The sequence below is a fragment of the Klebsiella sp. GN_Kp190 genome (genome assembly GCF_040061795.1).
Classification (GTDB): domain Bacteria; phylum Pseudomonadota; class Gammaproteobacteria; order Enterobacterales; family Enterobacteriaceae; genus Klebsiella; species Klebsiella michiganensis.
This window is the reverse complement of sequence record NZ_JBEAFN010000076.1, coordinates 1-57,671: the sequence shown is the minus strand read 5'-3', so window position 1 is coordinate 57,671 and position 57,671 is coordinate 1. Positions and strand designations below refer to the sequence as shown.

Genomic DNA, 57,671 nt, shown 5'->3' with positions numbered 1-57,671 from the left:
GTCAGTTTGTTATTGCGCCGCATCAGGTCGCGGAGTTTGTCAAAACGTTGCCGCTATCGAAGATCCCGGGGGTCGGCAAGGTTTCCGCCGCGAAGCTCGAGAGCATGGGGCTGAGGACCTGTGAAGATGTGCAGAACAGCGATCTGGCGATGCTGCTCAAGCGCTTTGGTAAATTTGGGCGGATACTGTGGGAGCGCAGCCAGGGGATTGATGAACGAGAAATCAGCAGCGAGCGCCAGCGCAAATCGGTGGGCGTTGAACGAACCCTGATAGAAGATATCCACGAATGGGCGGAGTGTGAATCGATTATTGAGAACCTCTACCCGGAGCTGGAACGGCGACTGGCGAAGGTTAAACCGGATTTGCTGATTGCCCGTCAGGGGGTCAAGCTGAAGTTTAATGATTTTCAGCTCACCACCCAGGAACATGTCTGGCCCCGGCTGAATAAAGATGATTTGATTTCTACCGCGCATAAAGCCTGGCACGAGCGGCGCGGAGGTCGGGGAGTCAGGCTGGTGGGGCTGCACGTGACGCTGCTTGATCCGCAGCTGGAGCGGCAACTCGTTTTGGGATTGTAACGATGTTAACGATAAGAATGTACGAAGAGCGGGATTTTCCGGCGCTATGCGCACTATTTTTACGCGCCGTTAAAGAGACCGCCAGCGCCGACTATTCCCCCCGGCAAATTGCCGCCTGGGCGCAGGTTGATGAAGCCCGCTGGCGGCAAAAACTCGCGGCGTCACGCGTACTGGTGGCAATAAATGATGCCTCGCCGGTCGGGTTTATTACCGCCGTGGATGACTATATCGATTTACTATTTGTCTCTCCCGACTATAGCCGCCAGGGCGTCGCCAGCGCGCTGCTTAATACGCTATTGAGGCAGCTTCCTGAGCGCGCTTATACGGTAGAGGCCAGTATTACGGCAAAGCCCTTTTTTGCGCGTCACGGCTTCACCGTTATGCAGCCACAGGAAGTGACGGCGCGGGGTGAACAATTTCTTAATTATTTGATGCGGCGGCAAATCGACCCCACATACAGCGCGTGACAGGTATGCCCGGATGCGGTTACCACAATCGGCACGGCGTGCTTTCGCTCGGTCATTTTATAAAGAAAAGGCCCACTCTCTGCGGAGTGGGCCTGTGTTGTCTTACTTCGCCGGAATGGATTTCAGCAGTTCAGTCAACAGCGTCCAGTACTGGCCCACGCTTTCGATATGAACCTGCTCATCCGGGGAGTGAGGACCGGTGATGGTTGGCCCGATAGAAACCATGTCCATATCCGGATACGGTTTTTTGAACAGCCCGCACTCCAGGCCCGCGTGGATAATCTGGATGTTCGGCGTCTTGTTGAACAGACGCTGATAGGTTTCACGCACCAGATGCATCACCGGCGAGTTGGCGTCCGGCTGCCAGCCCGGGTAGGCGCCTTTCGCTTCGGTTTTCGCACCGGCCAGCTTGCCCAGCGAATCCAGCATGCTCACGACATAATCTTTGCCGCTGTCGATCAGCGAGCGAATCAGGCAGTGAATCTGCACGTTGTCGCCGGTCATGGTCACCACGCCGACGTTCAGCGAGGTTTCCACCACGCCTTTTGCCACATCAGAGTTGCGGATGACGCCGTTTGGCGTGGCGTTCAGCAGACGCACAAAGGTATCACGAGATTGGGCCGTCAGCGCAGGCTGCTCGTTAGCAACCGACTCCAGCAGCACAGTCAGGTTTTTCTCTTTGGCCGCCAGCTCGTTTTTCAGGATCGCCTGGTACTCATTAGCCAGCGCTTTCAGCGCGTCCGCTTTATCCGCGGCCACGGCGACTGTCGCGAACGCTTCACGCGGGATCGCGTTGCGCAGGGTGCCGCCGTTGAAATCGACCAGGCGCAGATCCAGCTCTTCAGCATGGCCTGCGAGGAAGCGTGCCAGCAGCTTGTTGGCATTACCTAAACCAACATGGATCTCGCCGCCGGAGTGGCCGCCTTTGAGTCCTTTAAGGGTCAGCTTAAAGCTCTGGAAACCGGCCGGAACGGCTTCGCGGGTCAGCGCCAGGTCAGAGGTGAAGTCGATACCCCCCGCACAGCCCATGTAAATCTCACCTTCTTCTTCGGAGTCGGTGTTGATCAGGATATCCGCCTGCAGCCAGTTGGCCTGCAGGCCAAACGCGCCGTCCATACCGGCTTCTTCCGTCATGGTCAGCAGCACTTCCAGCGGGCCGTGAACCACGTTGTCGTCAGCCAGTACCGCCAGCGCGGAAGCCATGCCGATACCGTTGTCGGCGCCCAGGGTGGTGCCGCGCGCTTTGACCCACTCGCCGTCGATGTACGGCTGAATCGGGTCCTTAGCGAAGTCATGAACGGTATCGTTGTTTTTCTGCGGCACCATATCGAGGTGCGCCTGCAGCACAACCGGTTTGCGGTTTTCCATACCGGCAGTCGCGCCTTTACGAATCAGAATGTTGCCAACCTGGTCGCGTTCCGCGTGTAAGCCTTTTTCTTTTGCCCAGCCCATGATGTGCTCAGCGAGCTGTTCTTCGTGATAGGAGGGGTGAGGAATAGAGCAGATTTTGGCAAAAATATCCCACAGCGGCTGCGGGGATAATTGAGACAGTTCAGACACGATAAGTCTCCTTACAATCACCTGCAAAAGTCGTTTGCAGATCGAGGGGTTAGCAATCAAATACACTACAAGCCCGGGCTTGCGCGATGGGGTTGAGAATACCACTTTCCGTGTACTCTGGTAGTGTAAACCACGTAAAAAGAGTCGTCGTGGCCGCTTAACGCTGGTTTTTAGCGCGTCAGATCTCTATAATCTCGCGCAACCATTTTCCCCCTCGAACATTATTTAAGCCGTATTACACAGGCTGGGACACTTCACATGAGCGAAAAATACGTCGTCACCTGGGACATGTTGCAGATTCACGCCCGCAAGCTGGCCACTCGCCTGCTGCCGGTTGAACAGTGGAAAGGCATTATTGCCGTTAGCCGCGGCGGTCTGGTACCGGGAGCACTACTGGCGCGTGAACTGGGTATTCGTCATGTTGATACCGTTTGCATCTCAAGCTATGACCACGATAATCAGCGTGAACTGACCGTGCTGAAACGTGCTGAAGGCGATGGCGAAGGCTTTATCGTGATCGATGACCTCGTCGACACCGGCGGTACCGCCGTAGCCATCCGCGAAATGTATCCGAAAGCACATTTTGTCACTATCTTCGCAAAACCGGCCGGTCGCCCGCTGGTTGATGATTATGTTGTTGATATTCCCCAGGATACCTGGATTGAACAGCCGTGGGATATGGGCGTGGTGTTCGTACCGCCTATCGCAGGTCGTTAATTTCCAGCATAAATGCTAATTACCACGCCCGGTTTTGCCGGGCGTGGTTTTTTTTACCCTTGCGCAGGTTACAATAGCTTCAGTGGCAACATGATGGAGGCTGCACATGTCCCAGGCTAACCTTAGCGAAACGCTGTTTAAACCCCGATTCAAACATCCGGAAACCTCCACGCTGGTGCGTCGGTTTAATACCGGAGCGCAGCAACCGATCCAGTCTGCGCTCAGCGGTAATCACGTTGATCACTGGTATCGATTGATTAACCGCCTGATGTGGATCTGGCGTGGCGTGACGCCGCAGGAAATCCTCGACGTGCAGGCGCGCATCGTCATGAGCGATGCCGAGCGAACCGACCCGGAGCTTTACGATACGGTCGTTGGCTATCGCGGCGGCAACTGGATCTTTGAATGGGCCAAACAGGCGATGGACTGGCAGCAGAAGGCCGGTCAGGAAGAGAATCTGCTCGTGAGCGGTCGTCACTGGCTCCATGCGGCAAACCTTTACAGCATTGCCGCCTATCCGCACATCAAGGGCGATGAGCTGGCGGAACAGGCGCAGGTGCTGGCATACCGGGCTTATGAAGAAGCCGCTCAGCGCTTGCCCGGCAAGCTGCGAGAGCTGGAGTTCTCTATCCCCGGCGCCGCGCCGATCACCGGTTTCCTGCATATGCCGCCAGGCGATGGGCCGTTCCCGACGGTACTGATGTGCGGCGGGCTTGACGCGCTACAGACCGACTATTACAACCTGTATGAAAACTATTTTGCGCCGTTGGGTATCGCTATGCTGACCGTGGATATGCCTTCCATCGGTTTCTCCTCAAAATGCAAGCTGACCCAGGATACCAGTCTGCTGCACCAGTATGTGCTGCAGCATCTGGCTAATGTGCCCTGGGTCGATCATACCCGCGTGGCCGCCTTTGGTTTCCGTTTCGGCGCGAATATCGCCGTGCGGCTGGGCTATCTTGAGTCCCAGCGCCTGAAGGCGGTGGCCTGCCTGGGGCCGGTGGTACACGGCCTGCTGGTGGACCCGCTGCATCAGGGGCGGGTGCCGGAGATGTATCTTGACGTTCTGGCTTCGCGGCTGGGGATGCATGACGCTTCCGACGACGCGCTGCGCGTTGAGCTTAACCGCTATTCCCTGAAGGTTCAGGGGCTGCTGGGACGCCGCTGCCCCACGCCGATGCTCTCAGGCTTCTGGAAAGACGATCCGTTCAGCCCGGAGGAGGAGTCGCGGCTGATTACTTCATCATCATCCGACGGCAAGCTGTTGGAGATCCCGTTCAATCCGGTCTATCGCAATTTCGATCACGCGCTGCGGCAGATCGCCCGCTGGATTAGCCATAGATTTAGTTAATATATTGCTAAATTCTATCGATTTGGTAACGTCATGGCATCACTAAAGGAGATCGCAATGACGTTACCGAGTGGACACCTGAAGAGTAAGCTGATTAAGAAATTCACGGCGCTTGGCCCTTACATCCGTGAGGAGCAATGTGAAGACAACCGCTTCTTTTTCGATTGCCTGGCTGTTTGCGTCAACGTAAAACCAGCGCCTGAAAAACGCGAGTTCTGGGGATGGTGGATGGAGATGGAAGCGCAGGAATCGCGCTTCACCTATAGCTATCAGTTTGGATTGTTCGACAAAGAGGGCGTCTGGCGTCCGGTCGCGATTGACGATCCTGAAGTCACTGAAAAGCTTGAAAAGACGCTACGTGGTTTTCACGAACGAGCCGAAGCGTTACTGGCGACGTTCAGTCTTAAGCTGGAGCCCGCCGATGATTTTAGCGAACCGGTTAAGCTGAGAGCCTGAGTTCCGGTCAGCGGCTGTCATCCTGCTCGCAATAAAGCCCGCGTTTCGACCAGCGCGGGTTTCCTTCCCAGGCAAACCCGCGCTAAATACCGTTTAATACCCGAAAGGGTTGACCGACGGCAATCATTCCTGCAGCCAGATCTTTGGTCACTACCGTGCCTGCCCCAACCTTGACGTTGTCGCCCAGCGTGACCGCGCCAATCACCACGGCGTGGGCGCCAAATTCGACGTTATCGCCGATGCGCGGGCTATCGCCCTCACGGCCCTGACTATCGGTCACGCTGCCAATCGTGACGCCCTGGCGCAGGGTGCAGTTCTGGCCGATGACCGTTCCCCGATTAATCACGATGCAGTGCGGATGATACAGCTTCAGCCCATAGCCAATGCGCGCTCGCCACGGCAGCTCAATGCAAAATAAACACTCGTTAATCACGATATTGAGAATAACGAAGGGGATCCCGCAGATCTTCCACAGAGGATTACGGCTGCGATAGAGCGTCGCCAGACGATAAAGCAGAACCGCGATTTTCGCTTTTATGCCGCCGCAGGATTTGATTTCCCGGGCGACCAGCCTGATAGCCTCAAACATGGTTATTCCTTAAGGTTAAACGAAGCCAGTGAATACCATCCATCACCGGTTTTACCTTCGTTAGCGAGTTGAATACGCGGCTGGCCCTGATAATTGGTCAGAGCCGCTTCCAGACGATATTGGCCGCCCGGGAGTCCGGCAGGCAGCGGCAGCGTAGCGCTGCTGTGATGTTCGCCGGGCAGCCACTGGCGAACGTCATCCGCCGTTTTGATTTGCGTAACGGTAGTTCCGGCGTCATTGACTATCCGCCATTGCACAAGGTACGGGAGATAGGCTGGCGCGACGCCGTCGTTACGCCAGGTGACGTTTAGCGTAAGCGGCATGCCGCTGCGTACGGGCGTATCCCATTCCAGCTGACCCACCCGGTAGCGGTAGCCGATTCGCAATAACGCGCTATCAACGATATCGCGATACGCTGCCGGCACCGGACGCGATTTCAGATTCAGGGTACTGGCGTGCTGCGCTAATGCCCAGTCGAAGCTTGCCTGGACCTCTTCGCGGGTATAGTGCTGCACGCTTTCCCACTCCGCCATATAACCGCAAATTTCCAGGCTAACGGGGGCGTGCTGCCAGCTATCATTAAATCCGGACCACGCCGTCTGCGCCGCGGCCAGGCGTTGAGGATAGTCATCGCGCATGTGGCTCCACTCTGCGGAAAAGTTATGCCAGTCTCCCCAGCAATCCGCGCGCCACCCCGCGCCTTTTTGGCTGGCCCAGGCCAGCGAATTACCGCCGCTGATTAACATGATTTTGGGCGTTTTCGGGAAACTGCTGAAGTGCATATCAACGTAGCGATTGAGCTGCTCCGGAGCGTACTTTTCCAGCAACGGCGCAACGTCAGGGAAATTGGAGTTGTGCCATTCCCCCCACGAACCCACCATGCCGATATCGACAAACCCGAGGTTCGGATTGCCGTCATAACGCGCGCCGAGGGCGTTAAGCAGCTTTTGCGCATAGGCGATAAAGGTCGGATCGCTGAGGTCCGGTACAAAGGTTTTGCCATTTTCGACCCATTGTCCCTGAATGCCTTTTTTGATAAGCCAGGCGGGGATTTTCGAGCCCGATTGCGGTTCATCGAGCGCCATGAAACGCAATCCGACGTTCATCGCCGGCTGATGCCGGGCGGCGACGCTGAAAGCACGATCGATCGGCGCAAAATCATAGACGCCTTCTTCAGGCTCCAGATCGCTCCAGTAAAAGCGATCGTATTCAAACCCGGTGTCCGGATACTCTTTCAGAGAAGGCTTCTGGCCATAACCATCGTGGAAACTGGCCACGCCGATCCCTGGGTTCGTCAACAGACCGGTAAAGGCCGGCGGGGTGATAACCGTGCGTTCAGCCAGCACTGCCGCTGAGGGTATGACTCCGGCCAGCAGTAGCGCCACAAGCAGCGCGGCGCGGCGCAGCGAAAAAGAGCTCATCGTTAATTCACTTTATCGTGGAGGTTCACAAACCACGTCCAGATACCGACGTGGAAGTTTTTAAACACATCGATACCCAGCGCGGATTTCAGCATATAGAGCGCCAGCAGCACCGCAAGAATGGCGAACAGCACGGCGATGGTAATCGCCAGGGTGGAGAATATACGCCCGAGCAGCGTACTCTCTCGCGGAATTTTGCGCAGATCGCGGCCGCATAAAAAGACCACGAAATAGCGGCGATGCAGAAAAGGAAAACTATGGCGAAAATCAATGCGATGGCGCGAGGCCAGGCTCGATCTCACCAGCGCCTGTTCAATACCGCGCTTTTGTTCCGGCGTGAGTGAGGTTTCTGTTTCCGGGTCAAGCGCGGAATAAAAGCGCTCGACGACCAGGTCGGATGTTGATTTAGTCACGGTTGACTCTTATTCGTTAAACGCTGATAGACCTGAGCGGTTTTTGCCGCAATGTCCGGCCAGCGGTATTTGGGCATCAGTTGGCTGTAATCCGCGGTCTCCTCGCCGCGCCAGGACTGGAGCTTTTGCGCCAGCGCGGCGACATTGCCCGTCGGAAAATAGACCTCGGCAGGCAGGCCAATCTCGAGGTTGGCCGGGATATCGCTGACGATAACCGGCAGTGACCAGGACATGGCTTCCAGCAGGGCAATGGGCAGCCCTTCGTGATAAGACGGTAGAACAAAAAGCCCGGCCTGTGAGAACAAAGTGTGCAGCGGATCGCCGCTAATAAAACCGGTCATGATCGCTCCCGGAGTTTCGGCCGCCTGCTTCTTCAGCCGCTCGCTGTACTCATCGGGATGGTCGGCATCGCCAATCAGCACCAGCGGCAGCGAACAGTTCGAGGCTTTGTAGGCGGCAAGCAGATCGTGCAGCCCTTTTTCTTCCACAAAACGGGCGACGGCGACAACGTATTGCCCGGGTTTGAGGGAGTACTGATTCAACGTGACCCGTCGCGTCTCTTCGGCGGGAAGCTGCGGTTGGCGCACGCCGTTATAGATCACGTTAGCGTTGGTACGGCCGTGTTTGGTCTTAATCAGCGTATTAATCACTTCCGAGATAACAATAACCTCGTTGGCATATTTCACCGCCCATTTCTCACCGAGGCGCAGCATCTCTTTCGCCATTTTGCCCCACTTCTGCCTGTCGTAGTCCGGGCCGTGGTGGGTAAAAACGACGCGCTTGCCGAGCAGGCGCAGCAGCGGGACCACCAGGCCAGGACCGACCGCGTGAACGTGAACCACATTTGAGCCGTCAAACAGGGTGCTGAATGCGGCCAGCGTAGAGTGAATAATGGCTTCGAATTTACGGCTTTTGGGCGCCCACAGGCTTTTCAACCGCACGCCTTTATATTCGCTATGGCGATAGTCCACGTACGGTGAGCGGGCAATGACGCAGATATCGGCGTGATTCTGGTGATAGATTTCCGGATAGAGATTCTGGCAGTGGGTCTCAACGCCGCCCTGGACGTTCGGAATACCGCGGGTGCCAAGCACCGTCACTTTGAGCTTCATTTCGCTTCCCCCACGAGCTGCTGATAGAGTTCCTGCAGAACCTGCATATGCCGGGCGAGATCGTATTTCTCCTCTAAACGCTGGCGTGCGTTGATGCCCATTTCTCGCGCCTGCTGCGGATTGGCGGCCAGGCTATCCATGATGCGCGCCAGCGCGTCGGCATCCCCGGGTTCCACCAGATAGCCATCAATGCCATCGCGAATTTGCTCCGGAATGCCGCCGATATTGCCGCCGACGACGGGGCGACCGAACGCCATGGCCTCCAGCACCGACATCGAGCAGTTTTCATAATATTCGGAAGGGACGATCACCGCCCGCGCGCCGCGAATCAACGCGTTGAGCGCGTCTCCGTGGCGCATATAGCCGAGAAATTCCGGACCGCTAAAGCGGGCGCGCAGGTCGCTGCCGAGAGGGCCATCGCCGACGATTTTCAGCGGCATGGACTGCTGCATTTTTTGCTGCGCCAGCGCCAGGGTGGCCACGCCTTTCTCACGGCTCAAGCGGCCAATATAGAGGAAATAATCCCCCGCCGTATCGCCCGGGATCGTGGTGCTGGCATCAATACCGTTGACGATCGCATCGATCCGCGACCTGGGTAATTTACGCCGCAGCGTCTGACGCATAAATTCGCTGGGAGCGATAATGCAATCGAGCATGGCGTAATTTTGCGCGAACTTTTGCCAGTAGGCCTCAAGCGAGAGCAGCAGGCTTTTAAAGGTATCGCCCTGCTGGCAACGATGGCGAAAGGCATTGCTCACCGAACCGGTAAGACAGTCATCGCAGACGTGGCCATCGCGTAGCATGGTGTACGATGGGCAGACGATTTTATAATCGTGCGCCGTCAGTACGGTTTTGCAGCCAAAGCGCTTAGCGACGCCAATCAATGCGGGCGTCAGCTGGTGGTAGATATTATGAAAGTGCACAATATCCGGGCGCTGCTCCAGCAGCAGGGTGTTGAGTTTATTGCAGGCCTCAGCGTTGTAGATAAAGTCGATGCCCGCTTTGAGCTTACCCGTCAGCCCGTGGCTTTGATGATAATCCACGTTATGTACGAAGAAGCTTTCCCAGGGCGAAGGCTTATTTTCCGCATGCTGCATGCTGAAGTCGACAACCTGATAGCCCGCTTGCAGCATGGCGTCTCGCTCCTGGAAAAAAACGGTTTCCGCTCCGCCCTTAATAAAAAAGAATTTATTAACGAATAATATTTTCATGTTCTGTCTGGATATGTTTTGGGTTGGAGACGGTCACGGCGGGTTGTTTCAGCGGATCGCGAACGGGGTTAATGACGCCTCGCACCATACCTGCGGAAAATAACGATAAGTTGATCACGCTCTGGAGGCCGTCCCGCAGCGACTTATTTTTAATCGCCTTCAGCGCGATAAACGCCAGCAGCGGAAGCAGGGCGATAATAATCACCCCGGGATTGAACGACAGGAGGCAAATAATCAATACCAGGATATACAGCGTGAATATCAGTTCGTTGCGAACAATCTTAAGCGCGGCGGGGAAATGCTTTTTCCCCCAGCAGTTGCGTAATAGCTCACCCGGCGCCCATAAAAAACCGTTCTTCCAGCGATAGGTCAACATTTTAAATGTCGGCATGGTATAGGACGCATGGCTAAAATAGGGCGCGGCGAGGCGGTGGAGTTTATAGCCCGCGGCCTGCAAGCGGATCCCCAATTCGGCTTCTTCATAACCGTGAAGGTTAAGATTGGTCAGATAGCCAATTTTCTCGATTGCCGAACGGCGGTAAAGGCCGCCGCCGCCAAGATGATCGGTATCGCCCTGCGGATAGATAAGATGCAGACGCTGCTTGCGCGATTTAAACTCATAGTTAGCGGCGTCATCCATCTCGACGCTGCCCGCCACGCCCGCATATTCGGGATGCGTTTCAAGAAACGCCACGGCGGTGTCGAGAAAACCCGGCTCCAGCTCCATATCGCCGTCCAGCAGCAGCAGATAGTCCCCTTCGCTGAATAACCAGCCCAGCTGATGGCCCACGCCGCAGCATCGATCTTTCGCGTTATCGAGGCAAACCACCATCGCGTCTTTGGCGACGGCCAGCTCGCGGGTATTGTCGGTGGACAGGCTATCGGCGACGATAATCTGATGCGGGTAAGGCTGCAATTGCTTGCGGACGCTGTCGATCGTTTTTTCAATACCCTGCGCTTCGTTGAGGGTCTTAATGCTGACGGTAATTGATGGCGTTTTATTCATATTGGGTACCGGAGTTCAGACGGACGGAACGATGAATGACAATAAGCGCCCCGAGGGCCAGCCATAATAAAAACTGTAGCATGGGAATGATCATCAGGATCTGGCTGTAGGGAAGGCTGAGCAAACAGCCAATGGCAAAGACGTAAAACGCAGGCGCGGAGCTGAGCAGCTGTAAATCTTCCCGTTTGAGATCGTAGCGGGAAAAGGTCTCTTTGGGCCGCATGCCGATGAGAATAGCGGCAATCATGGCGATAAATAAGATCACGCCGATAATACCGACTTCCCACAGCATCATGCTCAGCGCGGTGGAGTCGAGTATCAGATGATACCAGGCGCCAATATAGCCGGGGGAGACGGTACTGCCGCTGTTGGTGGCGTTCAGACCGTAGCCAAACAGCATCCCGCCGGGGCCAAAAAGCTCGTTATGCTGGAGCCAGAAGAAAATAGTGGTAAACCGGCCGAGCTCGCCGCTTTCCATAATGTAATTGGTATCAAAGATATAGCCGAGGGAATCGATAAATACCGAGAGCGCGCTTTTGGTCGGGTCCCCGCCGAAGGCCGACGAGTAATTGGACGCCAGAATGGTGATAGCGGCAAAAATTAGCACCACCATTCCGGCGGCGATAATCATCAACGAGCGCAGGGTGACTTTGCTGATGCCGCTGACGTAAGCGGGCATGATCCACAGCAGCGCCAGTAAGAAAGGCGACAGCAGAATCACGAATTTTACCTCGCCCACCACGCAGAGGAAAAAGGCCAGCACGATATGCGCCGCCATCGACTTGAACGAGCAGATACCGTGCTTAAATTCGGACACCTTCAGCAGCATAATCAGCAGGCAGAACATCCCCATGGCCGCGGTATTGCCGCCGCCCATCGGGTCGCCGCCAAACGTGCCGACCACCGAATCCCACTTTTCATCCTCGCCGCGCAAAGCCACGCGTTTTGGCACCACCACCAGCACCTGATAGATAGCCAGCGGGAACTGGACGTAGAACAGCCAGTAAAATAGCCGGGTCAGGCGGTGCAGCTGCGACTCGCGAAACATGCCGAGCAGCATGCAAAACATCACCAGCGACAGGGCCAGTTCATTTTTGAAGCCGACGATGGCGGTAACGATGCCGGATTGTAAAACCGTGGCGCAGAGGCTGAGGATGATAAACGTCAGATACAGCGCCAGCACCACCTTCTCGCGCGCGCTAAGCGCCAGCGGCTGCGGCCGGCTTTGCATCATCAGCAGGACCACCATCACCAGCACCATGAAAAAGGGGAGCCACAGCACGGCTGCCACGCCGGTGAAATACTGAATCGTGCCGCAGAAGACGATGGTCGTCAGCGCGAATACCTCCAGATAGCGACCAGTGTTTAGCTGCATATTTTCTGCTCCTGCCGGGAGAGCTGTAGCGCCCGTTTGTTCATTTTCAGCAGGATGAACAGATAGCGAATGCTGGTCAGCACGGAGAACGTCAGGAGGGCTATCTCATAGCGCTGGCCCAATTCAGGCAGCGCGATAAAAGCGACGATAATAATCAGCAGCTGCTCGATCTGAATGCGTAAAAAATAGCGTTTAGAACCAAAGATAAGCTCAATAACGGTCAGCGGACTGACGGCCAGCGCGGCGAACAGATAGGGCAGCATATAGCGTGAGGTCGGAATGGAATTGAGCCACTCCTGACTGAAGCCCAGGCGCATGACCAGCGGATAGAAAATCCAGATCCCAAGGATACAGATCAGCGCCGCGGCCATCAGCATCAGGCGAATCTTTTTGTACTCCGGATAGTTAAAGGTGCCGTTGCGAAAATCCATCGACCATTTTGAAAAGATGGAGTTGCGCACCGCGTTACCGACAATCATCACCGGTGATAAACAGAAGCGGCTCACCACCGAGAAATAGCCGGCGACCAGCGGTGAAAACCAGATATTTATCAACATCGTAGGCAGGTTATTGCTGGCCATCGCCAGCACTTCCGCGCTGCCGACGCGGCTGAGGTGCTGCCAGTGCTGGCGCGCAAAAAGGCCGTTCGCCCGTGGTGAAAAGTGCGCCGGCGTCAGGGTACTGAAGCGAAACAAACGCAGCAGGCAGAGGCCGAGCAGCAGCAAAATGCCCGCCATCCAGGCAATATAGAACAGCGTGGTATTCGGCATCGCCAGCAGAGCTATCGCCACCACCAGCGACACGGCGATACGCTGGAAGGTGAGGAACTGATAGTTACCGCCGCGCAGCGAGAGGTTCTCGGCGATCAAAACCAGCGCATAGCCGAAGGTGAGCAGGTAGAGAAACGCGATATTGAGATGGAATATCAGTCCGGTGATGACCGCCCACGGCAGCGCCAGAAGCAGGCTTTGCAGCAGGCAAAACACCACGTTCTGCCCCAGCTCATGCTCTTCCTGGCGCGGGATCAGCAGCTGCGACGCAAAGGTGCAAACCTGCGCGCCAATCAGCACGTTGCTGTAGATCATCGCATAGTGCCCGACTTCCGCCATGCCATAGCGATGGGAAATCAGCCATACGGAAAAAGCGCCGATCGCCTGCGAGAGGACCGAGGAGCTGGCGATTGAAGAAATACTCTTAATTAAGTTCATAATCGCTACTTCGGTGAAATCAGTTCGCCCATGCCGCGCTCGGGCAGGCGTTTGCCCTCCTGCGTCTCCAGGTTCTCTTCTTGCACCCGGTTAAGCATGGTGGCGACAGGCGCTGGCGCGGCGGTTTGCAGACGATGTTGCGCGTCGCGGATGCGTGACGCCTGCTCGCCTGCGTTGACCACCAGCAGGCTGATATCGACGTGCGGCGCCAGCAGCAGGGCGTCCTGGGCCAGCCCGAGCGATGGCGCATCAATAATCAGATAATCGTAGGTCTGCCGCAGCGTCGTCAGCAGCGCCGGGAGCCGTTCAGAAGTGAGCAGCAGCAGGGCTGAGTCGCTGAGTTCGCCTCGCGGCATAAAATCCAGCGTCTCGGAAAGGGGGGCCACCGCCTGGGACGCGGCGCTGCGGCCATCAAGACGCTCGCTGAACCCTGTTTTATGCTGAGGATAGCGCGCGGAGAGCCCCGCGCTTGCCAGATAATCTACATCGATGAGCAAGGTTTTGCCTGACTTAGCGGCGGACCACGCCAGCATTTCGGCAATCAGGCTGCTGCCGGCATCTGCCTGCGCCGAGGTCACCAGTATCGTCCCGCTATGAGTATTCTGGCCGAGCAGCGCCAGGCGCAGGCTGTGGAGCATATCGGCATACAGCAGGTTCTGGAACGTCAGCTTCGCGCTGTTCGCCTGAGGCAACAGCGGAAACTCACCGCTGGCATCAAGGCCCGTTTTGGCTTTAAGTTCGCTGATGCTGTTCACCGTTTTGTCGAGCGCGGTGCTGACTATCAGGTACATGATGTACAGCGCCAGCGCCATCAGGGTCGCCATCACGATAAGCAGACCGCGCTGTGGTTTAGAGGGAAGATTTGGCGGCACGGCGGCATCGTAGATCACTTCATCGGGAACCGAAAAGCTCTCGGAGAGCTTCTGCTCATTCGCCCGCTGATACAGCGATTTATACAGCTCTTCGGTTTTGTTCAGCGCGGTCATCATGGTGTTGTATTTATCGCGCTTGGCACCCAGCGCCTGGAAGTCGGCTTTCTGGTCGTTGAGCATCTGCTGATAGTGCTGTTCATCGTCCAGCGCGATCTGATACTGCTGGCGTAAGCCGTTAAGCAGTTCCCCCAACACCTGGCCTATCTGCCCGTTGACGACCTGCAGCTGGGCCTGAGCCTGAAGATATTTCGGATGCTTAGGGCCATAGTGTTTTGCCGCTTCCGATAAGTTACGCCGCGTCTGGATCAGCGCGATACGCAGATCCTGAATCTGCGGATGACCGGAAATTTCCGGCAGCGAGATGATGGCTTCCGGCGCTTTTCCCTGCTGACGGCGCACTTTGTCCCACACCGTTTGCGCTTTCAGACGGCGCTGGGTGGCGTCGGCCAGATGGTTAATCACGATCCCCAGGCGCTCGGTCTCGTAGCCATCCATGCTGCGGAAGGTCAGCAGGCCGTTTTGTTTGAGAAAATCATCGATGTCGGCTTTCTGGCGATCGAGCTTATCGCGCAGATCGTCCATCATTTTCTCGTTCCAGCCCTGGGCCTGAAGTAAGATTTTCTGCTTCTGCGCCAGGCTGTAATCGATAAACGCCTGCGCCACGCCGTTGGCGATATCGGCGGCTTTTTGCGGCGATTTCGCCTCCATCGAAACGGATACCAGCTGCGTGGTGCGCACGCCGGAGATGGTCAGGTTTTTTTGCAGGGCGCGCAGCGCATTATTGACCCGCGCGGCCTCATCAAGATTGTCCCCGCCGTTAAATTCCGGGTCCCGATCCAGCTTTAGCGCTTTTACCGCGGCTTCCAGCACGACGCGGGAGCCCATCAGCGCGTATTTGGTTTCATAATAATCGCTGCGGGTGGAATCATAGTTTTCCAGCCGCGGCAGGGGGGTAACATCCTGCGACTGCGCTTTAAACAGCACCGTCGCGGTTGCGGTATAGCTGGATGACATAAAGCGCGTCAGGATCCACGACGCCGCGGCAGCCACCACCACCACTACCAGGCACCAGATCAGCTTGTGCTTAATTTTGTTGAAATAAGGCGTGAAGTCGATAAAGCCTTCTTTCTTCTTTCCATTTTCAACTAATGAAATAGCCATATCAGAAGAAACTCATGCCAATGATGATGGTATCTCCGGCCTGTACGGCGGAGTCGGCGGCGACGTTTTCCAGCAGTTTACCGCTGCGAAACTGACGAATGCGGATGTCATGGCGATCGGCGCGATCGGTAAACCCGCCGGCCAGCGCAATGGCTTTTTCAGCGGTTAAGCCCGGTTCCCAGGCGTAACCGTCCGGTTTTTTGACTTCGCCTAACAGATAAATTTTACGGTATTCGGCAATGCTCACGGTCACCATTGGCGCCTGCAGATAGTTACCGCGCAGCTTATCGGCAATTTCGTTGCCGACCTGTTCAGGCGTTTTCCCTTTCAGCATCAGGGAGCCTATATAAGGATAATCAACGCTGCCGCTATTATCGATTTTTACGCGCATAGTGAGATCCTGCTCGCCGGAAACCGCGATATTGATCTCATCTCCCTGGTCCAGATGATAAACGGCATCCGGCGGCGTTCGGATCGTCTGCGGCGGCGCCGAACAGCCCGCCAGCCATAGCGCCAGAAGAGAAATCACCGCCCGTTTTCCATAGCTAAGGATCATATTTGTACCTGCGTCATAAAAATAATGGCCGAGTCGTGGTAGCCCAGCGTGCGCTCGACCTCATGGTCATAGTCCGGGCCAATATAAAAGGCATCTTTTTCTTTATTAGAATGCATCGTGTTCCATTGCAGCTTCAGCTGAAAATTAACGGATGGACGGTAGTCGTAGTTGAAGGTGAGCGACACGAGGTTTGATCGATCTTTGCGTCCGTTGGTCTGGTGTTTGTAATCCTCTGTAATATAAGAGTAATCAACCAGAGTGGAGAACCTGTCGACCAGCCAGTGGTGCTCATAGCCCAGACCGAAATTTGATACCAGAATATAGCCGCCGGAGTCGGTAGGATCTTTTATTCGTTGTGAACTATGTAAGTTGAGCTTTATCTGTTCAAGCGGTTTCCAGTCGGCGTTAATATCCCAGTTCAGGCCGTTGAACCCCTGCGAGTCGGGATTATGGATAAAATCTTTATACAGCCAGGCGACGTTGCCGTGGATCTCGGTCTTGCCGGAAAGACGATTTTTCATGCCGACCAGCAGATAATATTCATTACTGTCTTTTAACGGGTTGAGCTCATAGCGACGCTGGTTGGTAATAAAACTGTAGCGATAGCGCAGCGTTTTGGCTTTTTGATCAAAAAGCTCGGCGACCAGGCTGTTTTCATGCCACTCCTGATCGTGCATGTAGTAATGAAAGTCGGCGCTGGCGTCCTCAATGCTGTCGAGATTGCGAAAGCGCAGCTGCTTATGCATTAGCGCAACTTCTGCTTTACCGCGCCCTTCCGGCGCCCCGTAGCTATAGCGCAGTTCACTGTTAAAGAAGCGCGTGGCGATGGGCTTATTAATGCCAAACTCTTTAAACTGCTCGGGGAGAAACCCCTCGGTGGTATCGCGGCCGCGCTCTTCATGGCCGAACGTTTCATCGAGATCCAACGACAGCCCGTGCATGCTGCCGAAGCGCCACTTGCCGTTAAACATAAAAAAATGGTTGTCGCGGTTATCTGCGCTATCGCTGGCGTAGCGGCGGTAATCGCCGGAGTACATCAGTAAATAGCGGTCCTCGTAGCGCTCGCCGATGGCTTTGAAAATCGGCTTAACGCCTTGATAAGCGGAGCCGATTTCATTCCCGCCGTAGCGTTGCCAGGTCACGTTGTCATTGTAACCGACGTCATAACCCACCTGGCTCTCGAAATCGATGCCAGCCACACCGGTATGTGGTTTTGCCTGCAGGTCAGCCCATGCGTAAGGCATCGCCAGCAAACCTGCGAGGAAAGTGAGTTCAGAACGCATTCTTCCCCACAAATCCGCGGAAAAACGTTAAAAACACAATTTTAATGTCCAGCAGCAGCGACCACGACTGAATATATTCCAGATCGTACTGAATGCGTTTTTCCATTTTATCAATCGTGTCGGTTTCGCCGCGAAAACCGTGTATTTGCGCCAGGCCGGTAATGCCGGGCTTCACTTTATGGCGGATCATGTAATTTTCCACCAGCACGCGATACTGCTCATTATGCGCGACCGCGTGAGGGCGTGGGCCCACTATCGACATGGTTCCCTGCAGCACGTTAAAAAACTGCGGCAGTTCATCAAGTGAGGTTTTACGTAAAAAGGCGCCGAAGCGGGTAATGCGCGGATCGTTACGCGTTGCCTGGGTCACTACCGCGCTGTTTTCCATCACGCGCATGGTTCTGAACTTCCAGACGGGGATCTGTTTACCGTTCAGGCCGTAACGGTTTTGTTTAAACAGCACCGGGCCCGGCGAAGTCAGCTTAATTCCGATCGCCACCGCCAGCATGACCGGCAGGCTGACCAGGGTAAAAAAAGCGCCAAGCACGATATCTTCGATACGCTTGAGTACCGCGCCTTCGCCTTCAAACGGCGAGGTAAAAATGCTGATCGTCTGAATATTGCCAAACATCCGCAGCTGAGAAATATGTGAGCTGTAGGAAAAGAGGTCCGGTACCAGAAACACATCTACGGTGGTGTCGGAAAATTCATTCAAGAACTGACGAATACGCTGCTGGGCGACCATCGGCAGGGCAATATAGACTTCATCGATTTCTCCGGCTTTCGCCAGCGCCAGCAGGTCTCGTGAATTGCCTTTTTTCTCAATGCTGAGCAGGCGACTGTCGCGCTGCACGGCGCGGTCCTCAAAGAAGGTGATGTCAATCCCGTCGTGGGTATACTCCTTAAACAGCGCCTGCTCGATGGCCAGCCCGGCTGGCGTTATGCCTAAAATAGCCACCTTGAGTCTGGATTTGAAAAAATAGCGGCTGGAGATAACGCGAATCAGAAACATACTAATAAATATGGCAATCGAGCACAGCACAATAATTTCAGCTAATCGCACCGCGTTTGTGCTGGCGTGATTGTTCAGTAATAATTCGGCGCTTACAAACAATAAAAATGATAACAAGCCGCTTATACTGACGCTGAAAAACAATTTAGTTAATTTTTTTAAATACTGGCCTTTAAACTGACCAGAATATAGCTGAAAGTGTTCATTGGCTCTGATAAAAATCAGTGAATATATTATGCCCAGGAACAGAGAGGCCGTTGAGGGTTCGACGAAAAAGTATTTTAAATAAGCGAAAATGAACAAGTTGACGGCAATAAAATCCAGTAGCTTCATCAGCTTACTATAGCGGGCGTTGTAAATTTTAATGGTGCTATCCGTCATCTTTTTGCTCGTTTTATAGTCAATAAAATGATGTCCTGTCCTTCTTTAAAGCTGAATTTATGTCTATGAATCTATTCAAAAATTAAGCTTTAGCTCGGCGTTGATTATTGTAGCCTACGATTAATCTTATGTCGAACCTGCCCCGGACTGAGAGGAGATAACTTTTCCTGACGGGCAATATATTTTTATCATTGCCTGAAGCATAAAAATGGCGGTTACGATTAAATAGGAGCGGAGAGACCCGGGCGGCAAACGAACGGCCGTCGTGACTACATTTCCTGGCCGATCCGCACTTGAGCGTTAAAAAATTCGCGCCAGCGGGGCTGGCGCGTTTATTGGCTAAATCCCAATGCACATGTATTTGATTTCTAAGTAATCCTCTATGCCATACTTCGACCCTTCGCGGCCGAGACCGGAAGATTTCACGCCGCCGAACGGGGCGACCTCGGTGGAGATCAGGCCGGTGTTAATCCCGATAATGCCGTACTCCAGCGCTTCGCCGACGCGAAAGACGCGGCTCAGATCGCGAGCGTAGAAATAGGCCGCCAGGCCGAATTCTGTGTCGTTGGCCTGAGCAATAACATCCGCTTCATCTTTAAAGCGGAATAGCGGGGCGAGGGGGCCAAAGGTCTCTTCTTTCGCCACTTTGGCATCACCGGGGACGTCCACCAGAATCGTTGGCTGAAAGAAGTTTCCGCCGAGCTCATGAACTTTCCCGCCGGTTACTATCCGCGCGCCTTTGCCCAGCGCATCGGCGATATGCTCCTGTACTTTGGCGATCGCTTTCTCGTCAATCAGCGGCCCGATTGTGACGTTCGGCTGCAGGCCATCGCCGATTTGCAGCTTACTCACCGCCTGCTGAAGCTTTTCGGCGAAACGATCGTAGACGCCATCCTGGACGTACAGGCGGTTGGCGCAGACGCAGGTCTGCCCGGCGTTGCGAAACTTGGAGGCCAGCGCGCCTTCGACGGCTTTATCCAGATCGGCGTCATCAAAAACGATAAACGGCGCGTTGCCGCCGAGCTCCAGCGAGACCTTCTTGATATCTTTCGCGCACTGTTCCATCAGCTGGCGGCCAATTTCCGTCGAGCCGGTAAACGAGAGTTTGCGCACCAGCGGGTTACCGGTGAGCTCATTGCCGACTTCGCTGGCCGATCCGGTGACCACGTTAAACACGCCCTCGGGGATCCCGGCGCGGTTGGCGAGCTCCGCCAGCGCCAGCGCGGAGAACGGGGTCTGGCTGGCGGGCTTGAGCACCATCGTGCAGCCTGCGGCCAGCGCCGGACCCGCTTTACGGGTGATCATCGCCGCGGGAAAATTCCACGGGGTGATAGCGGCGGTTACGCCAATCGGTTGTTTAATCACCAGCAGCCGCTTGTCGGCCTGATGGCCGGGAATGGTATCGCCGTAGATGCGCTTCCCCTCTTCGGCAAACCACTCGATAAACGAGGCGGCGTAGCTGATTTCACCTTTTGCTTCTGCCAGCGGTTTACCCTGTTCCAGCGTCATCAGGCGCGCCAAATCGTCCTGATGCTCCATCATCAGCTCAAACCAGCGGCGCAGGATAGCGGAGCGTTCTTTGGCGGTAAGGGCGCGCCATGCGGGCAGCGCGCCGGCGGCGGCATCGATAGCCTCGCGGGTTTCTGCGGCGCCCATTTTGGGCACGCTGCCCAGCTGCTGGCCGTTGGCGGGGTTCGTGACCGCGAGGGTCTCTTTGCTGCTGGCGTCGCGCCAGCGTCCGTTAATCAACGCCTGCTGGCGAAAAAGGGTAGGGTCGTTAAGTTGCATGGTTGCGTCCTGTCTTAATCTGTTTTAAACCGTGGATGCGCCTGAATCAGCTGCGTCAAACACCTGTCCCTGTTTAGTGTAGACGAACGCGTTCAGAGAACCGGGAGCAATGCTGGGTGATACAACAATAACCACAAATAATTTACGGATATTTGAACTGGCAGAACGTTATTGTGCAAACAATGCTGTATTTTTTATGCTCAACCCGCAAGAAAGGAGCGCTCTATGTCACAGCAAGAACGGTTTTGTCAGGCCTGTGGAATGCCAATGTCCGCCGGGGAGGCGAAAAGCGCAAGCGAAGAGTACTGCGCCTGGTGCTGCGATAGCGAGGGGAAGCTTAAATCCTGGGAGGACGCCGTCTCCGGCCTGGCCGAGTTCCTCGATTCCTGGCAGAAGGTCGGCCCCGCGGAAGCGCGCAAGCGGGCGATGCGCTACTTAACGGCCATGCCCGCGTGGGCCCATAAAGCGGAAGAGTAACCCGCAGCCCGGAGCGCAACACTCCGGGCTTTTTTAGCGCGATCAGAACTTCCAGGAGACGCTGCCGACGATACTGCGCTCTGCGCCAAAGTAGCAGTAAGAGAGCGAGTTACAGGCGGCAATGTAGCTCTTGTCGGTCAGGTTATTCACGTTCAGCTGGGCGCTGAGGCCTTTAATTCCCACCTTCGACAGGTCATAGCCGATCGCCATATCCACCAGCGTATAGGACGGCAGAGTGTGGGTATTCAGGCGGTCGCTGGTAATGCCGTTGACGTAGCGCACGCCGGAACCCAGCGTCAGGCCATCCAGCGGGCCGCTTTTCACATCATAGCTCAGCCAGGCGCTGGCCTGATTGCGCGGCGCGTAAACGGCACGCTTGCCTTGCTCTTCCGGGCTGCTTTTCTTATAGCGAATGTCAGTGTAGGTATAGGCGGCCTGCAGGCGGAAGCTATCCGTTAGCTGGCTTATCGCCTCCAGCTCTACCCCTTTCGACTCAATTTCACCAATCGAACGATACGGATCGGTCGGCTCTTCTTTGGTGGCGATATTGGTCTGATTGATGCGGAATACCGAGGCGCTGAACTGGCTGTTCATTCCTTCCGGCTCATACTTCAGCCCGGCTTCCCACTGCTTGCCTTTCATTGGATCCAGCACGTTGCCGTTTTCGTCGGCGAAGCTGGTGGGCGTAAAGGCGGTGGAGTAGCTGATGTACGGGGCAAACCCGTTATCGAACAGATACAGCAGCGCGGCGCGGGTGCTGAAGTTGTTCTTATCCAGATCGCTGCGCGTTTGATTAAACTTATCGATGTTGGAGACGCTGACCTGGTCGTAGCGCCCGCCGAGGGTCAAACGCCAGCGCTCCCAGGACATTTGATCCTGTAAATAGTAGCCGGTCTGGCGCAGCTTGTGCTTCTCGCGGCTATACATGGTGATGTAATCCGGCTTCGCGCCGTAGACCGGATTAAAGGCGTCGATGGCCGGGAATGCGCCATAGTAGCCGGTGGTGTCGTTGCTACGGTCCTGATAGTCGATCCCTATCAGCAGGCGATGGTTAACGGCCCAGGTATCGACGCTGCCGTCGAGCTGGTTATCGAGGGTGATGGCGTTCATCTTTTCGTCCGAGCCGGAATAGCCGCGGTTCAGCTCGGTTTCGTTCAGCCAGCCCGCGGCATAAACCTGATTCAGCTCGACTTTGGTATGCAGGTAGCGCAGCTTCTGCCGCACCGACCAGCCGTTATCAAACAGATGCTCGAAGTTGTAGCCGACCATATTTTCGCGGCGATCGTACTTGTCGTAGTCATCTTCTCCCTCGAAGAAGGTGTTAGCGATTTTCTTGCCGTAGTGCGGCACCACGGTACCTTCATAGGGGAGGCCCGAGTGGCTGCCGCCCTCCGGGTCGCGATGCAGATAGGCCATCAAATCAAGGCGCGTCTGGTCGGTGATGCGCCAGGTCAGGCTGGGCATAATCGCGTAGCGCTGCTCTTTTAAGGTATCAAACTGCGAGTCTGCATAGCGGGTCATGCCGCTTAAGCGCGCCGCCACGCGATCGTTATCGTCCAGCGCCCCGGTAACGTCAAACGCTGCCCCGCGCTGGTTGTTATTCCCGGCAAACAGCTTAATTTCTCCGCCGGGATCGAATGAGGGTTTACGCGAGGTGAGGGCGACGATGCCGCCGGGTGAAGAGCGGCCGTACAGCACCGAGGCCGGGCCGCGCACCACTTCGATATTTTCCAGGAACCACGGATCGACCACCAGCGAGCTGTGCGAGTTGGTATCGCCCATCATTTTCAGGCCGTCGAGATAGACGTTATCCAGGCTGCCGTCGGAGAAGCCGCGCAGGACGATATAGTCAAAGCGGTTGGAGGCGCCAATCTGGTTGCTGTAAACCCCGGGGGTATAGCTCACGGCCTGGCGGACGCTGATCGCGCCCTGTTCTTCAAACTGCTCGCGCGTGATAATAGACACCGATTGCGGGGTCTCTATATCCGGGGTGGCAATTTTGGTCGCGCCGCTCTGCATCTGCGAAGTGACCACGATGGTTTCGTTTTTTGTTGTTTCCTGGGCCAGCAGCGGGAAGGCGACGCCGCCGGTCACCCATCCTACCAGTAGCGCCAGGCGAGTTTTCGCAAACATGAACATCTCCAAAGGCATTTCTAATTGTTAATAAGAATTATTACCTTTTTGATGCTGTCTATAGCTATGCGCAATGCCAGGATACGTATGCGCGCTGCCAAAGCCGCTGACTATTTTTCGCAAAAAGGGGAAAAATGGATTAGCCCGGCTTTTGCACATCGCAGGGCGAGATGCCGTAGCGCCGACGAAAAGCGGTAGAGAAGTTGGTGGCGTGCTGGTAGCCCGACATCCAGGCCGCCTGCTGCACGCTATAGCCCTCCAGCAGATAGCTTCTTGCCCGCGCCAGGCGGCAATCGCGCAGGTAGTCAAAAACCGAACAGCCGTAGGCCTGGCGAAACTTACTGCGCAAGCTGCTGGAGCTCATCGCCGCCCGCTGGGCCAGCTCATTGAGGGTGTAGTCGTTTTCCGGCGCCTGCTCCAGCAGGCGGCGAACTCTCTCCAGCCGCTGCTGTTCGCCGCCCGCCGGGGCGACGTGCTTCGCGCTTTCATCCTGACAGACGCTCAGCCCATGGCCGAAGAGCTGCAGGATAAGTCCTTCCAGCATCAGCTGTCGGGACACGCGACTCAGCGCGCTCTGCTGCGCGTACTGCAGTCCGCTCAGCAGAAAACCCGGTATCTGCCAGATAAGCGTTGGCGTCTGGCACCTTTCCCACTCGCGCATCAATGAATCGAGCAGGCCATCGCGCCAGGTGCCGTCCGGGTAGAGTCCGAGGGAGAGCGTACGGAGCCGGCTGTCGGCATCGTGGCGGGCGCGCATGGCCTGATGTTCGCTAAGGCGCGAGGTGAAGGCCATCCCGGAACGCACCAGGTGCTGCTCCCCGTTGAGGGTCAGCGCGACGCAGCCTTCCAGCACCACCAACATATAGAGCGGGCTACTGTGGCGGGAGGTGGTCTCATAAGGCTGCAATACGTGAACATCAGAATGGGTGACGCACATGCCGCAGGGCAGGGTCAACTCTTCCACATCTCCCCGCAGCACCGGGCTGGCGTGCGGAGGCTCCGGCTTTTGCAGCAGCTGCGGGAAGCGGTAGTCGATACCGTATCGTTCACCAAACGCCATAAACTCGCTGACGGAGAAGGTTTTCCTCAGCGCCTGGCGGGCGGGTTCGTTCTGCGTAGTTGTCTTGTTCATGCGGTTTTCGGCACCGGAGAGGGCGTCATCGGATGACGTCACCTTATCACTGCGCGGGCAGGGCGACAATAAAGATGAGAATCATTATCAACTTTTGCGCTGCGGCACAGAAGGCGCGCGGACGGCCGCTATCCGTGCGCCAGCGGCAGGGATCAGGCGTCGGCGTTGTCCAGCGGCCAGGAGTCGAACAGGTAGCCGTCGAAGTAGATATCATCGACGTTGGAGAACTCCAGCAGGCGGCGTTTGACGTTTTCCAGATGCTGCCACATGGCAAGCTTGGCCGCCCGGGCGTCTTTTTTGATTAAGGCGGCGAGGATCCGTTTATGATCCACCAGCCACTCCTGGCGGTAGTGGGTATCGCCGAGATGGCGGTGCAGCTGGATCCACATGGGGTTATTTTCCCGCCACTGCCATGACTGCCTGAACAGCTCGACCAGCATACTGTTGTGGGTCGCTTCGGCAATGGCCAGATGAAACTGCATATCGCCGCTTTCGGAGCCGCCCGGCGCGCTGCTGGCCAGCTCGCGCTCTTCCAGCTGCAAAGCCTGGCGCATTTTGATGATATCTTCCCGGGTTGCCTGCAGGGCGGCAAATTCGGCGATATTGCTCTCCAGCAGCTGGCGGGCCTGCAGCAGTTCAAACGGACCTGCATCATTGCAATGATTGATGTCCGCGCTCTCCGCCGCGCCTTCTCCGACGGCGTTATCGAGCACGTAGATCCCGGCGCCGCGGCGCACTTCGACCAGCCCTTTAATCTCCAGCATGATCAGCGCCTCGCGGACCACGGTGCGGGTCACGTCCAGCATCTCGGCGATTTCACGTTCCGGCGGTAAGCGATCGCCGGGGTTATAGGGCGTCTGGACGATCAGATTGCGGATCAACGCGCCGACTTCCTGATAGGGTCTGTGCTGAGAAGTTTGTGATTTCATGATGTTATGTTGTGAGATGCGATAGCCCGGTGGCTGACTATAGCATCTGGCCAGGGGGTTGGCACCTCCCCGTGCGCGGAGAGTGGGAAAACGGGTCAACCACATTGGTGTGCAGTTGACCCATGGCAGGACAGAGCGTTACAGGCCGCCGCCGAGCGCCGCAACGCACTCGCGGGCGCCGCGTTCGCACAGCGCGTGGTAAGCCTGCGTCACCGCCGCAATAAAATCGCTATTGTCCGGCAGATCGTGGGCAAAAATTCCGCTTAACGCCAGCAGCGCGGCGACGCGTTCTGCGCCCTGAAAACGCTGGTTGATCTGTTGGATCTCCGCCAGCAGCGGGTCGACGACATCAATAGGCTGCCCCCGCTCGTCGATGCCCTGGGTATAGCGCATCCAGCCCGCCACGCCGAGCGCCAGATGGCGCCAGCTGCTGCCGTTTTGCAGATGCAGACGGATGGGATCCAGCAGGCGCTGCGGCAGCTTCTGGCTACCGTCCATGGCGATCTGCCAGGTACGGTGGCGCAGCGACGGGTTGCTGAAACGGGCAATCAGCAGCGTGGCGTAGGCCTGGAGATCGGTGCCTTCCGGCATGGAGAGCGTCGGCGCCTGCTCCTGCATCATCAGGGCGAAAGCCGCTTCACGATAGGCCGGGTTGGTCATGGTATCGGCGATGGTTTCATAGCCGCCGAGATAGCCAAGATACGCCAGGAAGGAGTGGCTGCCGTTGAGCATCCGCAGCTTCATCATTTCAAACGGCACGACGTCTTCAACAAACTGCGCGCCGACTTTATCCCACGCCGGGCGGCCGCTGACGAAGCTATCTTCAATCACCCACTGGCGGAACGGTTCGCAGGCGATGGCGCACGGATCGTAGACCCCAAGCTGGTCGGCAATCTCCTGCAGCGTTTCCGGCGTCGCCGCGGGTACGATGCGGTCAACCATGGTGCACGGGAAGGTGGCATGGGCTTCAATCCACGCCGCCAGCAGCGGGTCGCGCGCCTGGGCCAGGCCAAGCACCGCCACTTTCGCCACGTGGCCATTCTCGCGGACGTTATCGCAGGACATCACCGTAAAGGCCTCAAGCCCCTGCTCACGGCGCAGGCGCAGCGCTTCGACGATATAGCCTATGGCGGATTTCGGCGTCGTCGGGTTGGCGAGGTCGTGTTGAATCAGCGGGTTGTTGAGATCGAGCTGGCCGCTGGCCGCATCGGTGCAGTAGCCTTTTTCAGTGACCGTCAGGGAGACGATTGCCGTGTGCGGACGCGTCATGGCGCGCAGAATGCCGTCACAGCCGTCGATTTCCGGATGCAGCGCCTCTTTCATCGAACCGATAATTTTCAGCGCGGTGCTGTCAGCGCCTTTTTCCGCCACCGTGTAGAGCAGCTGCTGATTTTTCAGCTGTTCAATCAGAACGCGATCGTTGCCCGGCATCAGGTTGACTTCGCAGATGCCCCAGTCGCTGTCGCTGGTTTCCAGCAGATGATGGGTATAAAGCGCCTGATGCGCGCGGTGAAATGCGCCGCAGCCCAGGTGAACGATGCGGGATTCCAGGCGAGAACGATCCCACGCGGGGCGCGTCACCGGCAGGTTGCTGTCGGCAATGGTTGCAGTCATAGCAAACTCCAGAGTGGGCCGCAAAAGGCGGCCGAAGAGGTAAAGGCGGGACGTCGGCCCCGCCAGTCAGGAATTAGCGGCTAAAAAAAGCGCGCTGAATCGCCAGCTCGACGCCGCGAACTTCAGCCAGCCCTTTCAGGCGACCAATCGCGGAATAGCCGGGGTTGGTTTTCTTTTTCAGATCGTCGAGCATCTGGTGGCCGTGGTCAGGACGCATAGGGATAAGATCCTCTTTGCCTTCCGCTTTACGGCGGTGCTCTTCTTCAACAATCGCTTTCACCACTTCGTACATGTCCACGTCGCCGTGCAGGTGAGCGGCTTCGTGGAACGTTTTCGGGTTCTCTTCGCGCAGCGTAGAGCGCAGATGGGTGAAGTAAATGCGCGGGCCGAACTGCTTAATCATATCCACCAGATCGTTGTCGGCGCGGACCCCGTAGGAGCCGGTGCACATGGTAAAGCCGTTAGCCATGCTGTTCACCGTGTCGACCATCCACTGCATATCTTCAATGGTCGAGACGATGCGCGGCAGGCCGAGAATCGGGCGCGGCGGATCGTCCGGGTGTACCGCCATACGTACGCCAACCTCTTCGGCGACGGGGATAATCGCTTTCAGGAAGACGGCGAAATTCTCGCGCAGCGCGGCTTTATCAATATCTTTATAGGTGGCAAGGTGCTGGCGGAACTGGTCGAGGGTATATCCCTCTTCCGCGCCCGGCAGACCGGCGATAATGTTGCGGGTCAGGCGCGCTTTATCTTCATCGCTCATGGCGGCGAAACGCTGATTCGCCTGAGCGACCTCTTCGGCGGTGTAGTCCGCTTCCGCGCCCGGACGCTTGAGGATATGCAGTTCAAAGGCGGCGAATTCAATTTGATCGAAACGCAGGGCTTTGGAGCCATCCGGCAGGACGTATTCCAGGTCGGTACGGGTCCAGTCAAGGACCGGCATAAAGTTGTAGCACACGGTACGGATGCCGCACTGGGCCAGATTGCGCAGGCTCTGCTGGTAGTTAGCGATCCACTTCGCGTAGTTGCCGGTATGGGTTTTGATCTCTTCGTGAATCGGTACGCTTTCGACCACCGACCATACCAGCCCGGCGGCTTCCACGATGGCTTTACGCTTGAGGATTTCGTCAACCGTCCACACTTCACCGTTCGGGATATGGTGCAGGGCGGTAACCACTCCGGTCGCGCCCGCCTGACGGACGTCAGCTAAAGTGACCGGATCGTTAGGGCCATACCAGCGCCATGTCTGTTCCATGCTTAACCTCTTTCACGTTATTGACCTGCTTCAGGCCGCTGCTTTGATGGTAGCGTCGGTTCCGGTCAACCATCGTAACGGAGGGGAAACCAGACGATATGGCGTATAAATTCCTCCAATTGGTCGAACATGTCAACCATGAATGGCAAATTGGTAAACCAAAGTGTGACGGAGATGCGTGAAGGGGAGGGAACGTTAAACAGGGCGGCATTGTTAGACCGCCACGGGGCGCGGGCTGATTCTGCTGGCGTTAGCGTTAAGCATTTTTCATGTACTTCAAGAGATTACTCAGAACCGGGGAAGTGGAATTCTTCATGGGCATAGGGTCAGTGCGCGGCGGGTAGCGTCGTGTTGCGAAATGGTTAACCAATGTACCAAACCTATCGACCAGAAGAACGGAGGCGGTCATTGATGCCGGCCGGAGCGCGTACGGACTCGCAGCAGATCACACTTTTTGATTATTACGATTTCCATATAAAAACTACGTGTTATCATTCCGCTGGTAAATACCTTTTCAACTCTCACCGAGGCTTTGATGCTGGAGAATGTCATCATCAGATAATCAGCTTCCCGACCTTTTCAGGCCGGACTGGTTATCGCTGCGCTTAAACCTTACGCGAACACCTGCGGGTGTTGGCTCGTTTTTACGCATGATGATTAACAGGTTTCTTCAGTATGAATCTATCCCGTCAGGAACAACGTACCTTACACGTTCTCGCTAAAGGTGGCCGGATCGCGCACATCCGCGATGCATCAGGCCGCGTCACCTCTGTTGAATGCTACAGCCGCGAAGGGCTCCTGCTCAGCGACTGCACGCTCGCCGTTTTTAAAAAACTCAAAACCAAAAAGCTGATTAAGTCCGTCAACGGACAGCCCTACCGCATCAATACCACCGGGCTGAATAACGTCCGCGCACAGCTGGACAATCGCTAAGGAGCCTCTGATGACAAACCACAGCTTCACTTTTCATGTCGCCTCTGAAGGCGATACCGATGACATTCTCGACGTCGAAACCCGGGCTTTCGGCTACAGCAAAGAGGCCAGGCTGGTGGCCGATTTGCTCAACGATGAGAGCGCCTGCCCGACGCTATCGCTGCTGGCCAGGCATAACGGAGAGGCGGTTGGGCATATTTTATTCACCCGGGCGACGTTCAAAGGGGAGCCGGACTCGCCGATGATGCACATCCTTGCTCCCCTGGCGGTGGTGCCGGAATACCAGGGCGTGGGCGTTGGCGGAGAGCTTATCCGGCACGGCATTGAGCAGTTGAAAGCAATGGGAAGCCAGATGGTATTTGTTCTGGGCCACGCCGCTTACTACCCCAGGCACGGGTTTGAGCCAGGCGCGGGAGATAAAGGCTATCCGGCGCCTTATCCGATTCCCGAGGCGCATAAAGCCTGCTGGATGCTGCAGCCGATTTCGTCTCAGCCGCTGGGACGAACGGGCCAGATACAGTGCGCCCGGGCGTTAATGAAACCCGAGCACTGGCGCGAGTAATCAATAAGGAGATGATGATGACTATTGGCACGATTATTACAGGTTCCAGGCATATCGCGTTGTCATCCCGGGAGCGCAAAATCCCCTGGGATGAACCGGCTTTTAGCCAGCGTATGCTGGAGAACCATCTGTCGCAGGAGCACGACTGGGCCAGCCGCAGGCGGGCGGTTATCGAACAACAGGTCGCGTGGATTGCCGGACAGCTACCCGCCGGCGCGCGCATTCTGGACCTCGGCTGCGGGCCGGGCTTTTACACCCGCCTGCTGGCGGAGCGCGGCTTTTACTGTACGGGCGTGGATTTTTCGCCGGCGTCGATCGTCTGGGCCCGGCAGCAGGCGCAGGCGGCCGGGCTGGATATTACCTATCACCAGCAGGACGTTCGCGAGTACGCGCCGGAAACCCAGTTTGATTTCATTATGATGACCTTCGGTGAACTGAACGTGTTCAGCGCGGCTGAGGCCCGCTCGCTGGTTCATCGCTGCGCGCAGTGGCTGGTTCCGTGGGGAAAGCTGCTCATCGAGGTTCATACCTATGCAGAGGTTAAACGTCAGGGAATGGCCGATCCCGGCTGGCAGCGCTGTCCGCAGGGGCTGTTTCTTGATGTTCCGCACCTGCTGCTGACGGAGCACGCCTGGGATCCGGCGGCGCAAACCAGCTCCACGCGGTTTATGGCGATTGAAGAGAGCGGCAAGGTGACGCGCTTCGGCAGCCGGATGACCGCCTGGCACGATGACGCTTATCTCGACCTGCTGCGCACGGCGGGTTTGACCACCATTACCCGCCCGGATGAGGCGGAATGGCCGGTCAGCGAAACCTTTACCGGCAAGCTGTACGCGCTGCTGGCCGAAAAAAACGTTCCTGATTCTCTTTCCGCAAAACCCATAAAAGGAATTCAACCATTGGATATTCCACGTATTTTCACCATTAGTGAAAGCGCTCACCGCATCCATAACCCGTTTACGCCGGAAAAATACGCCGCCCTTGGCCGCGCGCTGCGAATGAAGGCCGGAACCCGGATACTCGACCTTGGCAGCGGTTCGGGGGAGATGCTCTGTACCTGGGCGCGCGATCGCGGCATTCGCGGCATCGGCGTCGACATGAGCGCGCTGTTCAGCGAGCAGGCTAAGCTGCGGGCAGAAGAGCTCGGCGTTGCCGACCGCGTGACGTTTATTCACCAGGACGCCGCCGGTTATGTGGCCGAGGAAAAATGCGACATCGCCGCCTGCGTGGGCGCGACCTGGATCGCCGGCGGCGTCGCCGGGACTATCGAGCTGCTGAGCAAAAGCCTCAAGCCCGGCGGTATGCTGCTGATCGGCGAACCGTACTGGCGCCAGGTACCGGCAACGGAAGAGATAGCACAGGCCTGTGGCGCCTCTTCGCTCGCCGACTTTCTGACGCTTGCCGATCTGGTCTCCTCTTACGATGCGCTTGGCTATGACCTCGTCGAAATGGTGCTGGCGGACCAGGAAGGTTGGGACCGCTACGAAGCGGCGAAATGGCTCACCATGCGCCGTTGGTTAGAGGAAAACCCCGATGATGAGTTTGTGCCAGAAGTCCGGGCGGAGCTGACGATGGCGCCAAAACGCCATACGACTTATACGCGCGAATACTTTGGCTGGGGCGTGTTTGCGTTAATCAAGCGGTAGTTGAAATACCCGGCATAGCAGGAAGGCTATGCCGGGATCAGGGGGGCAGAACCGCAGGAAAGGGCGTCCCTGGGTGTTCTCTTGTCAGTTTACGCATTGCCCAGGACAGCAGCCTGTTAGCGGCGAACTGGCCATATTCATTACGTTTTCAGGATAATTTCTTGGGGATTTCTGGCACTGAATGCACGTCAATTTGACTCTGCGTACTCCGTCGCTAATTATTTTTTTCCGGGCTCACAACCATCCAGACAGCAATACCTATAATGATCGCCCCGATAACAAAACCATTGTTAATGGTTTCGTTCAGTACCATGTATCCCCATAGCACGCCAAATGGAGGAATTAAAAAGGTCACTGTGAGTGAACGTAAGGGGCCGATATCAGCGATAAGCCGGAAATAGAGTATGTAGGCAAATGCGGTACAGATCGCTCCTGCGGCAATAACGCTTATCCATGCCTCTTGCTGTAACCAGTTAACGGTCGGTCCACTATGGGTGCTCCATATAAAAAAGGGTAGCAAAAAAAAGGACGCACCTATCTGACTACCGAAGGCCACGATTTTAGGATCGAGTCCACCTTTATTTGAAATCCAGCTACGCGTCAGAAAACCGGCGATCGCATAGCAACTGGTCGCGATGAGGCAGGCAATAACGCCGGCAATTTGTTTCTCAGCTGACAGGGGTTCACCAATTGTGGCGATCGCGATGATCCCGACAATGCCCAGGAGCATGCCAGCCCATTTTCTGAATGTTAATTTCTCTGCAAAAAATGCAAACCCAATCACCGCCCCCATCAACGGCGTTGTTGCATTCAGAATGGCTGAATACCCAGCCGGTAACCATTTGGCAGCCAGGCAATACATCAGGAAGGGTAATCCAGAATTAATGACGCCAAGCATCACAGAGGACTTAAATTTATCTTTAAAGTCAAAAGAAGATTTAAAGATAAATAAAATAACCGCGAGTCCTGTGAAACCAAAAAAGACGCGCAAAAAAGCCGTGTTAATAGCGCCAAACTGCGGTACGGCTATACGCATAAAGAGAAAACTCGCGCCCCAGATAGCGGCGAGCAACAATAACCGAAGATAATCAGCAATGCGCATAGCGGTTCCTTTTATTTGAATGAGAAGTCACAACGCAACTGTGAAACAGGGCGGGCGTACTGACAAACAAGATTTTTGTTTATACTTAAGCTTTTCTAATTCATGAAGTCGTGTAGCCGATGAAAATGCCACCTTTACATGCGCTTATGTGTTTTGAGTCTGCGGCAAGGCTGATGAGTATGAAAGCGGCTGCCGATGAGTTATGCGTGACATCCAGCGCGGTCAGCCAACAGATTGCTAAGCTGGAAAGCATGACGAACAGCCGGTTGTTCATACGTAGTCCTCGCCGTCTCGAACTGACAACCGAAGGACGCATCTATCTGCGGGCGATAAGGCCGGCTTTCAATCAGATAGCAGAAGCAACACAGCGCTTAATGAATGAAGGAAAGGCAAACAAAGTGACGGTCAGTTGCACAAGTGGTTTTGCCATCCAATGGCTCCTGCCGCGGCTGCCTGCATTTGAAAAAGCTAACGCGGGCGTGGAAGTGCAAATCAGTACCACCAACAGGCAGGTTGATTTACTGTCTGAAGGGATTGATTTCGCCATCCGACACGGGGCTGGTGACTATCCCGGGCTGGAGTCTGAGTGCCTGATAAACGATAAACTCCTCCCGGTCTGTAGCCCCCGGTTAATCGCATCAGAGGACGAGCTCTCATCACCGGGCGATATGGCTGAATACACGCTGCTGCACGATGAACACAGGCTGGACTGGGCTCTCTGGTTTCGTGCTCTGGGTATTAGCAATTTGAAGACAGACACGGGGCCCGTTTTCATCGATTCCAACGGCGTGATTGAGGCCGCAATCGCGGGCAAAGGTATCGCGCTCGTGCGCAGTTCTCTTATTTGTGAAGAACTGAAGAGTGGTTTGCTGATTAACCCGCTAAAAATACCGGTTGATACGCCGATTGCGTACTATCTGGTGTACGACGAGTCCGCGGTCTTGCAGAAGATATGCCGGCGTTTCCGTGACTGGATAACCACGACCGCGACCAAAGAATTTCCCGCGATAGACAAGAGGGCTATATAAAGAAGCTGACCCCAGTTCTGTCCGTACTCCCTCTGAATTCCCTATGACGTGGGGGGAGAAATGGGGAGATAATCTCCTCTCCCCCTGGAAAGACATGTGTCTGGTCGTTGATTCCGGTGCGCTAAAGCGTTGAGAGGCTGCGTATTGCTGAATAGAGCAGACCTGACGGCGGCAGCCCGTTTTATCAGAATTTGACGGTCACCTGATTGCCGAGCACCCAGGCGTTTTTAATCTCTTCGCTTCCTCCCGGATGAACGAGCAGCTGCAGGTTAGGGCGCACGGTCAGCCATGGCGTCGCGCGAAAGCTATAATGCAGCTCTGCGGCATACTCGGCTCTGCGAACCGGAACATACAGAGGGTTATCATAATCATCGATCCCCCGCATCTGGTTCAGGAGCTGCGCCCGACGGGCGACTCTGTCGTTGGCGTGCATTTTACTGACGCCGAAGCTGATAAAGTCCTGCGGACGGCTGGCGAAAGGGCCTTGATAAATGGCGCCGGCCTGAATCTGATAGTCCATTGTCGCCGTATCTTTATCATTCATTGCCAGATGCCCGAAAAGGCTAAGGCCACGTTGGCGCTGGCTGCTCGAGTAGGTCAGCTGCTGGACGACATAGAGATAACCTCCGTAGCGGCCGTCGTGTCGCCGGGCGGCCTGGTGCGTGAGCACATAGGGATCGCCATTGTCATCATCCAGCACATCATTGGCGTCCGCCGTGTTATACCATCCCCCGAGTTTCCAGATGCCGGGGAGTTTTGCCGCGCCGAGAGTAGGTCGATATCCCAGTTCAAAAAGGTACATGTACCCCAGATGCCCGGTACCATCCAGCTGGAAGCTTCCGTGGCGGGTGGCGTAGGCAGGATTGTACTGAAACGCGCCGGCCTGGACGTAAAGCGCCGGGGCAGGGCTGTATTTGATGCGGCCACCCCACTGGCCTATGGGGGTGTTATACCAGACGCCGCTGCCGTGGCCGGCTAAAGAGCCGCACAGCGACAGGTTTTGAAAAAAGCAGCCGTTGTTATCAAAATCCTCTCCCGACGGCATCAGGCCCACCTTGAGATCCAGCTTCTTATCCCACCCGGTTTTTTTGAACCAAAACTGCGTCGCGTGCCATGTTTGCCCCCGACCGTAGTTGCTCTGAACACCGGAGCCTATTACCGGCGCGCGCGGATCCTGAAGGCGATCCTGAGTCAGATCTCGCCCGTTACGATTATTCACCGACGCTTTAAATTCACCGTCGTGAATACCTAAAATCTTTTCCAGATCCATATTTACGCCGAGAATATACTGGTCGCTGTAGCGCAGGGTTTTATCGCGATCGTAACCGCCGGAGATATTCGTGGCCGTCATTGCGCTATATTCCAGCGTAAAATCATAACCATGACGGCGCAGATCCGTACGCACGCCTCCCCATTCTCCGGTCATGTTTTTTGCGGTGGGAGAAAAAAGCGTCTCGTTGGCCAGCGTCTGTAAAGGGTGTAGTAAAGCCAGCAGCATCGTGCCGCTGTGGATGAGTTTGTTCATGTTTTTACCGCCTGTTAATGATCCAGGTCTATGAATAATTCCCGGTAAGGCGCAGCTGAATCAGCCGGCTGCGCCGACCTCCCGTCAGAGGTGGCTCCGTGTTTCCTGGAGCCACAGCCGTCTATGGCGACAGCTCTTCTAACGATTTTCCTTTGGTTTCAATGGCAAAAAGCCAGGTAATTAAGCCACCAATCAGCGCAATGACCGCGAAAGTGATAAACACAAAGCGGATCCCGAAGCCGCTGACGATAAAACCGACCATCAGTGGGCCGATGGATGACCCCGCCCGGAGCCATGCGCTGGAATACGCGGTGCCGATAGCGCGCAGTCGGGTGGGGTAAAGCTCTGCCGCGTACAGATAAAGCGAGAAAGCGATGGTCTGCAGAATGGCGTAGGTCAGGCTGCCCAGAATCAGAATTTCAACGGCGGATTTCGCGCCCAGAACGGAGAGCGTAATCAGCGGAACGATGGCCAGTAAAAAGGCCCATGTGTACCAGCGTTTGCGCCCGACGCGGTCGATCATCAAGGCGCAGATCACTGAAGCCACGACGCCGCAGGAAGAGGTGATCCAGCCGTAGGCCAGACTGGTATCGAGGGAGAGGTTAAACCAGGTTTTGTAGAGGGTTGGAAACCAGGTGATCATTCCGTTGTTGACGCTATAAACCGTCAGCCACAGTCCCCAGAGCATAAAGGTGCGGGATTTATAGATACCGCCAAAGAGGGCCTTAACCCCTTCCGGAGCCGCTTTTTGCACCGCGGGGGCTTTTATTTCCGGTTCGGGCAACGTCATCCCGCGCCTGATGACCTCTGATTCCAGCGTCGATACGATGCTGTCCGCTTCCTTCAGCCTCCCTTTTGCTGTCAACCAGCGCGGTGATTCCGGCATCAGCCAGCGCAGGGGAACGGTCAGCGCGGAGGGGACTAAGCCAATTAAAAACATGACCTTCCAGCCATAGATGGGTACCAGAAAATACCCCACCAATCCGGCAAACATCATGCCGATAGGGAAAATCACTTCATACAACAAAAAGAAACGCCCGCGCTTTTTGGCACCGACAAATTCATTGATATAGGCGCTGGCAACGGGGACTTCCGCACCGATACCCACCCCCTGTAAAAAGCGAATAACAAGAATTGACCAGCCGTTCCAGGCAAAAAGGCAGGCCGCATCCATGAGTACGAACATGATGATGGTGATACGCAATACGCCGATACGGCCTATTTTTTCCGCCAGCGAGCCGAAAAACAGGGCGCCGCACAGCTGGCCCACGTAGCTGGCCGCAATAATAAGACCGACAAACGTCGGCGTGAGACCCCACTCCTGGGTAAGCTGGGGGAGCGCAAATGCGATTGCAATAATGGTATAGGCATCGAAAAACGTCGATAAGCCGACGATAACGCGGATCGCTTTCAGCCGTCGGGTGATGGGGAGGCGTTCCAGCCTTGCCAGCAGCGCGTCTGGCGTGGACGCCGTTCCGCTGGCAACGGCGTAATCTGAAGCAATGGCCTGAGTTGACATAGTATTACCCTGTTAAACGTTGTCTGGGGCATACACGTAAGGTTCTGAATAACCACAGGGCAACGAACCCTTATTCATCGACGTGCTGCATATAATGCTGTCCTGATGTGTTTATGATAACGTTACTGCAATCGATTTCACTTGCAGCTAATCCTTTGCTGGATTCGCCGCTAAGTCAATTACGCCTGTTGTATAAATGTCGAGCAGTTCACAATCTGAAAAAACTCACGCGCAAAAAGGCGAAGCGGCGAATGCAAAGCAAAATGGATAAGAAATGTGAATTAACGACCAGCCGAATGAACCCGGCAAAGTGAAGCACCATTCCTTTTGTCCGGGCGAGGTTTGACGTAAGATCCTTTAACCCCACGGTTTGCACGATGGTATCCGTTGAACGGGCAACACGGATTTTTACCCGCATTGATGAGTTGGAGCAGCAGATGGATCAAGAAAGTGAACTGAACGATTTGCCGGAAAAAAAGCTGGCGACAATGCGGGATGTTGCTCGCGCTGCGGGCGTGAGCGTCTCGACCGTTTCGCGCGTACTCGATGAACGGTTACCCACCTCGCGCAGCGCCTCGGCAGAGAAAATTCGCCAGGTGGCCCGTGAGCTGGGCTACCGTCGGGACTATGTTGCTTCCAGCCTGCGCCGGGGCGATACCGGAACGCTTGGCGTCCTGGTGCCGAGGCTGACCGATGCCGTTACGGCGATGCTTTTCGAAGAGATAGCCAGGGCGGCGGCCAGGCGAGGCTATTTCGCGATCGTTGCGACCTGCGGTGATAGCAAGGATCAGGAGAAAAACGCCGTGGAATCGCTGCTGGATCGCCGCGTGGATGGGTTGATCATGTCCACCTGCCGGCTGGACGATCCTTTGCCGCAAACCCTGCGTGAACGGGATGTGCCCCACGTTCTGGCGCTGCGTACCGACGGTTTTAGCCCCTCATCGGTCGGGGACGATGAGCTTGGCGGCTATCTGGCTACCCGACACCTGATTGATTTAGGCCACCGCGATATTGGCCTGATTGGCGGCCCTGATTTTGCCTCCAACGCGCGCAACCGGCGTAAGGGCTTTGAGCGGGCAATGCAGGAAGCCGGGCTCAGGATCGAAGCGGAATGGTGCTGTCATTCAGATTTTAATATCGCCTCGGGGGAGCAGCAGGGAATGAAAATTCTCAGCCAGCCTCATCGCCCGAGCGCGCTATTTGCCGTCAATGACGAGCTGGCGATCGGCGTCCTCGCGGCCGCGCACCAGCAGGGGCTGGTGATTGGCGAAGATCTCTCCCTGGTCGGCTACAATGATATTCCCCTGGTGAGCAGACTGCCCGTGGCGCTGACCTCGGTCAGAACGCCGCTGGAGCATATCGCCAGCAATGCGGTTGATATGTTATTGAATCCAGAGATAAATAATAATATGCGGATTACCACGCCTTCCCTTATTCCCCGTAAGTCTACCGCGTCTCCACGTAAATAATCCCCCTGCGATCCTCCCCGACTTTCCAGGAGAAAGCGGGGAGGGTTGAATTTTGTATAACGGATCTCATCCCGGATGCAGATCGCGGTTTAGTTTGTGATCTGCGTTGCATTTTTAACCAACATGGCGTTGACGGTTTTATTTTTGAGGTTCAATGTCAACGTCGTGAAAACGATTGCAGAAACGATTTCACTTCCGTTTCAAAGAATCGCTTAACCGTAAACAAATGCTTACTCATCAAGGGGATATTTATGATTAACATCGATCTGAGAGGTTTGACTCCGGCTCCGGTTACACCCTTCACTCGCGATGGACGCGTAGACTATGATGCCATTCAGCGCCTCGGCAGCTGGCTGGGCAGCATCGACGGGGTGAAAGGTCTGGTGGTGCTGGGACACGCAGGGGAGGGGACTTTTCTGACCCAGGAAGAGCAGGCGAATGTGATCCGCGCATTTGTGAAGTCCGTGGATGATAAGCTTCCGATTATTGCCGGCATCACCGGGGAAGGGACGGAAGTGGCTGCGCTGGAGGCGAAGCGCGCCGTTGCCGCCGGCGCATCCGCCGGTTTGCTCTATCCTTCCCACGGCTGGCTGCGCTTTGGCTATCAGGATGGCGCGCCTCAGGATCGCTACCGCGTGGTGTACGAAGAAAGCGGCCTGCCGCTGATTCTTTTCCAGTATCCGGATGTCACTAAAGCTACCTACAACCTGAAAACGCTGCTGGATATCTCCGCGCAGCCGGGCGTATTTGCCATGAAGAATGGCGTACGTAATATGCGCCGCTGGGATACCGAAATTCCGGTTATTCGCCGCGAGCGTCCGGATCTGCAAATCTTAAGCTGCCACGATGAATATCTGCTGCATACCGCCTTTGATGTGGATGGCTTCCTGGTCGGCTACGGCAATATCGCGCCTGAGCCGTTAATTGAAATGATTAAGGCGGGTAAAGCGGGCGATTACGTTAAAGCGCGTGAGCTGCACGACCGACTGCTGCCGGTGACCAAAAGCGTCTACCACCGCGGTTCGCACATGGAAGGTACCGTGGCCCTTAAACATGCTCTGGTTGCGCGCGGGATCCTTGAACATGCCACCGTTCGCTCTCCGCTGCTGCCGCTCGAAAATGGCGCTGAAAAAGAGATCCACGACGCCATGCGCGCCGCTGAGCTGGGCCGCGTCGGTTAATTTATTCTGCGTCTGTTGTTAATCCGCAATGCAGAGATATCGCTTACTGTATTGCGGATCATCGGTTACTTCGCCCCGGTATTTTTTGCTGCTCTTCATCATAACGTCGGGGCTTTCACCTCTGTATATTGCTGGGTGATTTATGAAACTATTAAGCTTTCGCGTTAATGATAAAAACAAATATGGCCTGGCGACCGCTGACGGCGTCATCGATCTGCAGGCGCGGTTTCCTCAATATGGCAGCCTGCTGGAATTTATACCGCATCTTCATCTTGTTGATACTCTGCCGCCGTCTGCGAAACAGGCGAACTATTCTTTCGACGAGATCGCTTTCCTGCCGGTCATTACTGAACCGAAAAAAATTATCTGCGCTGGCGTGAATTATCGCGATAAAAACGCTGCTGGTGACGAGAAGCCCTCTAACCCAGTGCTATTCATCCGCTTTGCGGATTCACAGACCGGGCATCTGGCACCGCTCCTCAAGCCGGAACGCAGCAATGAGTTTGACTATGAAGGCGAAATGGCGCTGGTGATGGGCCGTGGAGGACGCAATATACCAGAGCAGGAGGCGCTGCATTATGTTGCCGGCTACAGCTGCTATATGGATGGCTCCGTGCGCGACTGGCAGCATGCCTGCTTTACCGGCGGCAAAAACTGGCCAGCGACGGGCGGCTTCGGCCCCTGGCTGGTGACCGCGGACGCTATCCCCGACCCGCAAAATCTGAATATTACCACCCGACTGAATGGCCAGACGGTGCAGCAGGATAATACGGGCAGCATGTTGTATTCAATTGCCGAACTCATTGCGTATATCAGCACCTTCAGCGCGCTCTCTCCGGGGGATGTCATTCTGACCGGCACGCCCGGAGGCATCGGAAAAAAACGTACCCCGCCGCTCTTTATGCAGCCCGGGGACAGGGTGGAAGTCGAGATTGAGCAGATCGGATGCCTGATGAATAGCGTGCGCAGCGATGCCGCGGTAGCGCGATAAGTTATCGTTTTGTATCCAAAAACAGGGTGAGAGCGCGTTTGCCCGGCGGCCAGGACTTGCAGGCCATTTAATCATGTAAAGGGTTAATGCCGGACAGGGAGCGGTGGAGGCAATGTATGATATTGGTTCAGTTTCTGGTGGTGCTGCTGTTTCTGTACATCGGCATGCGGGTCGGGGGGATCGGCGTGGGGTTTGCCGGCGGCGCCGGCGTGATTGTCCTCAGCGCGCTCGGCGCCACGCCGGGTGATATGCCGATGCTGGTTATCGTATTTATCATGGTGGTGATCGTGGCGATTGCCGCCATGCAGGAGGCCGGCGGTATTGAATACCTTGTTGACCTCACCGAGCGCCTGCTGCGCCGTTATCCGCGATTGTTAGTCATCACCGCGCCGCTTTCCACCTGGCTATTAACCATGATGGCCAGCACCGGGCAGGTCTCTTTTGCCTGTATGCCGGTTATTGTCGGCGTGGCGAAAGAGAACAATATAAAACCCACCCGGGCGCTTGCTCTTTCGGTCGGCGCCTCTTTGCTGGGCATTGTGGCGTCGCCCATTTCTGCGGCGGTGATTTTCTTCTCGGGGATTCTGGAAAAGGGCCATTCTGGCTGGGGCTATATTGAGCTTATCGCGGTATCAATCCCGTCCACCTTTCTGGCGCTGCTGGTCACCTCCGTTTTTTACCTGTGCTGGGACAGGATCCGCCAGCAGGATCGGCTCAATGACAATCCGGTTCAGGTGCAGGCAAGGACTGCGCGGGCGATCCCGCCCTGCGCCGGTCGTTCGGTGCTGATTTTTATCGTCGGGCTGGTTGTGGTGCTGGTTTATGCGATTGTCACCAGTCCGAAACTCGGGCTGATTGCCCATCCGGTCATGAGCAGCGGACAGGCGCGGGTAGGGGTGATGATGGGCGTTGCGCTGCTGATTGTGGTGTGCTGCCGGGTTAACGTACACAAGGTCCCGTCCGGCTCGGTGTTTAAAACCGGGATGACCTCCTGCATCTGTATTCTCGGCGTCGCCTGGCTGGGTTCAACCTTTATGGACAGTAATCAACAGTGGTTGCAAAGCGCGGTCTCGTCACACTTGCTGGATTCGCCCATGATGCTGGCCATTATTATTATGGCGGCCTCATGCTTCTTGTATTCTCAGGCGGCTTCCACAAAAATTTTATTCCCCGCCGCGCTGAGTATGGGCGTTGCCCCGGCTATTTTGGTTGCCTGTTTCCCGGCAACGGCTTCTCTTTTTATTCTGCCAAACTATCCGACGCTGCTGGCGGCGGTAGAGCTGGATGATACCGGCTCCACCAGACTGGGCCGACATATTATCGATCACCCTTTTCTGCTGCCTGGCCTGGCATCGGTCCTGCTTTCAATGCTCTTCGCCGCGGGGCTGGCTTATTGGATTCAGTGAATCGCCTGAGGCTTTTACTTTGAATACCTCCGAAAACAAAACGGTTCACCGTCGGTGAACCGCTTTTTTCGATATCAGGCTGCAAGATCTTTCATCACCTGAATAAATGCCTGAGAGACAGATTCTTCTTTATGGTGATGCCCATCCTCAATCACCCAGCGTCCGCCAGTCATCACCGCGGTAATGGGATTAGATGAGCAGGCGAAGATCCAGCGGTTGAGCAGCATCTGGTCTTCTGCGCTGGCGATAAAGGGATTCTGGCTATCCAATACGACCAGATCGGCCCGATATCCTACGCTTAGCTGGCCAATGTTTTGGCCCAGCGCTCTGGCGCCGCCTCGTAGCGCCCCTTGATACAGCACGTTGCCGACGTGAGGCTCGCCTGGGACGATGAGCCGGTTGCGGCGCTGGGCTATCAGGCGCTGCCCGTATTCGAACCAGCGTAAATCCTCGCTGACGCTGACGCTAATGTGGCTGTCGGAACCAATTCCCCAGACGCCGTTATGCTCCAGATATTGTGGGCCAGGGAATATGCCATCGCCGAGATTGGCTTCGGTGGTCAGGCACAGGCCGGCCACCGCACCGGATGTGGCGATCTTCATCGTTTCCTGAGGCGTCAGATGAGTGGCGTGGATCAGGCACCAGCGCGAATCCACGGGGAGATGGTTGTACAGCCACTCCACCGGGCGCTCGCCGGACCAGGCCAGGCAGTCATCCACCTCTTTTTGCTGTTCAGCAATATGAATATGAATCGGCTGCTGGCCAGGATGGCAGGCCAGAATGGCGCCAATCTGCTCCGGCGTAACGGCCCGTAATGAGTGGAAGCACAGACCGGTACGCTGCATTGGCTCGCCGGCCAGCCGCGATGTGAGCGACTCGTACATTGTCAGATAGCTGTCGCTATCGTTGATAAAGCGGCGCTGTCCAACGGAGGGTGGCTGCGCGCCAAACCCGGCGTAACTGTACAGGACGGGCAGCAGCGTCAGGCCGATGCCGGTATGTTTCGCCGCGCTGGCGATACGCAGCGCTAATTCCGTCCGCTCTTTATAAGGCGCGCCGCTGCTGCTGTGATGCAGATAGTGGAATTCGGCGACCGAGGTGTACCCGGCTTTGAGCATTTCGATGTACAGATAGCTGGCGATGGTTTCCAGCTGTTCTGGCGTAATTTTATCTACCAGCCTGTACATCAGATCCCGCCAGGTCCAGAAGCTATCCGACGGATTTCCCGCCACCTCCGTTAACCCGGCCATCGCCCGCTGGAAGGCATGGGAGTGCAGGTTCGGCATACCCGGCACGACGACCCCTTTGATGCGCGTCGCCTGCGGATTCGGCGCTGCGTTCTTTTCCAGCGCGGTTATGATGCCTTCTTCGGACACGGTTATGCCGACATTATTTGCCCAGCCATCAGGCAACAGCGCTTTTTCTGCCAACCAGACTGCCATTTTACCACCTTATTATCAGTGCTAATGTATATACATGTACATATATATACATCTAACAGGTCATAGAGTAAACTGACAACGTCAGCATATGAGGAATGGTTAATGGCGCGTAACGACCTGTCAAATTCGGATTCCATGGATGAGTTACTTGAACATCCCGCCCCCTTTTATGAAAGGGTAAAGGCCATGATCAAAACCAAGATCCACAGCGGGGCATGGCCCGCGAATTACCGTGTTCCTTCTGAAAGCGAACTGGTCACGCTGTTTGGCTATAGCAGAATGACGATTAACCGCGCGTTGCGAGAGCTGACCGCGGAGGGCTTGCTGGTGCGGATGCAGGGGGTCGGTACTTTTGTCGCCGAAATTCGCGGCCAGTCGGCGCTGCTGGACATTAACAATATCGCTGACGAAATCGCCAGCCGTGGCCATCGCCACCACGCCAGAGTCTTCAGACTGACGGAAATCGAAGCCGATGCCCAGCAGGCGTTCAGCTTTGGCATGCAGCAGGGTTGCGGTCTGTACCATTCGCTGATTTGCCATTATGAAAATGGCGTACCGGTTATGCTGGAAGACCGACTGGTGAATATGCAGGTTGCGCCGGACTACCTGCAGCAGGATTTTACACGTATCACGCCGAACGCCTATCTCTCCTCAATTGCGCCGATTGTTGAAGGCGAACACGTTATTGAAGCGGTCAACGTCACGCGGGCCGAGTGTGTTTACCTGGAAATTGATGAACATACGCCTTGTCTGCTGGTCAATCGTCGGACGTGGACCGGCCGTCAGGAGAAGAAAATCGTCACCAGCGTGCGCCTGGTCTATCCCGGTCCGCGTTACCGCCTGGAAGGGAGCATGCGCAAATGATCCGTCTGCTCCCTGCCGGGTTGTATACGGAAATGCCCTGGAAAAACGGCCAGGGCGTGACGCGCGAAGTGGCCCGCTATCCGGAAGCGGGGGAATATGACTGGCGTATTTCCCTGGCGACCATTCGCCAGCCTGGTCCGTTCTCCGCATTTCCCGGCTACCTGCGCAATATCAGCGTGCTGGAAGGCGGCGGGATGTACCTGACAATCGATGGGCAGCGCAGCGCATTGATTGCGCCTTTCCAGGCGCTGGGGTTTAACGGCGCGAGCGGCGTATCCTGTGAGATTGTCGGCGGCCCGCTGCTGGATTTTAATGTGATTTACCGGGAAGCCGCTCTGCGGGCGACGGTGAGCTGGTGCGGGGCGGGGACGTGGTCGCATCAGGGCGGACTGCGGATATTGTTTAATGCCGGGCCCGCGTTGCGGGTGAGCATCGGCGACCAACGCTATTTACTGGAACATTACGACAGTCTGCTGGTGGATGAAGCGGTGGCGCTGGTTATCCAGGACTCTCCGGGCGCGCGTCTGGCCCGCATCACGCTGATTCCCCTTTAATCACGCCGCAGGCTCCTTCTGCGGCGCCTGTTGTCACTCCTCTTCGCACAATGCCTGCAGCATCGCGCTGAGTTCGCCCTGATGAATCAGGGCGCGTAGCGCATGTATATCGGGGTAGAGCAGCGTATCTTTATCCCGGAACGGCACCGCCTGACGCACTCTCTCCAGCGTCGCCTCGCTGCCCACGGCGGCACGCAGCGGGCGATGGAACTCCAGCGCCTGACAGGCGCACAGCAGTTCGATGGCGACGATGTCCACGGCGTTTTCTACCGCCTTAAGCGCTTTACGTGCGGCGGCTACTCCCATGCTGACATGATCTTCCTGACCGGCGCAGGTGGATACCGTGTGGATACTGGCCGGGCCGGCCAGACTGCGGTTATCGCCCGCCAGCGCAGCGGAGACGTAGGGTGGGATCATCATCCCGGAGTACCCCGAATCCGGCGAGATAAGAAAGGCCGGCAGCCCGCTGAGATGCGTATTGGTTATTCGGTCGCAACGGGCCTGGGAAGCGGTGCTCAACTGGGCAATCGCAACGGCCAGCGCATCCAGCGCCAGCGCCGTTGGCGCACCGTGACCGTTGCCCCCTGGCATCACGATAAGCCTGTCTTCTTCTACCAGAAACAGCGGATTATCGGTCACCGAATTGAGTTCGATGGTCATAATCTGCCGACAGTGGGCCAGCTGGTCGCGCACCGCGCCGTGGATCTGGGGGATACAGCGTAAACTAAGCGCGTCCTGAACCCGGTGGTCGCGATAACGCGCCAGGATCTCGCTGCCTTTTAGCAGGCGGCGCAGGTTTTGCGCGGTTTCCTGCTGTCCGGGATGAGGGCGCAGGGCGTGCAGGCGGGCATCGTAGCCGCGCGTATTGCCCCGCATGGCCTCGAGGCACATCCCGCCCGCCATATCGGCGACGGGGAGCAGACGCTGGAAATCCGCCACGGCCAGGCAGCCCAGCGCGGTGATCTCATAGGTACCGCCGACCAACGCGTGACCCTCTCTGGGGCCGGGAACATAGGGCGGGATACCCGCCCGCGTCAGCGCCTGTTGCGCCGGCAGCAGTTCTCCCTGATACCAGCATTTGCCCTCGCCGAAGACCGCAAGGCCGATATGGGCGGTGGCAATCAGGTAACCGACGGAGCCGCCGGCGGGTGACCACGGCGTGACCTGACGGTTCAACATATCGGCGATACGCTGCGCCAGCGCCGGGGTAACGCCGCTGTATCCCTGCAGCAGGGATTTTAACGTCACCGCCATCATGGCCCGCACTTCACGCACCGTCAGGTCCGGACCGACTCCGCAGGCGTGGCTGCGCAGCATATTCAGCTGAGTATCCGTCATCCTGTCCGGGGAAAGCCGGGTGGTGACCAGATCGCCGACGCCGGTCGTCAGCCCGTAGATTATCTGGCCTTGTTCAATGGCGCGCTGAATACGGCTGCTGACCCGCGCCATATTATCCAGCGCCGCCTTCTCCAGCGCGATCGGCGCGCCGTCGGCAATCCGCACTATCTCATCCACAGTACCCGGTGCCTGCCCGAGGGTAATGCTGCCGTTCAGAGGAGTTGTCATGTCTGCGACCTTATTGGCTAAATCCGTGTTTTACCAGCCACTGATGCGCGATATCGTCGATGCTGACAAATTCGGCAATTTGCTCGTTCATGTCGATCAGATCTTCAGTCGTTAGCTGAGCAGAGACTTTGTTCAGCGTGGTGGTCACGGCGTCATTCAGCGCTTCACTGGCGACGATTGGCACAATATTTTGCGCCGCGAACAGATGTTTTGTGTCTTCCAGCACGACAAGGCTATCTTTTTTGATTGCTGGCGAGGTTGAAAGCAGATCGGCGACCTGGACCTGGTTATTTTTCATGGCGCTGAGCGTCAGCGGCCCGCCGACGTCCAGCACTTTAAAACTCTTAAAGTTCAGCCCGTACACGTCGCGCAGGCCGGAGAGCCCCTCATGGCGGGTTTTCCATTCCGCCGGGCCGCCCAGCACCAGCTGGCTGGCAACAGGCTGTAAATCGGCGATGGTTTTCAGTTTATATTTATCGGCGGTTTTCTGCGTCACGGCCAGAACGTCGATATCCTGAGCCTGGGAGATCTGCAACATTTTAACTTTCTCCGGCAGCTTAGCGGCCAGCTCTCTGGCGACGTCCTCACTACCGTGTGCCGCATTTTTCGCATCCAGATAGCTCAACAGCGCGCCGCTGTATTCCGGGATCAGCGTGATGGAGCCGTCCAGCAGCGCCGGGATATACACTTCGCGGCTGCCGATGTTCAGCTTTTTCTCCACCGGGATGTTTTGCGCTTCTAACGCACCCGCATAAATGGTGCCCAGCAGTTGGCTTTCCGGGAAGTCTGCAGAACCGACAATGACTTTCGGCGCGGCCCAGGCCGATGAGGTCGCCGACAGCAGCAGCGCTGAACACAGCGTCAAAACACGTTTTTTCATATTCATTGAGGTATCCTTTTGAGCAGTGGAATGAGGTTATGGGTTTTTAATACGCCGGGTAATACCGGGTGAAACGACTATTTTTTGCGAGAAAGAGAACAAGCAGTCGATCAGTAAAGCCAGTAGCGCCACCAGCATGGCGCCGGCGATCATCTGGCTGAAATCGTTCGCCGCGCGTCCGTCAATAATCAGACGTCCGAATCCCCCCAGCGAGACATAGGCTGCGATGGTGGCGGTGGAAATAATCTGCAACGTGGCGCTGCGCACGCCGGAGAGGATCAGCGGAAGCGCGCAGGGCAACTCCACCTGTAGCAGGATCTGCAGCCGCGTCAGCCCCATGCCGCGAGCGGCATCAAGGACATAGGGATCGAGCGCGCGAATACCCGCATGTACACCCAGCGCAATCGGCGGGAGCGCCAGCGCCACCAGCACCAGAATACAGGGCAGAATAAAGGCCATATCGGACTCAAACTCGCCGGAAAGTAAAATCACCAGCAGAATAATCAGCCCAAATGAGGGCAGGGAGCGCAGGGCGTTGGTGGTACCGATGAGCAGGCCTTCCCCTTTACCGGTATGGCCGGTGTAGCAGCCGACGGGAAACGCGATGATAAAGGCGATCGCCAGAGCGACAGCGCTATAGCTGATATGCTGCGCCAGAAGGGGGAAAATGCCGCCCTCACCAAACCAGTGGATGGGATCCATAAACCAGGTAAGCATAATTATCCTCTCTGAGGTTGCCAGCGGCTGAGTTGACGAGTGGCGTAAACCACCAGCATATCCAGCAGCAGCGCCAGAATGATGCTGAGCGCGATCCCGGCGATGATGGGCGTCAGAAATTGCAGCTGGAAGCCCAGGGTAAACAGCGAGCCGAGCTGCGGTGCGCCGATTAATGCCGCGACGGAAACGATACTGACGTTAGACACCACGGCAACGCGCAGGCCGGAACCAATCACCGGCACGGCCAGCGGCAGGTCGATCTGGAAAAACTGCTGAGCGGGTTTATACCCGAGCGCTGCCGCGGACTGACGGGTATCGGCCGATACGGAGTCCAGCCCGTCGCAGACGGTGCGAACCAGTAGCGCAAAGCTGTAGATGGTCAGTGCGACCACAACATTAATGGGGTCCAGAATCTGCGTGTGGAGCAGCGGGGGCAGCAGCACAAACAGCGCCAGGGAGGGAATGGTATAGAGTAGGCCAAACAGGTTAACGATCGCCGACTTGACCGATGGCAGGTGGTGAATGCCCCAGCCTACAGGGATCGCCAGAATTAACCCTATCACTACCGGCACAATTGCGAGATAGCTGTGCCAGAGAAACAGGTTGAAGATTTTATCGCTCTGCGCCCATAGCCAATCGAATCTCATGCTCCCTCCTGGTGCGTGGATTTACACATGTCGAGTACTTGATCGAGGTGGATGGTCCCCTGCGGGATTTGCCGTTCATCGACGATCACGGCCCGGTGGTTGGGCGAGCTCAGCGCAGCGTCCAGCAAATGGCGCAACGGGCTCCCCTGCTGGTGGAACGTCGCCCCCAGATTGATGTTGTCGTGGGTAATTGCTGTTGCCGGCTGATGGGTGTCGAACCAGCCAAACGCTTTGCCGTTTTGGGTAACCAGCAGCCAGCGGTCGATGGCCATCTCTTTGGCCTGCTCGAAGGAACAATCCAGCTCGGCATAGGGCTCGTCGCGTAACCCGGTTTCTGTGTCGGCGGCGTGGAAACTCAGTTTGCGATAGCCTCTGTCTTTGCCGATAAAGTCCGCCACAAAGGCGTTTTGCGGCGTATTGAGCAGTTCGCCTGGAGAGGCCATCTGCGCCAGCTTGCCGCCAGGTTTAAGTACCGCGACCAGGTCGCCGAGCTTCATGGCTTCATCAATATCGTGAGTGACCATAATGATGGTTTTGCTCACCTCTTTCTGAATACGCAAAAACTCTTCCTGCAGCTGTTCGCGGACCACCGGGTCGACCGCGCTGAACGGTTCGTCCATCAACATAAACTCCGGGTCTGCCGCCAGGGCGCGGGCAACGCCCACGCGCTGCTGCTGGCCTCCGGAAAGCTGCCAGGGGAAGCGTTTGGCGATTTGCGGATCCAGACCGACGACTTCCAGTAATTCCCCGGCCCTTGCTCTGGCTTTACTTTTGGCGGCGCCGTTGAGAATCGCGGTGGTGGCAATGTTGTCGATAATGTTTTTGTGGGGGAATAAACCTGCATTTTGAATGACATAGCCAATACGGCGGCGCAGTTGCACGATATCCATTTGCTCGGTGGCTTCGCCGTTAAGCAGGATCCGGCCCGATGACGGTTCCACTAACCGGTTAATCATCCGCAGTGAGGTGGTTTTTCCACAGCCCGAAGGGCCGACAAATACCGTAATTTTGCCACCCGGCGCTACCAGGCTAAGGCCATCTACTACGACCGAACCGTTGTCGTAGTGCTTAGTCACATTCTGGAAGGTAATCATCTTCACGCCTCTGATTGTTGTGTGTGGTGTTCCCGAATGCAGGGGAGTCACGCGACAAAATGCTGCTATGTATAATCTTGTATGTACAACTAGCAAAACTTGTGCCACTGCCAGAGGGATATGCAATGAGATGGTTATTTAGTTAATTTAAAACAATTGCTTATAGTCTATTTGCGTTATCTGGCACTGCCGTCTATGGCGAGATAAGAAGTCATGACGAGATAGAAAATGCACTAGTGTTATCTTTTTGTGATGTTTTAGTGCACAAAAATAAGGCGAAGAGCTGTATTTTTGCACCAAAATGGCCCATCATCACGGTGTGTTCACGAGTGTATAGCGCAGTATGTCCTTCTGTTTTTATGTTAATTTGTTGAATTTTATTGGTTTTATAAATTAATTTCTAACCTGGCATCCAATATGCTTATCATGTATATACAATTAAAATGCAAATAACAAAACTAACAATTAATTAACATATGACAGGTAACGGATAAGAAGGTAAAGCGCATGAGTAAACAAGCAACCCGTTTTCGCGATGTTGAAATCAGAGCCCCGCGAGGCACTAAGCTGAACGCAAAAAGTTGGTTCACAGAGGCGCCGCTGCGCATGCTGATGAACAACCTGGATCCTGATGTCGCCGAAAATCCAAAAGAGCTGGTGGTGTACGGCGGTATTGGCCGGGCGGCCCGCAACTGGGAATGCTACGACAAGATCGTTGAGACCCTGAAGCAGCTCAATGATGATGAAACGCTGTTGATCCAGTCCGGCAAACCGGTGGGGGTTTTCAAAACCCACGACAACGCCCCGCGGGTGCTGATCGCCAACTCCAACCTCGTACCGCACTGGGCAAACTGGGAGCACTTCAACGAGCTTGATGCACAAGGTCTGGCGATGTACGGGCAAATGACGGCAGGCTCATGGATCTACATCGGCAGCCAGGGCATTGTTCAGGGCACTTACGAAACGTTTGTGGAAGCCGGGCGCCAGCACTATAACGGTAGCCTGCGCGGACGCTGGGTGCTGACTGCGGGCCTGGGGGGGATGGGCGGCGCCCAGCCGCTGGCCGCAACCCTGGCGGGAGCCTGTTCGCTGAATATTGAATGCCAGCAGTCGCGTATCGACTTCCGTCTGCGTACCGGTTATGTCGATGAGCAGGCCAGCGATCTGGATGACGCCCTGACCCGCATCGCCCGCTATACCGCAAAAGGAGAAGCGGTATCCATCGCGCTGCATGGCAACGCGGCGGAAATTTTACCGGAGCTGGTCAGACGTGGCGTGCGCCCGGATATGGTGACCGACCAGACCAGCGCACACGATCCCCTCAACGGTTATCTGCCGCTGGGCATGAGCTGGGAAGACTACCGCGCTCGCGCGCAGTCCCACCCGGTGGAGACGATCAACGCGGCGAAATCCTCAATGGCCGAACACGTTAAAGCCATGCTCGCCTTCAGGCAGCAGGGCATTCCCACCTTCGATTACGGCAACAACATCCGCCAGATGGCGAAAGAGATGGGGGTGGAAAACGCTTTTGACTTCCCAGGCTTTGTTCCCGCCTATATTCGTCCGCTGTTCTGCCGGGGGATTGGCCCATTCCGCTGGGCGGCGCTTTCCGGCGATCCGCAGGATATCTACCGCACCGACGCGAAAGTTAAAGCGCTGATACCCGATGACGAACACCTCCACCACTGGCTGGATATGGCCAGAGAGCGCATCAGCTTCCAGGGGCTGCCGGCCCGGATCTGCTGGGTCGGCCTGGGACAGCGCGCCCGGCTGGGCCTGGCGTTTAACGAAATGGTCCGCAGCGGCGAGCTGTCGGCACCGATCGTGATCGGCCGCGATCATCTTGACTCCGGCTCCGTTGCCAGCCCTAACCGCGAAACGGAAGCGATGCAGGACGGCTCCGACGCGGTGTCCGACTGGCCGTTGCTGAACGCGCTGCTGAATACCGCCAGTGGCGCGACCTGGGTTTCCCTGCACCATGGCGGCGGCGTAGGGATGGGCTTCTCCCAGCACTCCGGCGTCGTCATTGTATGCGACGGCAGCGATGAAGCGGCGGAGCGCATCGCCCGGGTGCTGAGCAACGACCCGGCCACCGGTGTGATGCGCCATGCGGATGCGGGTTATGACATCGCGATTGAATGCGCCAGAGAGCAAGGACTCAACTTGCCAATGATTGCGGACTAATTTCTCCGGCGAAGGGGGCAATGTATCCCCTTCGCCTCACCGGAGTGCTGCCATGAATAATAACAACACAACATACATCGAAACACGTTCTATTGAACCCATCCCTGACGGTGAACGCCACGGTAGCATTTTTAGCCAGTTCACCCTGTGGCTGGGGGCTAACCTGCAAATCACCGCCATGGTCACTGGCGCATTAACTATTGTATTCGGCGGGGATGTTTTCTGGTCGCTGGCCGGTCTTATGCTGGGGCAGATTGCCGGTGGGATTGTGATGGCATTGCATGCCGCGCAAGGGCCGCAGCTGGGGATACCACAGATGATCAGCAGCCGGGTACAGTTCGGCGTCTACGGCGCCTGCCTGCCGATTCTGCTGGTCTGCCTGATGTACCTTGGCTTTATCGCCACCGGGGCGGTGCTGTCCGGCCAGGCGATCTCAGCGGTTTTCCATACTACGGAAACCAGCGGCATTCTGCTTTTTGCTGCCGCCACGCTGGTTATCGCCTATGTCGGCTATCGTTTGATCCACCTGTTGGGTAAGCTGGCGAGCCTGGTGGGGATTATCGCGTTTATCTACCTGCTGTGGAAAATCAGTTCCTTTCCGGCTATTGGCGACCTGCTGAGTATCCGACCCTTTAGCTGGAGTACGTTTTTAACCGCCACCGGCCTTGCGGCTTCCTGGCAGATCACCTTTGGCCCCTATGTTGCCGATTATTCCCGCTATCTGCCGCGCAGCACCTCTCCCGGGAAGGTCTTTTTCGCCGTCGGGAGCGGTTCGGTGATTGGCGCGCAAATCGCCATGACCGTCGGGGTGCTGGCTGCCGCTCTCTCTCAGGGAAAACTGGTCGGTCATGAGGTGGACTATATCGTCGGCCTGGGCGGCACCGGCGCGATTGCCACGCTGTTATATCTGAGCATCGCGTTTGGTAAACTGACGATCAATACCCTGAATGCCTACGGCAGCCTGATGTGCCTGGCGACGGTGTACAGCTGCGGGAAGCAGCGAGTGCGCGTAAGCCAGTCGGTACGTCTGCTGGTGCTGGCGATGATTATTACCCTGGCGACCGCTATCGCGATTATCGGGCAACACTCTTTCCTGTCGGCTTTTAAATCCTTCCTGTTGTTCCTGTTGACTTTCTTTACACCGTGGAGCGCGATTAACCTGGTGGATTACTATTTCTTCAACCATCAGGCGATAGACATGGAGGCGCTGAACGATCCGAACGGGAAATATCGGGCGTGGAATGTGACGGGGCTCGGGGTTTATCTCGTTGGAGTGGCGGTACAGACGCCGTTTATTGATAGTGGATTCTATTCCGGCCCATTCGTGAAGATGCTGGGCGGTATCGATATCTCCTGGCTTATTGGGCTGGCGCTACCGGCGGGGCTCTACTATGTCCTGCGCAAAGCGCAGTCCGCAGCGGCGGCTGGCGCCGCCATCAGTCGTTAAAGGAGAGCGCCATGTATACCCTTTGGCACCACTGCCGGATCGCCACCATGGCCGCAGGGCATTATCAGTTGCTTGACGATGGCGCGATGCTGACCGACGGCGCAGTGCTGTTATGGGTCGGGAACCGGGCAGAATTGCCGGACTTGCCCGTTGCGCAGCGGGTGGATTTGCAGGGCAGGGTGGTCACGCCGGGACTGGTGGATTGTCATAGCCACGCGGTGTTTGGCGGCGACCGGGCCCGGGAATTTGAAATGCGTCTCAACGGGGCGAGCTATGCGGAGATCGCGGCTGGCGGAGGCGGGATCGCCAGTACAGTCAACGCCACGCGACAGGCCAGCGAAAGCCAGTTGCTGGAGAGCGCGCGGCAGCGTATCCGGGAGCTGTGCCGGGACGGCGTAACGGCGCTGGAGATCAAATCCGGCTACGGCCTGGATCTGGCTAACGAACGTAAAATGCTGCGGGTGATCCGCCGTTTAGGCGACACATTGCCGCTGACCGTGCGCAGTACCTGCCTTGCGGCCCATGCGGTGCCCGTCGAGTATCAGGAGCGGGCGGATGCCTGGATTGACTATATTTGCGAACGACTGCTGCCGGAACTGCATCAGGAAGGGCTGGTGGATGCGGTGGATGCGTTCTGCGAACACCTGGCATTTTCGCCCTCGCAAGTGGAGCGGGTCTTTCAGAAAGCCCGGGAGCTGGGGCTGCCAGTGAAGCTCCATGCTGAACAGCTAACGCTACAGCATGGGGCGGCGTTGGCCGCTCGCTACCATGCGCTGTCGGCGGATCATCTGGAATATTTGTGCGAAGAAGATATCGCCGCAATGGCACGCCATGGGACGGTGGCGGTGCTGCTGCCGGGCGCCTATTACTTCCTGCGTGAGAAACAGCTACCGCCGCTGGATCTGCTGCGTCAGTACCGGGTGCCGATTGCCCTCGCCAGCGATTTAAATCCCGGCACCTCGCCGGTGTTGTCCCTGCGTCTGATGATGAATATGGCCTGTACGCTATTCCGCATGACGCCGGAAGAGGCGTTGGCTGGCGTGACGCTTAACGGCGCGAAGGCGCTGGGGCTGGATACAGTTTGTGGTTCTCTGGAAGCCGGAAAAGAGGCCAGCTTCGTGGCGTGGGATATCGCTCATCCGGCGGAGCTAAGCTACTGGCTGGGAGGCTCCCTTTCGAAACAGGTGATTTATCAAGGTAAGGAGGTTTATTGTGATTAAGGCGTTTGATTTGCAGCAGGGGAACCTGCCGCTTCTGGTCAGTATGCCCCACCCGGGAACGTTATTAACCCCCGAAGTCGCCCAGGGGCTCACGCCGAGGGCGAAGCGTCTGGAAGATACCGACTGGCATATTCCCTTGCTCTATCAGACCATCGCGGACATGGGGGCCAGCACGTTATGCGCCCGCTATTCCCGCTATGTGGTGGATATCAATCGCCCGGCGGATGATAAACCGCTTTACAGCACGGCGACAACCGGGCTGTTTACCGATATCTTTTTTGACGGCGAAGCCCTGTTCGTGCCGGGCGGTGCGCCTGACGCGGCGGCGAAGGACGCGATCCTAAAACAGGTCTGGCAGCCTTATCACCAGGCGCTTGCCGCTGAACTGGCACGCCTGCGTGAGAAATTTGGCTATGCTCTGTTGTGGGATGCGCACTCGATCAAATCCGTGGTGCCGCGCTTGTTTGAAGGGCGGCTGCCGGATCTGAACTTTGGTACGGCGGACGGCGCCAGCTGTTCGACGCAGCTCAGCCAGGCGCTGCTGGCAAGCTGCAATGCGTTCCCGCAGTATAGCCGGATACTCAATGGCCGCTTTAAGGGCGGATATATCACCCGTCACTATGGCGATCCCGCCAACCATATCCATGCTGTTCAGCTAGAAATGGCCCAGTGCTGCTATATGGATGAGGAGAGCTTTGCTTATCTTCCGGAGAAAGGGCAGCAGGCGCAACAACTGCTGGAGAGGTTGATTAATACTGCGTTGCAGTGGGGACGAGAGCAGTACGGCGAGCCCGGAATGTGAACGCGTATATTGAAAAGCTGAAGACACAGGCATCCAAAAAGTCTGTAAAACAGCCGAAGGCGATAAGAAAGGTCAAATAAAGCGACGCCTTACCGCCTGCCTGACTTCTTCTGAAGAGAGGGGGAATGCGGGCCGTTAGCGGACCCCCCTTATATCTCCGTCTTTCTGAACTGCCCCCCCTTTCCTTGCGGAAAGGGGCTTTTCACAATACCAGGACTGAGCGGGATTCATGAACCGTCTTCTGCAGGACGTGAGGCGGTCCCACTTGCTTTCCTCATCGCCTGGCTGTATTGCCAGGTGGAAACAGAAAACCAGGAATCTTCGGGTGATTCAGCTTCTGTTAGGTCATAAGAAACTGGAAAGCACAGTCCGTTATCTGGGCATTGAAGTCGATGATGCGTCAGGGATTTCTGAATCGATAGAGGTCTAAGGTTGTCAGGGCTGCAACAGCAGCTCTGTGCCAGGAACGGACATTGCTTATATTTGCCTGTATAGGCCCCAATAGACAAGTATATCACTCAGGCGCTGCTCGTTTGACGAAAGCGAAATCAAACGCTGGAAAAGTGACTATGGAGAAATCCGGGTTTATATGGAAAAACAGCCTGTCGACGAAATCGATATCATGGAGTTCGATGCTGATTTTCATACCTGTAATATTCCAGATCACCGTGTAGCCTTCTTGCCAGAATATCCAAAGATGCCGATGTCAACGACCTGAAACATCATGGCGCGGAGGACTATTACGCTGTAATGAATGATGCCATTGAATGGATACGACAGGAAGTGAAGGATCTCAGTCAAAAATAATCAACACACAAAAAATTTGCTAGCGAAAGTACATCTGAAACAAGGTTAGCATCTTAACAGCCCCAGTGAAGCACTCCCACAGGAGTGCTTCACTCACAAGTAATAATCCACTATCAACTGTTTTTTCACTAAACGAGTGAATAAGGCAAATAAATTGAGAATGAACTTGATTAATCTTCTTCCCGATAAAGTTCAGACTTACATTTTCTGCAAATCACTCTTCTACGATTATCTACAGGATGAATTAATCCAACATTGAGCAAATCATCAGAGCCACATTTATAGCATGACAGTGACTTCAAATTATATTTTTTTAAATATTCCTCTTTTGTAGGAATCTGTTTCCAATAATATATCAGTCCGCGCATATAATTACTCCTTAAAGATATCCAACATGTTGAAATTTGTGAAACCGTCGATACAGCCTAAAGGGAATTCTTGTCTAATAAAAAAGAAATACTTTTTAGCAAGATCAAAGGATTTTAACATTATCAAACATCGACATATTATTTCATCCAAATGCATCCCATTAAAATTAATTATACTATTACCAAAACTGAGTTTATTATTTTTAAAGGCGATAACATCGTTTAAAACAGTTAAAGGTTCTTCACCACATCTCAAAAGAACCAGACACTTGAAATAGAACAAATCAGGATCGTTGCTATAACTAGATTGGTAACGCTTAAAGAGTGCAAAAAACTCATCAAAAAGATTATTAACATAATAATAAATCATTATTGAGACAAGCAAGTCTTTTTCATAACCGCTTAACCCAGCATCAGAGCATTTATCCAATACTGACCTGGCAAGCAACAACGATTTCTTATCAAAAAAAGATAACAAATTTTCTCTTGAATAGTAAAATTGATATTTTAAATTATCAGGTTGTTCTTCCAATGCTAATGATAGAATACGTAAATCACGAGTGATTTTCTTTCTTTTCAAATCAAAATCATAACCACTATGTATTATCTTTATTTTGATACACAGTCGAATGTCTTTATAATCATTATCTCTAAATAATTCTTCATGTATTCTATCTTTATATTTAAAATTAGATTCTTTCAAAAAAAAACGACCCACAGTCCAAGATATTGTATTAGTGCCATTTATAATCATTGGACATAAAAAACAACTTAGTATATGATTATAATTAGACAAATGATTTAACAAGTAAAACAAAGAATTGATCTCAACATCATCAATATATTCATCCGCATCAAAAAAACAGCACCACCCTGATTTAACAAAACTTAATGCATAATTTCTCACGATTGAAAAATCATCACACCATGCGAAATCTTTCAAAAGTAGGTTAGAATTTTCAGCCTGCACCTTCTTGAGTAGATTGAAAGTAGAGTCAGTTGAACCTGTATCCACAACGATGACATAATCAAATGCTTGCAAAAGTGGTTTAATATTTTTCTCAATTACTTTTTCTTCATTCTTGCAGATCATAAGAGCGGTAAATGTATGCTCAATTACATCCAAACGGGTATAAATTAGGTCCTCTGAAGGAAATATTCCGGCTAAATTTGTTTCATCCTCCTTTGGAGGCTCAAGGACAAGCATATCCAATGCTTTTTTTCTGTTTAATACTTTTGTTTGGATAACACCATTAGAATCTCTAAGAAGATGTTCCAAAAAATTCCTTGAGAAAAACAGATCATCGATAAGCATATTCATTCACCATTAAAATGCATCTGGCATTAAGCCTGATGCATTAATTATTATGAAGCGTTATGCACCGCTTGGTCGACCACCATTGGCTGAACCAGCGCCAGAACCAGAGCTTGTCCAGCCACTAATGATAGGACCGCAAGTACAACCAACGGGATATGCAGCACATGCTGCATTTGACCCTGGCCCAAATTCAGTGCAGTGCTAAATCAGAGATCCTCGTCTTTCTGACCCTGGCCCAAATTCAGTGCAGTGCTAAATCAGAGATCCTCGTCTTTCCGG

General features: G+C 55.4%; 50 protein-coding genes and 1 pseudogene (1 of these 51 running past the window's edge). 21 read left to right on the top strand and 30 right to left on the bottom strand.

Features of this window, described 5'->3' with window-relative positions; all coding sequences use genetic code 11:
* Together dinB and ABLU67_RS27965 are read left to right on the top strand one after the other, a co-directional pair.
* Positions 1-578 carry the 3' portion of a DNA polymerase IV gene (dinB, locus tag ABLU67_RS27970; RefSeq protein ID WP_025107266.1) on the top strand. Its footprint begins 478 nt before the window's first position, so the window shows 578 of its 1,056 coding nt (coding positions 479-1,056); the start codon falls outside the window, past its left edge; the stop codon is at positions 576-578.
* A gap of 2 nt (positions 579-580) precedes the next feature.
* Entirely contained in the window at positions 581-1,045 is a 465-nt protein-coding gene (locus ABLU67_RS27965; protein ID WP_064405227.1) for a GNAT family N-acetyltransferase, read from the top strand.
* A gap of 102 nt (positions 1,046-1,147) precedes the next feature.
* On the opposite strand, the gene pepD is transcribed toward ABLU67_RS27965, so the two are convergent.
* Complete coding sequence (pepD, locus tag ABLU67_RS27960) at positions 1,148-2,605, bottom strand: cytosol nonspecific dipeptidase (RefSeq protein ID WP_025107264.1); 1,458 nt, start codon at positions 2,603-2,605, stop codon at positions 1,148-1,150.
* A gap of 258 nt (positions 2,606-2,863) precedes the next feature.
* Here pepD and gpt point away from each other — a divergent pair, with 258 nt between their 5' ends.
* The 3 genes from gpt to crl all read left to right on the top strand — a co-directional run bounded on the left by gpt (position 2,864) and on the right by crl (position 5,129).
* A complete protein-coding gene (gpt, locus tag ABLU67_RS27955; RefSeq protein ID WP_004129200.1) occupies positions 2,864-3,322 on the top strand; it encodes a xanthine phosphoribosyltransferase in 459 nt (152 codons plus the stop codon).
* A 106-nt stretch (positions 3,323-3,428) separates the two neighbouring features.
* Positions 3,429-4,673, top strand: a complete 1,245-nt coding sequence (gene frsA, locus ABLU67_RS27950; RefSeq protein ID WP_004129202.1) for an esterase FrsA — start codon at positions 3,429-3,431, stop codon at positions 4,671-4,673.
* Positions 4,674-4,730: 57 nt separating this feature from the next.
* Entirely contained in the window at positions 4,731-5,129 is a 399-nt protein-coding gene (crl, locus tag ABLU67_RS27945) for a sigma factor-binding protein Crl (protein WP_004847949.1), read from the top strand.
* Positions 5,130-5,211: 82 nt separating this feature from the next.
* Here crl and ABLU67_RS27940 read toward each other — a convergent pair whose 3' ends face one another.
* The 13 genes from ABLU67_RS27940 to gabD all read right to left on the bottom strand — a co-directional run bounded on the left by ABLU67_RS27940 (position 5,212) and on the right by gabD (position 20,577).
* The gene (locus ABLU67_RS27940) at positions 5,212-5,718 is read right to left on the bottom strand and encodes a serine acetyltransferase (protein WP_049084249.1); all 507 of its coding nucleotides are present in this window, start codon (positions 5,716-5,718) and stop codon (positions 5,212-5,214) included.
* A gap of 2 nt (positions 5,719-5,720) precedes the next feature.
* Positions 5,721-7,139: a DUF4832 domain-containing protein gene (locus tag ABLU67_RS27935; protein ID WP_049080491.1), complete on the bottom strand. Its 1,419-nt coding sequence runs from the start codon at positions 7,137-7,139 to the stop codon at positions 5,721-5,723.
* Between the two features lie 2 nt (positions 7,140-7,141).
* Positions 7,142-7,552: a hypothetical protein gene (locus tag ABLU67_RS27930; protein WP_014228040.1), complete on the bottom strand. Its 411-nt coding sequence runs from the start codon at positions 7,550-7,552 to the stop codon at positions 7,142-7,144.
* Positions 7,549-8,664, bottom strand: coding sequence for a glycosyltransferase family 4 protein (locus ABLU67_RS27925; RefSeq protein ID WP_207171821.1), 1,116 nt, complete (start codon positions 8,662-8,664; stop codon positions 7,549-7,551). The genes ABLU67_RS27930 and ABLU67_RS27925 overlap by 4 nt, the downstream gene beginning before the upstream one ends.
* Positions 8,661-9,875 (bottom strand): glycosyltransferase family 4 protein, encoded by a 1,215-nt coding sequence (locus tag ABLU67_RS27920; protein WP_049084247.1) that lies wholly within the window; start codon positions 9,873-9,875, stop codon positions 8,661-8,663. The genes ABLU67_RS27925 and ABLU67_RS27920 overlap by 4 nt, the downstream gene beginning before the upstream one ends.
* Positions 9,856-10,881: a glycosyltransferase gene (locus ABLU67_RS27915; protein WP_049084244.1), complete on the bottom strand. Its 1,026-nt coding sequence runs from the start codon at positions 10,879-10,881 to the stop codon at positions 9,856-9,858. Before ABLU67_RS27915 ends, ABLU67_RS27920 begins: the two co-directional genes overlap by 20 nt.
* Complete coding sequence (locus tag ABLU67_RS27910; RefSeq protein ID WP_014837479.1) at positions 10,874-12,256, bottom strand: hypothetical protein; 1,383 nt, start codon at positions 12,254-12,256, stop codon at positions 10,874-10,876. Before ABLU67_RS27910 ends, ABLU67_RS27915 begins: the two co-directional genes overlap by 8 nt.
* Positions 12,247-13,464: a capsular biosynthesis protein gene (locus tag ABLU67_RS27905; protein WP_049084241.1), complete on the bottom strand. Its 1,218-nt coding sequence runs from the start codon at positions 13,462-13,464 to the stop codon at positions 12,247-12,249. The genes ABLU67_RS27910 and ABLU67_RS27905 overlap by 10 nt, the downstream gene beginning before the upstream one ends.
* Before the next feature lie 5 nt (positions 13,465-13,469).
* Positions 13,470-15,557 carry a polysaccharide biosynthesis tyrosine autokinase gene (locus ABLU67_RS27900; protein ID WP_348852625.1) on the bottom strand — a complete coding sequence of 696 codons (2,088 nt, stop codon included), beginning with the start codon at positions 15,555-15,557 and terminating at the stop codon, positions 13,470-13,472.
* A gap of 1 nt (position 15,558) precedes the next feature.
* Positions 15,559-16,113: a polysaccharide biosynthesis/export family protein gene (locus ABLU67_RS27895; protein WP_004847971.1), complete on the bottom strand. Its 555-nt coding sequence runs from the start codon at positions 16,111-16,113 to the stop codon at positions 15,559-15,561.
* The gene (locus ABLU67_RS27890) at positions 16,110-17,396 is read right to left on the bottom strand and encodes an outer membrane beta-barrel protein (protein WP_047724374.1); all 1,287 of its coding nucleotides are present in this window, start codon (positions 17,394-17,396) and stop codon (positions 16,110-16,112) included. Before ABLU67_RS27890 ends, ABLU67_RS27895 begins: the two co-directional genes overlap by 4 nt.
* Positions 17,386-18,789 carry an undecaprenyl-phosphate glucose phosphotransferase gene (locus tag ABLU67_RS27885; RefSeq protein WP_014228048.1) on the bottom strand — a complete coding sequence of 468 codons (1,404 nt, stop codon included), beginning with the start codon at positions 18,787-18,789 and terminating at the stop codon, positions 17,386-17,388. Before ABLU67_RS27885 ends, ABLU67_RS27890 begins: the two co-directional genes overlap by 11 nt.
* A gap of 339 nt (positions 18,790-19,128) precedes the next feature.
* Positions 19,129-20,577 (bottom strand): NADP-dependent succinate-semialdehyde dehydrogenase, encoded by a 1,449-nt coding sequence (gene gabD, locus ABLU67_RS27880; RefSeq protein WP_032748090.1) that lies wholly within the window; start codon positions 20,575-20,577, stop codon positions 19,129-19,131.
* Between the two features lie 225 nt (positions 20,578-20,802).
* Here gabD and ABLU67_RS27875 point away from each other — a divergent pair, with 225 nt between their 5' ends.
* Positions 20,803-21,054: a zinc ribbon domain-containing protein gene (locus ABLU67_RS27875; protein ID WP_025107253.1), complete on the top strand. Its 252-nt coding sequence runs from the start codon at positions 20,803-20,805 to the stop codon at positions 21,052-21,054.
* A gap of 42 nt (positions 21,055-21,096) precedes the next feature.
* On the opposite strand, the gene foxA is transcribed toward ABLU67_RS27875, so the two are convergent.
* The 5 genes from foxA to uxuA all read right to left on the bottom strand — a co-directional run bounded on the left by foxA (position 21,097) and on the right by uxuA (position 28,120).
* Positions 21,097-23,205: a ferrioxamine B receptor FoxA gene (foxA, locus tag ABLU67_RS27870; protein WP_348852624.1), complete on the bottom strand. Its 2,109-nt coding sequence runs from the start codon at positions 23,203-23,205 to the stop codon at positions 21,097-21,099.
* 121 nt (positions 23,206-23,326) lie between these two features.
* Positions 23,327-24,319, bottom strand: coding sequence for an AraC family transcriptional regulator (locus ABLU67_RS27865; protein ID WP_348852623.1), 993 nt, complete (start codon positions 24,317-24,319; stop codon positions 23,327-23,329).
* Between the two features lie 152 nt (positions 24,320-24,471).
* Positions 24,472-25,248, bottom strand: a complete 777-nt coding sequence (gene uxuR, locus ABLU67_RS27860) for a Uxu operon transcriptional regulator (protein WP_004847986.1) — start codon at positions 25,246-25,248, stop codon at positions 24,472-24,474.
* A gap of 138 nt (positions 25,249-25,386) precedes the next feature.
* The gene (locus tag ABLU67_RS27855; RefSeq protein ID WP_014228053.1) at positions 25,387-26,862 is read right to left on the bottom strand and encodes a fructuronate reductase; all 1,476 of its coding nucleotides are present in this window, start codon (positions 26,860-26,862) and stop codon (positions 25,387-25,389) included.
* 73 nt (positions 26,863-26,935) lie between these two features.
* Entirely contained in the window at positions 26,936-28,120 is a 1,185-nt protein-coding gene (uxuA, locus tag ABLU67_RS27850; protein ID WP_014228054.1) for a mannonate dehydratase, read from the bottom strand.
* Positions 28,121-28,795: 675 nt separating this feature from the next.
* Between uxuA and ABLU67_RS27845 the strand changes: the two genes are divergently transcribed.
* The 4 genes and pseudogenes from ABLU67_RS27845 to ABLU67_RS27830 all read left to right on the top strand — a co-directional run bounded on the left by ABLU67_RS27845 (position 28,796) and on the right by ABLU67_RS27830 (position 31,261).
* Positions 28,796-29,053 carry a YjhX family toxin gene (locus ABLU67_RS27845; protein WP_004110819.1) on the top strand — a complete coding sequence of 86 codons (258 nt, stop codon included), beginning with the start codon at positions 28,796-28,798 and terminating at the stop codon, positions 29,051-29,053.
* A 10-nt stretch (positions 29,054-29,063) separates the two neighbouring features.
* A complete protein-coding gene (locus ABLU67_RS27840) occupies positions 29,064-29,615 on the top strand; it encodes an N-acetyltransferase (protein WP_201208115.1) in 552 nt (183 codons plus the stop codon).
* Positions 29,616-29,626: 11 nt separating this feature from the next.
* Positions 29,627-30,163, top strand: a pseudogene (locus ABLU67_RS27835) (class I SAM-dependent methyltransferase); the annotation flags it as partial.
* A 351-nt stretch (positions 30,164-30,514) separates the two neighbouring features.
* Entirely contained in the window at positions 30,515-31,261 is a 747-nt protein-coding gene (locus tag ABLU67_RS27830; RefSeq protein WP_224322392.1) for a class I SAM-dependent methyltransferase, read from the top strand.
* A 214-nt stretch (positions 31,262-31,475) separates the two neighbouring features.
* On the opposite strand, the gene ABLU67_RS27825 is transcribed toward ABLU67_RS27830, so the two are convergent.
* Positions 31,476-32,363 (bottom strand): DMT family transporter, encoded by an 888-nt coding sequence (locus ABLU67_RS27825; RefSeq protein ID WP_049084232.1) that lies wholly within the window; start codon positions 32,361-32,363, stop codon positions 31,476-31,478.
* Between the two features lie 119 nt (positions 32,364-32,482).
* Between ABLU67_RS27825 and gcvA the strand changes: the two genes are divergently transcribed.
* Entirely contained in the window at positions 32,483-33,391 is a 909-nt protein-coding gene (gcvA, locus tag ABLU67_RS27820; protein ID WP_049104432.1) for a transcriptional regulator GcvA, read from the top strand.
* A 184-nt stretch (positions 33,392-33,575) separates the two neighbouring features.
* Here the strand turns inward: gcvA and ABLU67_RS27815 are convergent, their stop codons facing one another.
* Positions 33,576-34,916, bottom strand: a complete 1,341-nt coding sequence (locus ABLU67_RS27815; RefSeq protein WP_348852622.1) for a carbohydrate porin — start codon at positions 34,914-34,916, stop codon at positions 33,576-33,578.
* 121 nt (positions 34,917-35,037) lie between these two features.
* Positions 35,038-36,435, bottom strand: coding sequence for an MFS transporter (locus ABLU67_RS27810; RefSeq protein ID WP_014228060.1), 1,398 nt, complete (start codon positions 36,433-36,435; stop codon positions 35,038-35,040).
* Between the two features lie 437 nt (positions 36,436-36,872).
* Between ABLU67_RS27810 and ABLU67_RS27805 the strand changes: the two genes are divergently transcribed.
* From ABLU67_RS27805 to ABLU67_RS27790, 4 genes are all read left to right on the top strand, one after another.
* Entirely contained in the window at positions 36,873-37,904 is a 1,032-nt protein-coding gene (locus ABLU67_RS27805) for a LacI family DNA-binding transcriptional regulator (protein WP_004848002.1), read from the top strand.
* A 251-nt stretch (positions 37,905-38,155) separates the two neighbouring features.
* Positions 38,156-39,085, top strand: a complete 930-nt coding sequence (locus ABLU67_RS27800; RefSeq protein ID WP_004848004.1) for a dihydrodipicolinate synthase family protein — start codon at positions 38,156-38,158, stop codon at positions 39,083-39,085.
* A 142-nt stretch (positions 39,086-39,227) separates the two neighbouring features.
* Entirely contained in the window at positions 39,228-40,076 is an 849-nt protein-coding gene (locus ABLU67_RS27795) for a fumarylacetoacetate hydrolase family protein (RefSeq protein WP_201993579.1), read from the top strand.
* Between the two features lie 116 nt (positions 40,077-40,192).
* Complete coding sequence (locus tag ABLU67_RS27790) at positions 40,193-41,482, top strand: anaerobic C4-dicarboxylate transporter family protein (protein ID WP_004848008.1); 1,290 nt, start codon at positions 40,193-40,195, stop codon at positions 41,480-41,482.
* Positions 41,483-41,556: 74 nt separating this feature from the next.
* Here ABLU67_RS27790 and ABLU67_RS27785 read toward each other — a convergent pair whose 3' ends face one another.
* Entirely contained in the window at positions 41,557-42,924 is a 1,368-nt protein-coding gene (locus ABLU67_RS27785) for a formimidoylglutamate deiminase (protein ID WP_102803746.1), read from the bottom strand.
* Between the two features lie 102 nt (positions 42,925-43,026).
* Between ABLU67_RS27785 and hutC the strand changes: the two genes are divergently transcribed.
* Together hutC and ABLU67_RS27775 are read left to right on the top strand one after the other, a co-directional pair.
* Positions 43,027-43,788, top strand: a complete 762-nt coding sequence (hutC, locus tag ABLU67_RS27780; protein WP_049084227.1) for a histidine utilization repressor — start codon at positions 43,027-43,029, stop codon at positions 43,786-43,788.
* Complete coding sequence (locus ABLU67_RS27775) at positions 43,785-44,342, top strand: HutD family protein (RefSeq protein ID WP_102803747.1); 558 nt, start codon at positions 43,785-43,787, stop codon at positions 44,340-44,342. Before hutC ends, ABLU67_RS27775 begins: the two co-directional genes overlap by 4 nt.
* A gap of 33 nt (positions 44,343-44,375) precedes the next feature.
* On the opposite strand, the gene ABLU67_RS27770 is transcribed toward ABLU67_RS27775, so the two are convergent.
* The 5 genes from ABLU67_RS27770 to ABLU67_RS27750 are packed head-to-tail and all read right to left on the bottom strand — an operon-like array spanning position 44,376 to position 49,246.
* Positions 44,376-45,908: an aromatic amino acid ammonia-lyase gene (locus tag ABLU67_RS27770; protein ID WP_348852621.1), complete on the bottom strand. Its 1,533-nt coding sequence runs from the start codon at positions 45,906-45,908 to the stop codon at positions 44,376-44,378.
* A gap of 10 nt (positions 45,909-45,918) precedes the next feature.
* Positions 45,919-46,794, bottom strand: coding sequence for an ABC transporter substrate-binding protein (locus ABLU67_RS27765; protein ID WP_185219604.1), 876 nt, complete (start codon positions 46,792-46,794; stop codon positions 45,919-45,921).
* Positions 46,795-46,824: 30 nt separating this feature from the next.
* Positions 46,825-47,505 (bottom strand): ABC transporter permease, encoded by a 681-nt coding sequence (locus tag ABLU67_RS27760; RefSeq protein WP_122117065.1) that lies wholly within the window; start codon positions 47,503-47,505, stop codon positions 46,825-46,827.
* Between the two features lie 2 nt (positions 47,506-47,507).
* A complete protein-coding gene (locus ABLU67_RS27755; RefSeq protein ID WP_004848024.1) occupies positions 47,508-48,152 on the bottom strand; it encodes an ABC transporter permease subunit in 645 nt (214 codons plus the stop codon).
* A complete protein-coding gene (locus ABLU67_RS27750) occupies positions 48,149-49,246 on the bottom strand; it encodes an ATP-binding cassette domain-containing protein (RefSeq protein WP_109241007.1) in 1,098 nt (365 codons plus the stop codon). Before ABLU67_RS27750 ends, ABLU67_RS27755 begins: the two co-directional genes overlap by 4 nt.
* Before the next feature lie 507 nt (positions 49,247-49,753).
* Between ABLU67_RS27750 and hutU the strand changes: the two genes are divergently transcribed.
* From hutU to hutG, 4 genes are read left to right on the top strand one after another with little or no spacing between them, the layout of a single operon-like run.
* Entirely contained in the window at positions 49,754-51,430 is a 1,677-nt protein-coding gene (hutU, locus tag ABLU67_RS27745; protein ID WP_064378319.1) for a urocanate hydratase, read from the top strand.
* A 52-nt stretch (positions 51,431-51,482) separates the two neighbouring features.
* Positions 51,483-52,877, top strand: coding sequence for a cytosine permease (locus ABLU67_RS27740; protein WP_025107235.1), 1,395 nt, complete (start codon positions 51,483-51,485; stop codon positions 52,875-52,877).
* Positions 52,878-52,888: 11 nt separating this feature from the next.
* Positions 52,889-54,097 carry an imidazolonepropionase gene (hutI, locus tag ABLU67_RS27735; RefSeq protein ID WP_348852620.1) on the top strand — a complete coding sequence of 403 codons (1,209 nt, stop codon included), beginning with the start codon at positions 52,889-52,891 and terminating at the stop codon, positions 54,095-54,097.
* Positions 54,090-54,899, top strand: a complete 810-nt coding sequence (gene hutG / locus ABLU67_RS27730; protein WP_014228071.1) for an N-formylglutamate deformylase — start codon at positions 54,090-54,092, stop codon at positions 54,897-54,899. The genes hutI and hutG overlap by 8 nt, the downstream gene beginning before the upstream one ends.
* A gap of 977 nt (positions 54,900-55,876) precedes the next feature.
* Here the strand turns inward: hutG and ABLU67_RS27725 are convergent.
* Positions 55,877-56,074 carry a hypothetical protein gene (locus tag ABLU67_RS27725; RefSeq protein WP_074177979.1) on the bottom strand — a complete coding sequence of 66 codons (198 nt, stop codon included), beginning with the start codon at positions 56,072-56,074 and terminating at the stop codon, positions 55,877-55,879.
* A 4-nt stretch (positions 56,075-56,078) separates the two neighbouring features.
* Positions 56,079-57,389 (bottom strand): glycosyltransferase, encoded by a 1,311-nt coding sequence (locus ABLU67_RS27720; RefSeq protein ID WP_348852619.1) that lies wholly within the window; start codon positions 57,387-57,389, stop codon positions 56,079-56,081.
* Between the last annotated feature and the right edge of the window lie 282 nt (positions 57,390-57,671).

Bases quoted from the DNA above. Each gene is read 5' to 3' on its own strand.
- ABLU67_RS27965 (WP_064405227.1), top strand. From the start codon at position 581: ATGTTAACGATAAGAATGTACGAAGAGCGGGATTTTCCGGCGCTATGC.
- gpt (WP_004129200.1), top strand. From the start codon at position 2,864: ATGAGCGAAAAATACGTCGTCACCTGGGACATGTTGCAGATTCACGCC.
- frsA (WP_004129202.1), top strand. From the start codon at position 3,429: ATGTCCCAGGCTAACCTTAGCGAAACGCTGTTTAAACCCCGATTCAAA.
- crl (WP_004847949.1), top strand. From the start codon at position 4,731: ATGACGTTACCGAGTGGACACCTGAAGAGTAAGCTGATTAAGAAATTC.
- ABLU67_RS27940 (WP_049084249.1), bottom strand. From the start codon at position 5,718: ATGTTTGAGGCTATCAGGCTGGTCGCCCGGGAAATCAAATCCTGCGGC.
- ABLU67_RS27935 (WP_049080491.1), bottom strand. From the start codon at position 7,139: ATGAGCTCTTTTTCGCTGCGCCGCGCCGCGCTGCTTGTGGCGCTACTG.
- ABLU67_RS27925 (WP_207171821.1), bottom strand. From the start codon at position 8,664: ATGAAGCTCAAAGTGACGGTGCTTGGCACCCGCGGTATTCCGAACGTC.
- ABLU67_RS27920 (WP_049084247.1), bottom strand. From the start codon at position 9,875: ATGAAAATATTATTCGTTAATAAATTCTTTTTTATTAAGGGCGGAGCG.
- ABLU67_RS27915 (WP_049084244.1), bottom strand. From the start codon at position 10,881: ATGAATAAAACGCCATCAATTACCGTCAGCATTAAGACCCTCAACGAA.
- ABLU67_RS27910 (WP_014837479.1), bottom strand. From the start codon at position 12,256: ATGCAGCTAAACACTGGTCGCTATCTGGAGGTATTCGCGCTGACGACC.
- ABLU67_RS27905 (WP_049084241.1), bottom strand. From the start codon at position 13,464: ATGAACTTAATTAAGAGTATTTCTTCAATCGCCAGCTCCTCGGTCCTC.
- ABLU67_RS27900 (WP_348852625.1), bottom strand. From the start codon at position 15,557: ATGGCTATTTCATTAGTTGAAAATGGAAAGAAGAAAGAAGGCTTTATC.
- ABLU67_RS27895 (WP_004847971.1), bottom strand. From the start codon at position 16,113: ATGATCCTTAGCTATGGAAAACGGGCGGTGATTTCTCTTCTGGCGCTA.
- ABLU67_RS27890 (WP_047724374.1), bottom strand. From the start codon at position 17,396: ATGCGTTCTGAACTCACTTTCCTCGCAGGTTTGCTGGCGATGCCTTAC.
- ABLU67_RS27885 (WP_014228048.1), bottom strand. From the start codon at position 18,789: ATGACGGATAGCACCATTAAAATTTACAACGCCCGCTATAGTAAGCTG.
- gabD (WP_032748090.1), bottom strand. From the start codon at position 20,577: ATGCAACTTAACGACCCTACCCTTTTTCGCCAGCAGGCGTTGATTAAC.
- ABLU67_RS27875 (WP_025107253.1), top strand. From the start codon at position 20,803: ATGTCACAGCAAGAACGGTTTTGTCAGGCCTGTGGAATGCCAATGTCC.
- foxA (WP_348852624.1), bottom strand. From the start codon at position 23,205: ATGCCTTTGGAGATGTTCATGTTTGCGAAAACTCGCCTGGCGCTACTG.
- ABLU67_RS27865 (WP_348852623.1), bottom strand. From the start codon at position 24,319: ATGAACAAGACAACTACGCAGAACGAACCCGCCCGCCAGGCGCTGAGG.
- uxuR (WP_004847986.1), bottom strand. From the start codon at position 25,248: ATGAAATCACAAACTTCTCAGCACAGACCCTATCAGGAAGTCGGCGCG.
- ABLU67_RS27855 (WP_014228053.1), bottom strand. From the start codon at position 26,862: ATGACTGCAACCATTGCCGACAGCAACCTGCCGGTGACGCGCCCCGCG.
- uxuA (WP_014228054.1), bottom strand. From the start codon at position 28,120: ATGGAACAGACATGGCGCTGGTATGGCCCTAACGATCCGGTCACTTTA.
- ABLU67_RS27845 (WP_004110819.1), top strand. From the start codon at position 28,796: ATGAATCTATCCCGTCAGGAACAACGTACCTTACACGTTCTCGCTAAA.
- ABLU67_RS27840 (WP_201208115.1), top strand. From the start codon at position 29,064: ATGACAAACCACAGCTTCACTTTTCATGTCGCCTCTGAAGGCGATACC.
- ABLU67_RS27825 (WP_049084232.1), bottom strand. From the start codon at position 32,363: ATGCGCATTGCTGATTATCTTCGGTTATTGTTGCTCGCCGCTATCTGG.
- gcvA (WP_049104432.1), top strand. From the start codon at position 32,483: ATGAAAATGCCACCTTTACATGCGCTTATGTGTTTTGAGTCTGCGGCA.
- ABLU67_RS27815 (WP_348852622.1), bottom strand. From the start codon at position 34,916: ATGAACAAACTCATCCACAGCGGCACGATGCTGCTGGCTTTACTACAC.
- ABLU67_RS27810 (WP_014228060.1), bottom strand. From the start codon at position 36,435: ATGTCAACTCAGGCCATTGCTTCAGATTACGCCGTTGCCAGCGGAACG.
- ABLU67_RS27805 (WP_004848002.1), top strand. From the start codon at position 36,873: ATGGATCAAGAAAGTGAACTGAACGATTTGCCGGAAAAAAAGCTGGCG.
- ABLU67_RS27800 (WP_004848004.1), top strand. From the start codon at position 38,156: ATGATTAACATCGATCTGAGAGGTTTGACTCCGGCTCCGGTTACACCC.
- ABLU67_RS27795 (WP_201993579.1), top strand. From the start codon at position 39,228: ATGAAACTATTAAGCTTTCGCGTTAATGATAAAAACAAATATGGCCTG.
- ABLU67_RS27790 (WP_004848008.1), top strand. From the start codon at position 40,193: ATGATATTGGTTCAGTTTCTGGTGGTGCTGCTGTTTCTGTACATCGGC.
- ABLU67_RS27785 (WP_102803746.1), bottom strand. From the start codon at position 42,924: ATGGCAGTCTGGTTGGCAGAAAAAGCGCTGTTGCCTGATGGCTGGGCA.
- hutC (WP_049084227.1), top strand. From the start codon at position 43,027: ATGGCGCGTAACGACCTGTCAAATTCGGATTCCATGGATGAGTTACTT.
- ABLU67_RS27775 (WP_102803747.1), top strand. From the start codon at position 43,785: ATGATCCGTCTGCTCCCTGCCGGGTTGTATACGGAAATGCCCTGGAAA.
- ABLU67_RS27770 (WP_348852621.1), bottom strand. From the start codon at position 45,908: ATGACAACTCCTCTGAACGGCAGCATTACCCTCGGGCAGGCACCGGGT.
- ABLU67_RS27765 (WP_185219604.1), bottom strand. From the start codon at position 46,794: ATGAATATGAAAAAACGTGTTTTGACGCTGTGTTCAGCGCTGCTGCTG.
- ABLU67_RS27760 (WP_122117065.1), bottom strand. From the start codon at position 47,505: ATGCTTACCTGGTTTATGGATCCCATCCACTGGTTTGGTGAGGGCGGC.
- ABLU67_RS27755 (WP_004848024.1), bottom strand. From the start codon at position 48,152: ATGAGATTCGATTGGCTATGGGCGCAGAGCGATAAAATCTTCAACCTG.
- ABLU67_RS27750 (WP_109241007.1), bottom strand. From the start codon at position 49,246: ATGATTACCTTCCAGAATGTGACTAAGCACTACGACAACGGTTCGGTC.
- hutU (WP_064378319.1), top strand. From the start codon at position 49,754: ATGAGTAAACAAGCAACCCGTTTTCGCGATGTTGAAATCAGAGCCCCG.
- ABLU67_RS27740 (WP_025107235.1), top strand. From the start codon at position 51,483: ATGAATAATAACAACACAACATACATCGAAACACGTTCTATTGAACCC.
- hutI (WP_348852620.1), top strand. From the start codon at position 52,889: ATGTATACCCTTTGGCACCACTGCCGGATCGCCACCATGGCCGCAGGG.
- ABLU67_RS27725 (WP_074177979.1), bottom strand. From the start codon at position 56,074: ATGCGCGGACTGATATATTATTGGAAACAGATTCCTACAAAAGAGGAA.
- ABLU67_RS27720 (WP_348852619.1), bottom strand. From the start codon at position 57,389: ATGCTTATCGATGATCTGTTTTTCTCAAGGAATTTTTTGGAACATCTT.